At 43.6% G+C, this 57,671-nt stretch carries 41 protein-coding genes, 1 tRNA gene and 2 rRNA genes (2 of these 44 running past the window's edge); 12 read left to right on the top strand and 32 right to left on the bottom strand.

Going from position 1 to position 57,671, the window contains the following annotated elements:
- From can to ilvG, 7 genes are all read right to left on the bottom strand, one after another.
- On the bottom strand, positions 1 to 661 hold the 5' portion of the coding sequence (can, locus tag H3302_RS01795; protein ID WP_036971509.1) for a carbonate dehydratase. The gene continues 2 nt to the left of window position 1, outside the view; only the first 661 of its 663 coding nucleotides appear in the window; it begins with the start codon at positions 659 to 661; the stop codon is cut by the window's left edge — 1 of its three bases falls inside, at position 1.
- A gap of 18 nt (positions 662 to 679) precedes the next feature.
- Entirely contained in the window at positions 680 to 1,858 is a 1,179-nt protein-coding gene (locus H3302_RS01790) for a methyltransferase (protein ID WP_182396086.1), read from the bottom strand.
- A gap of 51 nt (positions 1,859 to 1,909) precedes the next feature.
- The gene (locus H3302_RS01785; protein ID WP_257473670.1) at positions 1,910 to 2,944 is read right to left on the bottom strand and encodes an ABC transporter substrate-binding protein; all 1,035 of its coding nucleotides are present in this window, start codon (positions 2,942 to 2,944) and stop codon (positions 1,910 to 1,912) included.
- Between the two features lie 88 nt (positions 2,945 to 3,032).
- A complete protein-coding gene (ilvA, locus tag H3302_RS01780; RefSeq protein WP_065978247.1) occupies positions 3,033 to 4,586 on the bottom strand; it encodes a threonine ammonia-lyase, biosynthetic in 1,554 nt (517 codons plus the stop codon).
- 2 nt (positions 4,587 to 4,588) lie between these two features.
- Positions 4,589 to 6,445 carry a dihydroxy-acid dehydratase gene (gene ilvD / locus H3302_RS01775; RefSeq protein WP_036971518.1) on the bottom strand — a complete coding sequence of 619 codons (1,857 nt, stop codon included), beginning with the start codon at positions 6,443 to 6,445 and terminating at the stop codon, positions 4,589 to 4,591.
- 109 nt (positions 6,446 to 6,554) lie between these two features.
- Positions 6,555 to 6,800 (bottom strand): acetolactate synthase 2 small subunit, encoded by a 246-nt coding sequence (gene ilvM / locus H3302_RS01770; protein WP_036971521.1) that lies wholly within the window; start codon positions 6,798 to 6,800, stop codon positions 6,555 to 6,557.
- Positions 6,797 to 8,446 (bottom strand): acetolactate synthase 2 catalytic subunit, encoded by a 1,650-nt coding sequence (ilvG, locus tag H3302_RS01765; RefSeq protein ID WP_182396085.1) that lies wholly within the window; start codon positions 8,444 to 8,446, stop codon positions 6,797 to 6,799. Before ilvG ends, ilvM begins: the two co-directional genes overlap by 4 nt.
- 525 nt (positions 8,447 to 8,971) lie before the next feature.
- On the opposite strand from ilvG, the gene H3302_RS01760 reads away from it, so the two are divergent.
- Entirely contained in the window at positions 8,972 to 9,850 is an 879-nt protein-coding gene (locus H3302_RS01760) for a TraB/GumN family protein (protein ID WP_036971526.1), read from the top strand.
- A 24-nt stretch (positions 9,851 to 9,874) separates the two neighbouring features.
- On the opposite strand, the gene modF is transcribed toward H3302_RS01760, so the two are convergent.
- Positions 9,875 to 11,332: a molybdate ABC transporter ATP-binding protein ModF gene (gene modF, locus H3302_RS01755; RefSeq protein WP_259369874.1), complete on the bottom strand. Its 1,458-nt coding sequence runs from the start codon at positions 11,330 to 11,332 to the stop codon at positions 9,875 to 9,877.
- 128 nt (positions 11,333 to 11,460) lie between these two features.
- On the opposite strand from modF, the gene H3302_RS01750 reads away from it, so the two are divergent.
- On the top strand, positions 11,461 to 12,084 hold the full coding sequence (locus H3302_RS01750) for a DUF4097 family beta strand repeat-containing protein (protein ID WP_065978250.1): 624 nt from the start codon (positions 11,461 to 11,463) through the stop codon (positions 12,082 to 12,084).
- 18 nt (positions 12,085 to 12,102) lie between these two features.
- Here the strand turns inward: H3302_RS01750 and H3302_RS01745 are convergent, their stop codons facing one another.
- The 20 genes from H3302_RS01745 to H3302_RS01650 all read right to left on the bottom strand — a co-directional run bounded on the left by H3302_RS01745 (position 12,103) and on the right by H3302_RS01650 (position 39,291).
- The gene (locus tag H3302_RS01745; protein ID WP_065978251.1) at positions 12,103 to 13,851 is read right to left on the bottom strand and encodes a response regulator; all 1,749 of its coding nucleotides are present in this window, start codon (positions 13,849 to 13,851) and stop codon (positions 12,103 to 12,105) included.
- 99 nt (positions 13,852 to 13,950) lie between these two features.
- Complete coding sequence (locus H3302_RS01740; RefSeq protein ID WP_182396084.1) at positions 13,951 to 16,287, bottom strand: fatty acid cis/trans isomerase; 2,337 nt, start codon at positions 16,285 to 16,287, stop codon at positions 13,951 to 13,953.
- Complete coding sequence (locus H3302_RS01735) at positions 16,284 to 16,664, bottom strand: hypothetical protein (protein WP_036971539.1); 381 nt, start codon at positions 16,662 to 16,664, stop codon at positions 16,284 to 16,286. Before H3302_RS01735 ends, H3302_RS01740 begins: the two co-directional genes overlap by 4 nt.
- Positions 16,665 to 16,803: 139 nt before the next feature.
- On the bottom strand, positions 16,804 to 17,469 hold the full coding sequence (locus H3302_RS01730) for an SDR family oxidoreductase (RefSeq protein WP_065978253.1): 666 nt from the start codon (positions 17,467 to 17,469) through the stop codon (positions 16,804 to 16,806).
- Positions 17,470 to 17,638: 169 nt separating this feature from the next.
- A complete protein-coding gene (locus tag H3302_RS01725) occupies positions 17,639 to 18,355 on the bottom strand; it encodes a hypothetical protein (RefSeq protein ID WP_182396083.1) in 717 nt (238 codons plus the stop codon).
- Between the two features lie 70 nt (positions 18,356 to 18,425).
- A complete protein-coding gene (locus H3302_RS01720; protein WP_182396082.1) occupies positions 18,426 to 20,225 on the bottom strand; it encodes an alkaline phosphatase in 1,800 nt (599 codons plus the stop codon).
- Positions 20,226 to 20,236: 11 nt separating this feature from the next.
- Complete coding sequence (locus H3302_RS01715; protein WP_065978255.1) at positions 20,237 to 21,826, bottom strand: alkaline phosphatase; 1,590 nt, start codon at positions 21,824 to 21,826, stop codon at positions 20,237 to 20,239.
- A gap of 615 nt (positions 21,827 to 22,441) precedes the next feature.
- Positions 22,442 to 23,626, bottom strand: coding sequence for an elongation factor Tu (gene tuf, locus H3302_RS01710; protein WP_036971551.1), 1,185 nt, complete (start codon positions 23,624 to 23,626; stop codon positions 22,442 to 22,444).
- Between the two features lie 60 nt (positions 23,627 to 23,686).
- A complete protein-coding gene (gene fusA / locus H3302_RS01705) occupies positions 23,687 to 25,801 on the bottom strand; it encodes an elongation factor G (RefSeq protein WP_036971554.1) in 2,115 nt (704 codons plus the stop codon).
- Positions 25,802 to 25,828: 27 nt separating this feature from the next.
- Positions 25,829 to 26,299, bottom strand: a complete 471-nt coding sequence (rpsG, locus tag H3302_RS01700) for a 30S ribosomal protein S7 (RefSeq protein ID WP_036971557.1) — start codon at positions 26,297 to 26,299, stop codon at positions 25,829 to 25,831.
- Positions 26,300 to 26,396: 97 nt separating this feature from the next.
- Positions 26,397 to 26,771 carry a 30S ribosomal protein S12 gene (gene rpsL / locus H3302_RS01695; RefSeq protein WP_002958885.1) on the bottom strand — a complete coding sequence of 125 codons (375 nt, stop codon included), beginning with the start codon at positions 26,769 to 26,771 and terminating at the stop codon, positions 26,397 to 26,399.
- Positions 26,772 to 26,964: 193 nt separating this feature from the next.
- Positions 26,965 to 31,137, bottom strand: a complete 4,173-nt coding sequence (gene rpoC, locus H3302_RS01690) for a DNA-directed RNA polymerase subunit beta' (RefSeq protein WP_036971561.1) — start codon at positions 31,135 to 31,137, stop codon at positions 26,965 to 26,967.
- A gap of 97 nt (positions 31,138 to 31,234) precedes the next feature.
- Complete coding sequence (gene rpoB / locus H3302_RS01685) at positions 31,235 to 35,260, bottom strand: DNA-directed RNA polymerase subunit beta (RefSeq protein WP_036971565.1); 4,026 nt, start codon at positions 35,258 to 35,260, stop codon at positions 31,235 to 31,237.
- A gap of 272 nt (positions 35,261 to 35,532) precedes the next feature.
- Positions 35,533 to 35,895: a 50S ribosomal protein L7/L12 gene (rplL, locus tag H3302_RS01680; protein ID WP_036971568.1), complete on the bottom strand. Its 363-nt coding sequence runs from the start codon at positions 35,893 to 35,895 to the stop codon at positions 35,533 to 35,535.
- 81 nt (positions 35,896 to 35,976) lie between these two features.
- Positions 35,977 to 36,471 carry a 50S ribosomal protein L10 gene (gene rplJ / locus H3302_RS01675; RefSeq protein ID WP_036971571.1) on the bottom strand — a complete coding sequence of 165 codons (495 nt, stop codon included), beginning with the start codon at positions 36,469 to 36,471 and terminating at the stop codon, positions 35,977 to 35,979.
- 319 nt (positions 36,472 to 36,790) lie between these two features.
- Entirely contained in the window at positions 36,791 to 37,495 is a 705-nt protein-coding gene (gene rplA, locus H3302_RS01670; RefSeq protein WP_036971573.1) for a 50S ribosomal protein L1, read from the bottom strand.
- Positions 37,496 to 37,499: 4 nt separating this feature from the next.
- Positions 37,500 to 37,928, bottom strand: coding sequence for a 50S ribosomal protein L11 (gene rplK / locus H3302_RS01665; protein ID WP_036971575.1), 429 nt, complete (start codon positions 37,926 to 37,928; stop codon positions 37,500 to 37,502).
- A 214-nt stretch (positions 37,929 to 38,142) separates the two neighbouring features.
- Positions 38,143 to 38,700, bottom strand: coding sequence for a transcription termination/antitermination protein NusG (gene nusG, locus H3302_RS01660; protein WP_036971577.1), 558 nt, complete (start codon positions 38,698 to 38,700; stop codon positions 38,143 to 38,145).
- A 4-nt stretch (positions 38,701 to 38,704) separates the two neighbouring features.
- Entirely contained in the window at positions 38,705 to 39,082 is a 378-nt protein-coding gene (gene secE / locus H3302_RS01655; RefSeq protein ID WP_036971579.1) for a preprotein translocase subunit SecE, read from the bottom strand.
- Between the two features lie 132 nt (positions 39,083 to 39,214).
- Positions 39,215 to 39,291, bottom strand: a tRNA-Trp gene (locus tag H3302_RS01650).
- A 167-nt stretch (positions 39,292 to 39,458) separates the two neighbouring features.
- Here H3302_RS01650 and H3302_RS01645 point away from each other — a divergent pair.
- Together H3302_RS01645 and H3302_RS01640 are read left to right on the top strand one after the other, a co-directional pair.
- A complete protein-coding gene (locus tag H3302_RS01645) occupies positions 39,459 to 43,406 on the top strand; it encodes a two-component regulator propeller domain-containing protein (protein WP_182396081.1) in 3,948 nt (1,315 codons plus the stop codon).
- A gap of 123 nt (positions 43,407 to 43,529) precedes the next feature.
- The gene (locus H3302_RS01640) at positions 43,530 to 44,672 is read left to right on the top strand and encodes a CsgG/HfaB family protein (protein WP_036971581.1); all 1,143 of its coding nucleotides are present in this window, start codon (positions 43,530 to 43,532) and stop codon (positions 44,670 to 44,672) included.
- Positions 44,673 to 44,799: 127 nt separating this feature from the next.
- Here the strand turns inward: H3302_RS01640 and H3302_RS01635 are convergent, their stop codons facing one another.
- A complete protein-coding gene (locus H3302_RS01635; protein WP_036971583.1) occupies positions 44,800 to 45,300 on the bottom strand; it encodes a hypothetical protein in 501 nt (166 codons plus the stop codon).
- Complete coding sequence (deoC, locus tag H3302_RS01630; RefSeq protein ID WP_182396080.1) at positions 45,290 to 46,033, bottom strand: deoxyribose-phosphate aldolase; 744 nt, start codon at positions 46,031 to 46,033, stop codon at positions 45,290 to 45,292. Before deoC ends, H3302_RS01635 begins: the two co-directional genes overlap by 11 nt.
- A 272-nt stretch (positions 46,034 to 46,305) precedes the next feature.
- Here deoC and cysG point away from each other — a divergent pair, with 272 nt between their 5' ends.
- The 8 genes from cysG (at position 46,306) to H3302_RS01590 (ending at position 55,014) form a co-directional block, all read left to right on the top strand.
- Positions 46,306 to 47,727 (top strand): siroheme synthase CysG, encoded by a 1,422-nt coding sequence (cysG, locus tag H3302_RS01625; protein ID WP_182396078.1) that lies wholly within the window; start codon positions 46,306 to 46,308, stop codon positions 47,725 to 47,727.
- A 35-nt stretch (positions 47,728 to 47,762) separates the two neighbouring features.
- A complete protein-coding gene (gene cysD / locus H3302_RS01620; RefSeq protein ID WP_036971584.1) occupies positions 47,763 to 48,662 on the top strand; it encodes a sulfate adenylyltransferase subunit CysD in 900 nt (299 codons plus the stop codon).
- Positions 48,662 to 50,086 (top strand): sulfate adenylyltransferase subunit CysN, encoded by a 1,425-nt coding sequence (gene cysN / locus H3302_RS01615; protein ID WP_182396076.1) that lies wholly within the window; start codon positions 48,662 to 48,664, stop codon positions 50,084 to 50,086. Before cysD ends, cysN begins: the two co-directional genes overlap by 1 nt.
- A gap of 32 nt (positions 50,087 to 50,118) precedes the next feature.
- Positions 50,119 to 51,846: an SLC13 family permease gene (locus H3302_RS01610; protein ID WP_036971588.1), complete on the top strand. Its 1,728-nt coding sequence runs from the start codon at positions 50,119 to 50,121 to the stop codon at positions 51,844 to 51,846.
- A 21-nt stretch (positions 51,847 to 51,867) separates the two neighbouring features.
- Positions 51,868 to 52,464, top strand: coding sequence for an adenylyl-sulfate kinase (gene cysC, locus H3302_RS01605; RefSeq protein ID WP_036971590.1), 597 nt, complete (start codon positions 51,868 to 51,870; stop codon positions 52,462 to 52,464).
- Positions 52,465 to 52,467: 3 nt separating this feature from the next.
- Positions 52,468 to 53,238, top strand: a complete 771-nt coding sequence (cysQ, locus tag H3302_RS01600; RefSeq protein ID WP_182396074.1) for a 3'(2'),5'-bisphosphate nucleotidase CysQ — start codon at positions 52,468 to 52,470, stop codon at positions 53,236 to 53,238.
- A 168-nt stretch (positions 53,239 to 53,406) separates the two neighbouring features.
- A complete protein-coding gene (locus H3302_RS01595; RefSeq protein WP_036971594.1) occupies positions 53,407 to 53,598 on the top strand; it encodes a hypothetical protein in 192 nt (63 codons plus the stop codon).
- 153 nt (positions 53,599 to 53,751) lie between these two features.
- Positions 53,752 to 55,014: an aromatic amino acid transport family protein gene (locus tag H3302_RS01590; RefSeq protein WP_182396071.1), complete on the top strand. Its 1,263-nt coding sequence runs from the start codon at positions 53,752 to 53,754 to the stop codon at positions 55,012 to 55,014.
- A 791-nt stretch (positions 55,015 to 55,805) separates the two neighbouring features.
- Here H3302_RS01590 and rrf read toward each other — a convergent pair.
- Together rrf and H3302_RS01580 are read right to left on the bottom strand one after the other, a co-directional pair.
- Positions 55,806 to 55,920, bottom strand: a 5S ribosomal RNA gene (gene rrf / locus H3302_RS01585).
- Between the two features lie 120 nt (positions 55,921 to 56,040).
- A 23S ribosomal RNA gene (locus H3302_RS01580) occupies positions 56,041 to 57,671 on the bottom strand (it continues 1,255 nt past the right edge of the window).

Raw genomic sequence — 57,671 nt, 5'->3', positions numbered from 1 at the left:
AACTTTTCTCTGCAATACGTTCGAAAACACGTTTTACCGCAGTACCGTATGTCTCTGTGGCTTCTTCTGCACAGGTCACCACGGATTCAAGGTCATTTAAATGACCATTTGCTAAACCATACACCCAACCATGAATCGTAAGTTCTTGGCCTTTCGCCCACGCATCTTGCACGATATTAGTACGACACACGTTACGTACTTGCTCAATTACATTGAGTTCAATCAGGCTGTTTAAACGTTCTTTTTCTGGTAATGCGTTTAACTGTTCGATGTGTTTTTCTTTTACATCACCAACATGACGTAGCCAGTTATCAATTAAGCCAAAGCGTGCTTCATTTAAAACCGCTTGAACACCCCCACAGCCATAGTGTCCAACGACCATAATGTGCTTAACTTTAAGTACTTCAACCGCGTACTGCATGACTGATAAACAGTTATGGTCAGTATGCACAACCACATTTGCAACGTTACGGTGTACAAATAACTCACCCGGTAATAAATCAACTATCTCATTAGCGGGTACACGTGAGTCCGAACAGCCAATCCACAAGTACTCGGGATTTTGTTGCATTGATAGAATTTTAAAAAACTCAGGATCACTTTCACTCGTACGCGCAGCCCAACGTCTATTATTTTCGAATAAATTTTTTAACTTTCTCATTGCGCCTCTTTACGATTTTTAATAATTAGCTTGGATCAAGATATTCCTTGGTGTGAGCTGTTTTTCACAAAACGTACTTACTGATACCTGATAGCCTTGTTGTTGCAAATATAAAGCACGATCGAGCACGAGCCAAACTTCAATTGCTCTTCTGAACACATGTCGGATGAGTTCAATGCGTTCTGTGACCCTTTTACGCTGCTTACCTATCTCTAAAAATGCATTGTAATCAATATCATCTGGTATATGTAGTGACTTTTTATCAGCTGCCCACAAACAAAACGACCTAAAAGAACCAGAAAATACCGCTTTATTCACGGAAGGCACACTCACATAGTGCTGAACACCGGTAATTGATTTACGTAATGCATCAAAACCAAGTCGCCACTCGACTTCTGTTTTTCTCACTTTATCAACCCGACTTGGTGCGGTCACGGTTTCTTGCAAGGCCAGCTTTAAATCGCGATGGGTTAGCGTCAATTGACTATGCTGTGCATGCTCACTCATTGCTTGGTAGGCATCGTCGGTAAATAAGTGATAACAACAGGGTGAAAAGCTTATCTGCTGGGTTTTGGCCCGACTTGCCTGCTGCATAAATGTTTGGTGTAAACGACCACATGCATGTAAAGCGACGGCATGTTGCTCTGTTTTAAAAAATGCATCAGTGTTATCCGTTAATACATTCGCTTGTGAAAACTGCATGGCTAATTGTTGCTGCTTAGCACTATGAGCTCCCTGCTCACACAGGTGCTCTTGTAGTTCAATACTGTGTACCGAGGGTGCGCCACTAAATGCCAGCATCCGCCCTAAGTGTCCTTTGCCTGCACACCACTCTAAAACAGGGTGTTGCTGTGAATTTTGGCTGATCGCTGCAACAAAATCTTGTAACTGCTCAAACTTGCGTCCTTTGATGCCATTACTGATCCAAAATGGAAATTCATTCCTTGGCAACTTTGTTGTGGGCAGTTCGCATAAGGCATTAAGTTCATCAACACCGTCTATAGCATCACAAAAGTATTGATATAAAGCATGCTGGTCGGCATCAAGTTCACTCACTTGGCTGTCATCAATCGCCCATAATAAAGACATTAATTCAGGCCATGGAATATCATCAAAGTCAAATGCCGTGCATTGCCAGTATTGGCGAGTTGAATAAAGCAGTGTATCTAAAGCAGCAAAGTGCTGGGCAAGTGTCATAACTACAAAAACGACAAAAAATAAAAGTGAGTATAACAGCTTTTAAGAGGTTTAACGCCTTCCATTGCTTATTAGACCAATGTACAAAGGAACACATGCAATGCTCAATATTATCGCTAAAATAAGCATCCAAGATAACTCTATGCCCTCGCTTTGCTGTTGATCATACATAAACCCTGAAAATGCATGATCAAATTCGTCTTGATCGATGTTGTAAAGGTCAGCGATAAGTCGCCATTTAGCCATCGACATGCTCCCCAACTTGCTGCCCGGAGGCTGAATATAGTTAGCGAGTACATCGGCTTCATATGCAAGTTCCTGCATACTTTTGTGCGGGGCATAATCACGCTGAGTGACATTAATACTCTCATTCATATTATGCAGTGCATAACGCCATCCCTTTAAACTTGCTTGATAAAAACGCTCAACTATATCCGGTTTATTTTTAAGCATAGCCTGCGAGGTATATAAAATATCGCCATACACATTCAGGCCAAATTTTTGTGGACAAATTAATCGGTGCCCAACACCACGCAGTGTTAAAGTATACGGCTCATTAGTTACATACACTTGCACAGCATCAAGTTCGCCAGCTAACCACTGCTCTATTCCGCCTTTTTGGCTTGCAGCCATTAAACTTTGATAATCAAGCCCCGCCCTTTGCAGCATGACTAACAACTCTGCGTTTTCAAGTGAGCTAATTTTACTGAGTTTTTTACCCGCAAAATCACGCGGCTGGAAAATATCAGAATTATTTTTAACCATCCAACAATAGGGGGAGAACTGCAGCATAGCCGCTAAGGCAACAACGGGGGCACCTTGCACACGTTGTTGCAAAATACCAGAATGCGTAATAGCAAAGTCGGCTTGACCATTTAACACCTGATCAAACGTGTTAGGGTTGTTAGGATCTGCGGGTAAAATAGTGACATCAAGTCCAGCGTCTTTATAAAAGCCTTTTTTTGCTGCCATGTAATAGCCAGCGAACTGGAATTGATGAGTCCATTTTAGTTGCAAGGTCACCTTGTCAGAGCCATTGGCACTTATGCTTAGCATTAAACAGAGTAACCCTAAGTAATAACGCATTCCTCGCACGCATCATCCTTGCTTTACAATCGTGCAATAACTATAGGAAAAATATGCAAAAAATCAAGGCTCCTTGATGGAGCCCAGTTTATTGATTGGCAGCTTTAGCTTCACTCAACTTTTGACCTTGAGTCGTTAAAAATTGCGTGAAACATGGATTATTGGTTTCATCCTGAACATTATAACCAAGACGATTTAAATGCTCGTTAAATACGTCGTAATCACTCGGTTCGATAGCAAATGCAGCAAGTACATTACCTACAGAGCCACCATGATTGCGATAATGGAATAACGTAATATTCCAGTTACTGCCTAACGTATCTAAAAATCGCGCTAATGCACCTGGGTATTCAGGAAATTCAAAACGTAATAATCGCTCATGTAATTGCGCTGGGGCTTTTCCACCCACCATATAACGAATGTGTAATTTAGCCAATTCGTTATCTGACAGGTCACAAAATGTATAGCCATTCTCAGTGAGTACCGCTTTTAATTCATCTAGCTCTTGCTGACCTTGGCGAAGTGCAATACCCACAAATATTTGTGCTTCACCCGGTCCTGCATAACGGTAATTAAACTCTGTAATAGCTCGGCCACCTAACGAAGCACAAAATTGCTTAAAGCTGCCTTTTTCTTCTTTGATGGTGACGGCGAGTAATGCTTCGTTCTTTTCACCCAACGCAGTGCGCTCAGCAACGTAGCGTAAACGGTCAAAATTTAAATTCGCGCCCGATAAAATAGCAGCAACATTTAAGCCTTTTACACCGCTTTGCTGACACCATTTTTTCAAACCCGCTGTCGATAAGGCCCCTGAAGGCTCAGCAATTGCACGGGTAGAAACAAAGATATCCTGCATAGCAGCACAAATCTCATCGCCACTCACGGTCACAACTTCATCACAAAACTTTTGTGCTAAGCGGAACGTTTCGGTGCCGATTATTTTTACCGCTACACCATCAGCAAAACTACCAACGCGGTCAAGCTCCACAGGTTTCCCCGCCTCTAATGCTGCTTTTAAACACGCACTTTCATCCGCTTCAACACCAATTACTTTGATATCAGGTCGCAATGATTTTATGTACACAGCCATTCCCGCCAACAAGCCACCACCGCCAACAGGAATAAAAACGGCATCAAGGTCGTTTAGCTGCTGCATCAGTTCTCGCGCAACTGTGCCTTGACCAATAATGACATCGGGGTCATCAAAAGGAGGCACAAATACGCCATTGCGCTGCTCTGTTAGCGCTAACGCGTGGGCTTTTGCTGCATCAAAGTGATGACCATGTAATACAACCTCACCACCTAGCGCGCGCACTGCACTCACTTTAATTTCGGGTGTGGTTACCGGCATAACAATTGTCGCTTTGTGCCCTAAAAACGATGCACTTAACGCGACGCCTTGAGCATGGTTGCCAGCCGATGCAGTGACCACATCAGAGCCCTTTGGCAACTTACTCAACTTATGGAATGCACCGCGCAATTTAAACGAATAAACCGGTTGTTGGTCTTCACGCTTCAACCACACATGATTACCGAGCCTTGCGCTAAGTTCGGCCATTTCACTGACCTCAGTAACCTTTGCAAGCGGCTCCATATTTGCTTGGATGATAGCGCGAAAATAATCGAGCTCCTGTGAAACCATGATTAACTTAACTCCTCAAGCTTAGCTAAATCACGGACCGCCCCTTTGTCTGCACTGGTTGCCAATAATGCATACGCTTTAAGTGCCGATGATACATAACGCTCACGATCGCGTGGTTTAAAGGCCTCTTTACCACGTGCTAATTGCTTTTGCTTACGTGCTTCAAGCTCTTCATCGCTCAGGGCTAAGGTGATTTCGCGGGTGGCGATATCAATAATAATTTTATCGCCGTTCTCTACATACGCAATTGCTCCCCCGCTGGCAGCCTCAGGCGAGACATGACCAATCGATAAACCAGAGGTACCACCCGAAAAACGGCCATCAGTGATCAATGCACATTTTTCACCTAAACCTACCGATTTTAAGTAGCTGGTCGGGTACAACATCTCTTGCATACCTGGGCCCCCTTTTGGCCCTTCATAGCGGATCACCACAACATCACCCGCTTTTACTTCACCATTTAATATACCTTCAACTGAATCATCCTGTGATTCGTAAACCACTGCTGGGCCTTCAAAATGCAGCATTTCTTCAACAACACCGGCACTTTTAACAATACAACCATCCAGCGCTAAATTTCCCGACAGCACCGCTAAGCCACCATCTTGACGAAACGCATTTTCAACACTGCGAATACAGCCATTTTCACGATCGTTATCCAGTTCAGGCCAACGACATTCTTGGCTCATCGCCTTCGTGGTGCGGATACCCGCTGGGCCTGCTTTATAGAACTTTTGCGCAACGGCATTGTTTGGATCTGTGGCATTCCACTTCTCAACTAACTCCGCCATCGTCATCCCAGCAACGTGATCCACAGACAAATCAACTAAACCCGCTTTACCTAGCTCACGGATAATTGCCATCATGCCACCAGCGCGGTGCACGTCTTCAATGTGATATTTGCTTGTGGCAGGTGCAACTTTACATAAAAAAGGCGTTTTGCGTGAAAGCTCATCAATATGCGACATATCAAAATCGACACCCGCTTCTTGGGCTGCGGCTAATAAATGTAACACCGTGTTTGATGAGCCACCCATTGCAATATCCACCACCATTGCATTCATAAAAGCGGTGCGATTGGCGATGGCACGTGGTAATACGTCGGCATTATCTTTTTGATAATACTCACGGCATAAATCAACGATGCGTGCGCCTGCTTCAACATATAACTGTTTACGGTCTTTATGAGTGGCAAGTGTTGTGCCGTTACCAGGCAATGCCAAACCAATTGCTTCTAATAAGCAGTTCATTGAGTTAGCCGTAAACATCCCCGAACATGAACCACACGTTGGGCACGCTGAGCGCTCTACTTTGTCTGAGTCTTCGTCGCTGACTGAGCTATCGGCACCTTTCACCATGGCATCAACTAAGTCGAGTTTAATGTCGATATCAGCAAGGCGGGTTTTACCTGCTTCCATCGGTCCACCTGACACAAAGATAACCGGAATATTTAAGCGTAATGCAGCCAGCATCATACCTGGGGTGATTTTGTCGCAGTTAGAAATACAGATCATCGCATCGGCACAATGCGCGTTAACCATGTACTCTACTGAGTCAGCAATCAGATCGCGAGAAGGTAGCGAATACAGCATACCGCCGTGGCCCATCGCAATCCCATCATCAATCGCAATGGTATTAAATTCTTTTGGTACACCACCCGCTTCAGTAATCGTTTCGGCCATTAACTCACTGAGTTGATTTAAATGAACATGCCCTGGAACAAACTGCGTGTATGAATTCACAACAGCGATAATTGGCTTACCGAAGTCCTTATCTGTCATTCCTGTTGCACGCCACAATGCACGTGCGCCTGCGCGTTTACGACCTTCTGTTGTTGTTGCACTTCGTAATTTAGCCATAGTTACCTCTGTTGTTGCAGTGGCGTGCCACTGACTTCCTCATTCCTAATTTATTTCTTACTAAAGCATAGTCTGTGCTGCTCTAGTTACCTGTTGAATTTGTCTGTGATTAAATTGCTTGCTGTTGCAGCTGACTCTCAAGCGTCACATGCTTTACATCGACCAATTTATTTAACTGCGACGTTAATAAATGAATGGGTTTATCGCTAACCACTGTCATAGTCACTCTGAATGCATCTTCTGCCATTTCTAAGTTCATTTTTGTTAGATCAAAACCGCGATGACGGGCAACGCGTAAAAAGCGCTCAACAGCGACACTTTGATTTTTGAGTGCAATCGTTAGGGTGTGTTTCATTTTACAGTCTCCGTCATCATCTCATCATTGGCTGCACCGGGTGGTACAAGCGGCCATACATTTTCTTTGTCATCGATACACACATGTAAAATGTAAGGACCTTGACTATTCACAAGTGCATCAATCGCCGTGTCAACTTCATCCGCTCTTGTCACAGTTTGACCTGGGATACCAAACACTGCAGCGAGTTGAACAAAATCAGGGTTATCTGAAAGATTGGTCTCAGAATAACGCCCCTCGAAAAATAACTGCTGCCATTGACGTACCATGCCTAAACGCTGGTTATCTAAGATAAGTATTTTTACTGGTAAATTATTACGGCGAATTGTCGCCAGCTCTTGAATGTTCATCATGATTGAGCCATCACCCGAGACCGTAATAACAAAATCGTTTGGGCGTGCCACTTGTGCACCTATTGCCGCAGGCAAACCAAAGCCCATCGTACCCGCCCCGCCACTGCTTAAATGATTGCTGGGGTGCGAAAACTTCATATGCTGTGCAACCCACATTTGATGCTGGCCCACATCACAGCACACCACACCGGTCTTCGGCATTTTTTGGCTCAGTTGATTTAGCAGGTAAGGCGCAAATACTTTTTCACCCGGATAGTCATAACGCCACGCATGCTCTTTCATCATACTTTCAATATGTAAAAGCCACTCATCTGGGGTTACAAAGCAATCGAGTTGCGGTAGAGACGTTTTTAAGTCAGCGACGAGAGACGCTTTTACAGGCTTTCGTTTGCCGATTTCTGCTGCATCGATATCCAAATGAATAACTTTAGCTTTTGCGGCAAACTTACTTAGGTTGCCCGTAACTCGGTCATCAAAGCGCGCACCAATACACACTAAAACATCGCATTCTTGTACTGCTAAATTAGCCGCTTTGCCACCGTGCATACCTAGCATGCCAAGGTCGTACTCGTAATCAGGTAACACACTTCCCAACGCTTTTAACGTTGTTACCGCTGGCATGTGGGTTTTTTCTAAAAACTGCATAAGCTCGTTTTGTGCATCTGCGGCTTGAACACCGCCCCCCACATAGGCAACAGGTCGTTGTGCTTCACTTAATATTTGATTCGCAATGGCAACTTGGTTGGGGTCAAGTTTTGGCAACGTATCTTCTGCCGCTAACCAAGGATGGAATGGCACCTGTGCCATTTGAATGTCTTTAGGAATATCGACTAACACAGGACCCGGACGCCCTGTTTGCGCTAGGTGGATGGCTTCTTGCAGTATTTCAGCTAAATCTTCAGGGCGTTCAACCATGTAGCTGTGCTTTGTACAAGACAACGACATACCGAGTACATCAATCTCTTGGAATGCATCTGAGCCAATCGCTGCGGTAGGCACTTGCCCCGTTATCGCCAGTAATGGCACCGAATCCATCATCGCATCAGCCAATGCCGTGATAAGGTTGGTCGCACCCGGGCCTGACGTTGCAAAACACACTCCCAACTTACCCGTACTACGTGCAAAACCTACAGCGGCAAAGCCAGCGCCTTGTTCATGACGGGTCAAATAATGTTTGACGGGCGCGCCATACAAAGCGTCGTAAATAGGCATGATGGCACCACCCGGGTAACCAAAGACATCCTTTACGCCATGTTTGGCTAATAAATCGATTGTTAACTCTGCGCCTGTCATCTTAAATCCTCATTCCTCAGTGACATTGTGTATTTTTTGCGGTTAAAACAAAAAGCCCCCGGACTGTTAAGTGCGGGGGGCTTTTTTAATGCTTCACTTTTCTCTAAGCACTAAGTAGCCCCCGCGGTAATAATAATCACCACGACGTTAATTAGGATTAGAGATAGTTTATTTGTAAGCATTTACTTATACCAAATTCGTGTCATTTGTTGCGGAAATCTAGCCATCCCGCTGCCTTTTTCTATTAGTACCGCGCCCAGCCCTTCAAGTCAACATAAAAATCAATTCAAAAAACATCACAAAAAACGAAATTAAAGAAATAAATATCTAACATTAACTGTATTTAAGATTAAAAATTCACATATAGCTAGCTATTGAAATTTCATACCTCGTTATAACCAATTAAATGATTGATTAATTTTTAGCTTTCATAGGTAATTTTTTTCGGGTTGATCTCATTTTATTAAACCTCTCTGTGAAAATTAGTTTAGTATTGAAAACAACAACAGCATGAAAAGGAAAGTTATGAAATTCATACAGCGTATTAATGCCCTGTTTTTTGTTCTACTACTACTGGGCTTTAGTCAGCAAGTATTTGCTGAACCAGGACTTTGGAAAGTAGAGAAAAACGGCATTGCCTCATATTTATTCGGCACGGTGCATGTCGGTGATAAAAGTATGCAAGGACTGCCAAGCAAAGTAACCAATGCACTTGATAAGACCGATAAAGTCATCGTTGAAGTCGATATCAGTGCGATATCTCCTGTCGATATGCAACGTCGCTCATTGCCTTTTATGATGCTAAAAGACGGCAAAACATTACAGTCAGAACTCTCTGAAGCTAACTATGCCAAACTGCAAAAATACTTTGCTGATAAGTCCATAGATATTGCTATGTTTAAAAACTTAGCACCGTGGGCCGTCATGATAACCATGATGCAAATGGAGTTTCAAAAAGTGGGGTTTTCTGACCAATACGGAATTGACAAGCAAGTCCTTGCTTACGCTAAAGACCATAAAATTTCAGTGGGTGAGCTTGAAACGCTAGAACGACAAATGGAAATGTTTGAACACTTGGCAATCATGAATGATAAAATGATTGAAGAAACTTTCGCGCAACTCGCCGATGCCGACACCTATTTCTTTGGTTTAATAAACGCGTGGAAGTCGGGTGATATGGAAACACTCACTCAATTTTATAACGAAAGTTTTGATGACTCACAGTATGGTGAACTCAGTGAACAAGTGATGCTAATTGATCGCAACAACAACTGGGTTGAGCAATTATCTAAGCGTATCGGTAAAGAAAAGCTATTTATAGCAGTCGGGGCACTGCATTTGCCTGAGCAGCACGGTTTACTTAAACAGCTAGCCGATAAAGGCTTTACGGTGACACGCATTTAAATCAATTGCATGTCCAAAAAGCGCCTAAGGCGCTTTTTTTATGTCATTTTCCATCTCTAAATAATGCGCTATTCCAGCAATGTGATCGCTTGCATGGTGATTAACATAAATCACGGTACTGGTTTTTGCGCTGCAAATTTTTTCGATTAATAATAAAACCCGCTGTCTGTTTGCCTCATCAAGCCCTAAACATGGCTCATCGAGAATGAGTAAGTTAGGATGCTTAACCATCGCGCGGGCAATCAACAACAAGCGTTGATCACCAAATGACAACTGAGTAAATGAACTGTTTTGTTTATCACTTAAGCCAAGTAGTGCTAGCCAATTTTTAGCTATAGCCAGCTGTTTATCACTCGCTTTTTGATAAAGGCCAATACTGTCATAAAAACCAGAAATAATCGTATTCAACGCCGAAGTACCCACACGGTAGTCCATGTGTAACGCATTAGAAATATAACCAATATGCTGCTTTATTTGCCAAATACTTTCGCCACTCCCCCGCTGATAACCAAATACCTTGATGTCGTTGTTATAACACTGTGGGTTATCGCCAGTAATGAGGTTTAATAGGCAGGTTTTACCAGAACCGTTTTTGCCGGTTAATTGCCAATGCTCGCCTTGATTAATTTGCCAATTAAGCTTTTCAAAAATAGCTTTTCCGCCAAAGCTGACCGACGCATTCGTGAGTTTAACCAGGATAGGGTCAATAAGCGGTGGCGCTTGATGGTCACTATCAGCCTCTGGTATCTCTAAATCGGTGTGTGTTAGATGCAATAGTTTAAGTAAATCATCTCGCTGTTCAGCACTTGGCTGCGCTAATTGATGAGTAACTTTACCGTCTTTTATAAACGCATAATGATCAACACAGTCTGGAATCTCAGATAAGCGATTAAGCACAAAAACCATCGTCGTTGTTTCACTTAACTTTGCTAACTGATGGTCCAATTCAGTCATCGCTGCTACATCTAAGCCATTAAAGGGCTCATCAAGTACCAATAGATCAGGCTGACCTATTAACGCTTGGATCAGCATTAATTTACGTGTTTCACCGGTCGATAAATCACGAAACGCTTTATTTAGTTTACTTTCAAAATCAAAGGTCTCTAATAGCTGATTGAGCAGCTGATTGTCGATTTGTTGAGGGCTTCGACCTGCTAAAATGAGATCGCTGACACGACTGAATGAAGACACCCCTTCAATAATATCGTCCTGATCTTTGTTTAATTCTTCTGCAAGTAATTGCTTTTGTCTATCTGGCGATACCAGCGCGACGCGCTCAAAACTATTTGTGTACTGGCCTTGTTCGATAGTAGCAAACCCAGCGATAACAGCCGCTATTGCCGACTTTCCGGCCCCATTTGCACCTAGTAACACCCAGTGCTGCGATGCTGATACTGTCATGCTTAAATTGTCTACACAATATACATCATTGCCCTGCCCTTTTAGGCTGGCTTTAACATTAACCAACTGCGTTTGTTGCACTTTGAACCCTCATTCCACGTTATGTTTAGTTCGACGTTACCGCATTCAATAAAAAATTAAAAACCGTTTAAACCTTTTTTAATCACCGCTGCGACTAAGGTATAAAAGGTCATTAACAGGAAAATACAATGAAAAAATTACTGGGTGTAGCAGCAGTGGGCTTAATACTGACAACCTCACAAGCAATGGCAAAAGATTCACGTGAACTCAATCACACGTTTGCGATTAATAATGCCAGTCAGCTTGATATCGATTTTCCGGTGGGCAGCTTAGAAGTACAAAGCTATGACGGCAGCGAAGTACACGTCACCATTCGTATTGAGCCAAAAAATGACAAAGGCTGGTTTGGCTCAGAGATTGACTTGTCAGACATCGAACTGAACCACTCTCAACGCGCTAATCTATTAAGTTTGAAATTAGATAACGATGACATTCAACAAAATTGGTTAGTTAAAATGCCAAAATCAATGGCGATTGATGTTGAATTAGGTGTGGGTGACATTGAGATTAATGAACTGAGCAATTCGGTTGAGATTGAACTGGGTGTCGGTGCAGTGCGGATCGATAGTGCACTTGATGACTACAAACGCATTGAATTAGAGTCAGGTGTTGGTGATACCAAAATTCGTGGCTTAAAAAATGAGGCTAACACGCACCGTAAAGTGGTGAGCTCACAGTCAAGTTACCAAGGCAACGGTCAGTACAACATTGACGTAGAAGTCGGCGTTGGTGACATAAAAGTTAGACACTAACTCTTCATTTTAAACAACTTATCCCTGTTTGCCCTCTGTGAATAATGCGCCGAGGGCTTTTTGCACTGACTCGACTGAAATCGGCTTATACACATGCATATCGGCGCCTAAGTCATAAATTCGTTGCAAGTCCTCATTCGAGGTGTTGGCTGTTACGGCAAGTATCGGCGTTAATAGCGATTGTTCATTGCGGATAATATCTGTTGCCTTAAAACCATCCATAACTGGCATGTTTAAATCCATAAATATCACATCGTATTTTTTTTCAGCTGTCATACTTGTCGCAATTAAGCCATTACTCGCAATGTCATAACTAAAGTCAAACTGACTAATAATACGCCCTAAAATTGTGGCATTGAGAGGATTATCTTCAACTATTAAGCAATGCAGGTTTGTTGGTAATTGCATTGGCATTTCAGATTTGGGGGCATTTTCGAGATCCAAATGAATAACGACTTTAACCCCATGAGGCTGAACGTTTTGAAACTCAATCTTGCCATTCAGTGCTTTTACAATATGCATAACCCGTAAAAGGCCTGTTTTTAAGCCCTGAAAATGCTGTTCGCTATCATGCTCAAAGTCAAGCAGCTCAGCAGGAGGATGCTCAAAACCGGTGCCATTATCTTGCACTTCCAGAATAACCTGTTTGTGACCTTTGCAAATCGCATTCACGGCAATTCGACCTTGTTTAGGGGTGAACTTAACCGCATTATTAATAAGCTCAGAAAGCACTTGTTGTAGCCTTGCGTGATCGGTCACCACGTCTTTGTCTAATGCCTCAGACATATTCACACTGAGCGTAATATTTTTATCGTTACACGCGTACTTATAAGGCGCAATAGCTTGATTCAAGGTGGTTAGTAAGTTGCTTGAATGTGGCTTTAGCTGCCAGTCGCCTGATGATAGCTGTTGTAAATCGAGTAGCTCATCGAGCATAGCGACCAAACGGTTAACGCAGTATATGGCTTGTTGCTTCGTCAGTTGTTGATTATCGCTAATATCAAGCGCTTCTATCGACGAGGTAAGACCTTGCAAGGGGGTTCTGAACTCATGACTTGTTCGCGCAATAAACCGCTCTTTATTTTTATTAACCCGCTCTGCATACTCTTTTTGTTGTTGGTATTTCTGAATGGTATTTGCAATCAGCTTTTCCATTGGTTTAAAAATAAAAATAAGCTCTATGATTAACAACACAATAGCAGCAAGCCAAAACACCACCTCAAGTACCGAGATAATCGTGACTTTATACACCGATTCTTGCTCGAGTAATTTTACCGCTTGATCTAACTTAGTTAGCAGCGCCTCTAATTGTTCGCTCACAAAAATAGAACTGTCTATATTGCTGGAGTTTGTGCGACTATTTAATAACTGCTGAGCCTGACTTACGTAGCGCTTAACATGCGCATCAAGTTGGTTTGGAGGAGAAAAGTAATGCGCTTCGAGTGCAGAGTTTAAATGAATAAATTCGCCATTGTCTTGTTCAAGTAAAAACTGATGTCCTGACACAAATTGTTCTACAGCCTGCTGTAACAACCTACGATGTTGCTCTTTTAGGCGCTCTGAATCCTGATAGATCAAGGCATTTCCATGCAGCGCTATTTTTTGTGAAAGCATCCGCTGCTTACCGGCAATGTTGATCACCTTCGCATCCCCTTTTTGCACATAAAAAAGAGTCTGCATTAGGGCAGCAGAGATGGTTATCAAAATAGCAATGGCTGATAACCCCCACCGATATCGTTGGCGGATATCCTTAACTAGCTTCAACATGTATTACTCATTTATTTTTAAGCATAATTGTAGTTCACATTTCACAATAAAGCCCACTCTCGGTGGGCTTTAAACTATCGGTTAACACTATCAATTACTTTATCTATTTTCGAGCCGATTATAATCAAATAGCCCAAACTCAACACCGCGATATTGCTTGGCAACGTGGTGCAAAATATCACTGTATTGCCAGAACTGTGGGTGCGTTCGACGAATGGAAAACTCACTTTTCAAATCTCTGTACGCTGCTTCATCAGTGACTTTAGCAAGGCCTGATGCGAACGCATTAACTTGCTCAGTATTGTGTAAGTACCAAATCGCTTCGGGGTAGTCACCAATAAAACCAGGCACAATCGTCACGGTATCTTCATCATAGGCACGCTGACCTTCTTCGTTCAATAAGCTCGAAATATTATAATGAGCATTATGGTGAATAATGGTGTATGCCTTATGCGCATCCGCCCCCTCTTTCACTAACACAAATGAAATTTGTGGCAATAAGTTAATCGCTTTTACCGGTAACTCATTAATCTGCGAGAGAGGCTCTGGCACTTGCGTGTAATCATAACGCGTACTCAATATAGGCTTTAACTTTGCTTTAAGGATGTTGAATAACTCTGCCTGTGGGTCTGTGGTTTTATATTCAATGCCCGATGGCTGACTAAAGGACAGTTCATCTTCAAAAAAGCTCGTGAGACTTGGCGGTGATTTACGATACCATTGGGCTTTGATTTCTTCTCGTTTGTTCTCTGGCAGTAACGCTAAGTAATTGCCCTCACCCTCTAAGCGTAAAAAGTCCATGTATAAACGCGTTAATAATTGATGGCCTATATTGCCATACACATCAAAGCCAGCCACCAGCAAGTAGTGAATGCGCTCAAACAAAGCATAATCAAGCACCCATGCTGTTTTAGGCTGTTGGCCTATCCAGCCTTTAACCACGGTTGCACTATCAAAATGACGAAAAACGGTGAGTGCCGCATTTTGATTATGACCATCGCCACGCCACAGTAAATCGGTGGTTAAGTGCTGGCCATTGGCGAACATTTTGTTGGCCAAAGCCACTTTAGCAGAGAGATACTTATTTTGACTCTTTGAGTATTTCACCCAGCTTGAAATAGGCAGTGCGTTACTTTCTTCTTCAGCGGGCAATGCCAGTGCATCTTCATGCTGTAATAACAGCTCACCCACCTTAGGGGTTGCTGCCATTTCAGGTTTTGCAAAGGCAACCCAAAATTGATCGTTAATAACATTAAGGGCTATTTGACCACGACATACAGGGCCTTTAATAAACCCCATAATGATCAGTTCAGCTTCATCAAGCATAAACTGATAACGAGAATTTACCGGGATGGCCGCAAATGCTTTAAATGGATTTGAAGCAACATCCGGTTTATAGCTTGGCAGCTTATCAACCTGATACTCTGTTTCGATAAATTGAGCGTGCAAACGCGCAAGTTTTTCATCATTAAGAGCAAGCGGCAGGTGTGTTTTTGCCAAAATAGTTGAACGGTCATGCATCAAACGATAATAAACTCGAGATACCTTGGGATCTTCGTAAGGACGACGCGTACTAATCACTTTAACGTCTTGGCCCGGTGGGGTTGATGAGCGAACGAGTTTAAAGTAGCTGTGTTTATCTCCCTGTTCGGGGAAATAAATATGGGCTAAATACCAGTGCTCATAAATATACCGAGCTGCAAGTTGATGCTTTAAACCCTCTTGGTTTAAAAACGCTTCCCAGCGCTCAACTTGTTTAAGTACGTTTTTTTCTGGCGGCTCAATATGTGCCAGATAGCCCCCTTGCTTTAACCATTTTGCTAAACGCTGAAATTCTTCACTTGAAATACCCGGCAAACCATATGGCATCCCACTGTGCGGGTTGTCCTTTGCAAACGCATCGAACTCATTCATGGTTGTACATGTTTGCTCACGATCGAGACTAAAATCAAACTCATCACCTAAGATTGCTTGTGTCGGAAGCGGGCTACTTTGTTTAAGCACTAACGCATTGTAAAGGACACTGGCAGCCAAATTCGCCTCTTCAGTTTGCACACGCTCATTAAGCACCGGTGTAAAACCTTTTTCTCGCCACTCAGTGGTATCGAGTGCGTCAAACAGCAATCGGCTAGGCTCTTGGGCCAGTAAGCGCGTTCCATCGTAAACACGTTCTTTACTGATGCCTCTGTCGATGCCCTCAACCGAGGATAACTTCAATTGGCACGGCGCATCATAACAGCCATGACACACCACACAGCGACTATCAAGCACTGGCTTTACATCTGCCAAAAACTCAGCACCTTGTGGGGTTGATGCTGCAACAACACGCTGTTGAGGCTGCTCTTTACCAAATAGCTCATCATAGTGCGCTGCCCCTAAATAAGCGCAACCACTTAATAAGATTAAGCCAAATAGTGTCGTGAAGGTTTTTTTCATCCTTCTTCCTCGCTATCCTCTAGGTCATCACCTAAGTCAAAGGTTGGCATCATATCGACTTGAGGCGATACAAAACTGCTGTCGCCCTCAGCGCTGAGCATTGCACTTAATAGTGGCCCACGAACAAGGGTTAGCTGAGCATGGTGCTCACCCTTTATCAGTGACTGATATTGTTCAGCCAATGCTTCGAGTCGATAATCAGTTAAGGCAATAGCCACACTACTATCAACAGCAGGATTCTGGCAAAGCTGGGTAAGTAGATTTTCATCTAACGTGACGTGTAAAAGTAAATCAGGCGACTCAATATCACGACTATTGAGATGCTCATCGAAATAAAAAAGGGGAAGGGTTAAATCGCTATTTTGCTCTAGTTCCATGTGCTGTTCTCTACATCTATATGGCTGTCATTGTAGAAGTATAGCAAACAAAAAGAGCAAAAATTAGCGAAAGTTATCAGCAGTTAACCGCTTTTTTATTGCTAACTGCTTTACTGTTAATAACTTATTTTCTCACTCTTTACCAAGGTAAAGTTTCACCATTTGAGTGCCAAAAACCACCACTATTATCAAGGTTTAGCTCATCGATGCGCTTTATTAAACGTTCAGCGGCTGTCTCTGGGCTGATATCACCTGCAAAATTTACCATCTCTGTTTGTACGAACCCGGGATGAAATAGCCCAACGGCTATCTGCTTATCTTTAAGCTCATGAGCCAAACTCACTCCCGCAGCATTGAGTGCGGCTTTTGACATACGATAGCCTATATAGCCTCCCGAGCCGTTATCAGCGATTGAGCCCATTCGTGATGTAATCATCGCTACTTTGGCATCAATCCCTAAGTTTTGTAATAACGCGTGAGTAATACGAACAGGCGCGATGGCATTCACACTTATTTGCTTTTCAATTGCAGAAAAATCCATCTCATCGAGGGTTTCGTTATGAAAAATACCCGCGTTGTTGATCAAAATATCTATTTTGTCGCCATGAAGATGATTGGCAAGTGTTGTTACATCGTCTGGATTAGCGACATCAATATCACTGATTATTTTCACATCGAGCGCTTTTAGCTCTTCACTTGGCGTGCGAACAACCGCCGTAACACGGTTTCCTAGTGCTAAATAGTGCTTACAGAAATTAAGACCAATACCTTTATTAGCTCCCGTTACAACCACATGTTTTGTCATTCGTCTGCTCCTTCGTTAGCGTATACCCTATACCTTGGGACTGATAACAAAAAACCAAGGGCTGGTGCTTATTGAACTGTGTACTTTAAATGATAAATCGCACAGCCAAACACATGCTGTAAGGGTGTGCCGCTTTAATACATTCAGCGGCAACGTTTAGCAAGGCATGTTAATGATGGTGCTGATGCTCACTTTGCAATTGATTACCTTGCGCATCATAAAAACCAGTCGCGCCATGCTCTACAAACCCTAAATTAATCATCTTGGCTAAAAAGGGGTCGCTTTCATTGTCACCAATGTCGGCATAATCTGTCGTTTGAAAGTTATCCCACTTGGCAAATTGTGCTGTTACCGCGTCTTTATTGTGCTCAACCGTGGTTAAAGCAACTGTGCGACTATAAGAAGGCGATGAAATACGCATTTCTTTAACCAGCTGCTGATTAGCAAGCCACGTTAACTCTATTTTTGTCTCTGCTTGCTGGTATTGATAATGTTCAGTCAGCTCACAACCTTCGCCTGCACTGTTTTTTAAAGTCATTTTTTCGAGCAGTGCATTACTTACCAACTGATATTTGGCACTCCAATCCTGTTCGCCCTGAACCTCAGAAGGCTGATATTCAATACCACGCTGTGCGTGTTGAAAGTATCGGATTGGTCGCATTTGCTGATTACGTAACTGTTGCCACAACTCGATAAATTGTGGGTTTTGCTTAGCCACTTGATGAGGCGTACGCCAAAGCGTAAAGGCGTTTTCTGTGTGCTGTTTGTTAGCAACAGTACCGGTTGTGACAGTATAGTTTGCTTTCGCATAACCGGTGTTTGTATCGCACTGACCTGCAACAGCAAGTGGGCTAAGTAATGAAGCAATTAATATCGCAGCTTTCACGGGAGTCTCTTTTCTTTTAAAGGTGTTGTATTCGATGTAAGGAGAGCCCCTAAGGGCTCTCTGCTAACATTTATTGGACTAATTTAGCATCAGCTTGTTTCACAAGGTCAGCGGCATAATCCATCACATGGAAAATAAGGCTTTGCTCATTCGTACCAGTAACTAAATGGGCTCCTGGGCCTACTGCATACACACCGACATCTTCTGCTGCGTGTGTTTCAGAGCTAAGCGGTACCACCGCTTCTTGATGGAAACCCGGTGTGGTTGTATCAACATCGGTGAGATCAACACGCCCAGTCACGGGTGCAAAGTTATAGCCCGCATCCGCATCGGTTTCATCACCTAAGTCACGAAAGCCACCGCCATTAGTGTATCCTACAGTAGTGTATGGCATATTATCCGCTGCGAGTGATGGCTCATCACTCCCCACAGGCACGACTTTACCTAAAATTGGGTTACCACGTTTTGGATAACCAGCAATCGTGAACACATGGCTGTGGTCAGCCGTAACAATGATCAAAGTATCTTCAATGCTGGTTTTATCCAATGCAACTTGAACAGCCTTTGAAAGCTCAACCGTATCACTTAATGCGTTGTACGCATTGCCCGCATGGTGAGCATGGTCAATACGACCCGCTTCAACGGTTAAGAAGAAACCTTTGTCATTGTTATCAAGCACGTCAATTGCTTTTGCGGTCATTTCAGATAATGAAGGTTCACCAGCAATATCGTTAGCGCGATCGGCTTCATACTGCATATGTGATTCATTGAATAAACCAAATAAATGCTCAGTTGTGTCTGCATTCACAGCATTAAAACTTGCTTGGTCCATAACATATTGACCCGCTGGGTATTTCGCTTTCCACTCAGCAGTTAGGTCGCGACCATCCGTACGGTCACCTTCAACACTGCTTACAGCGTCCGCAGAGTTAAACGCGGCATCTTTAGGTAAGAAGTGACGACGACCACCGCCCAACACGACTTCTAAGCCATCAACATCTAATCCCGCATAACGTGCTTCAAGGTTTGCTTCGAAGTTAACGAGTTGCGAGGCGATATCTTCACATCCCGCAGCGACAGCCGCTTCTGGCATATCAGATACATCTTCCCAGTTACGGTCAGCCGATTTTGCATAGGTGGCGGCAGGTGTGGCGTGTGTGATTCGCGCTGTTGATACAATCCCGGTCGATTTGCCTGCCATTTCAGCAAGCTCTGTTGCTGTTACCAGCTCATTACCCGCAACCGTCGCACAGTTACCACGTTCGATATCTTCATCAACGCCGATAACACCGGCATCTGTTTTAACACCAGATGCCATTGCTGTCATCGTACCCGCAGAATCCGGCGTTTGTGCGTCAACGTTGTATGTTTTTGCAAAACCAGAAAACGGCATCGCTTCAAAACTCAGTTGATGCTCTTCGCCCAACTTGCCTTCAAGCTGACCCGCCATAATGCGTGTCGCTGTCACGGTAGAAATCCCCATACCATCACCCACAAATAGAATGACGTTTTTCGCTTTCCCTGACTCTTTAGCAACCGCAGCGATGCTCTCTTCGCTTGCCGCCATCTTAACTTTTGCGGCCTTAAACCAATCATTGCTCGTCAGTGGCGCAAGCTGCTGTGCGGTCAGTGATGTGGCTGGGTCATTACACGCAACCGTTGTCTCTGTGATTTCTGCTGAATCTAGCTCACCATTGCGGTTTGTATCTTCACCCGATACGGTTTCTGTACCACCATTCACACACTGCTCAGACCCGACAGCTAAGGTGTTTTCAACTGTGATTGTTTCAATTGGGCCTTTGTCATCATCATCAGAACAACCCGCTAATGCCACTACTACAGCAAGAGAAATTAAATTTAGTTTTTTCATTGTCATCGCCATTATTCTTCAATTAGTTCTAGAGCTTGATTTATGATGTGGAAAATTACATTTTGCTCCACAACGCCTTGCGCTAACTGCGCACCTGGACCTTTTGCATGCAATGAAATGTCTTCGCCCGCATGCGTCTCAGAACTTAATGGCACAGTGGCTTCTTGGTGGTAACCTGGGGTCGTTGTATCAACACCCGTTAAGTCAACACGGCCAGCAAATGCAGCGTCGTTATATGACGCATCTGCATCAGTCTCATCGCCTAAATCACGAAAGCCTAAACCATTTGCATACCCGACTGTTGTATACGGCATACCGTCTGCAGCTAGAGTCGGCGCTTCTTTACCAACGGCAACCACTTGACCCAGTATTGGATTACCGCGTTTTGGGTAACCCGCAATGGTAAATACATGACTGTGATCTGCGGTGACTAAAATAAGCGTTTCTTCTGGGTTAGTGTTTTCAACAGCCGCTTGCACTGCTTTTGCAAATTCAACGGTGTCGTTTAATGCGTTGTAAGCATTTCCTGCATGGTGAGCATGGTCAATACGTCCTGACTCAACCGTTAAGAAAAATCCTTTATCATTATTTTTAAGAATGTCGATAGCTTTAGAGGTCATTTGTGATAATGAAGGCTCGCCCGCAATATCGTTACTACGGTCTGCTTCATACTGCATGTGTGACTCATTAAATAGTGCAAACACGCGTTTTGTATCTGCATTTAGTGAATCGAAACCAGCTTGATCCGTGACATACTGACCCTCTGGGTAGAGTGTTTTCCATTCTGCAGTTAGGTCTCGCTCGTCTGTGCGGTCCCCTTCGACTTCACTAACAGCATCAGCTGAATTGAATGCCGCATCTTTCGGTAAAAAGTGACGACGACCACCGCCCATCACAACCTCTAAACCATCCACGTCAGTACCGACAAAACGTGCCTCTAAGTTCTTCTCAAAATTAACAAGTTGAGATGCAATATCTTCACAACCAGCTTCAACGGCATCAGCCGGCATATCAGAAATATCTTCCCAGTTACGATCCGCCGATTTTGCATAAGTTGCAGCAGGTGTCGCGTGTGTGATTCGTGCTGTTGATATTACCCCCGTTGCTAGGCCTTTAATTTCAGCCAGTTCAGTCGCGGTGATTAATTCATTGCCAGCAACTGTCGCACACTTGCCACGCTCAATATTTTCATTAACACCAATCACGCCAACGTCTGTCTTAACTCCTGAGATAATCGCCGTCATCGTCCCCGCAGAATCAGGAGTTTGTGCATCCACGTTGTAAGTCTTAATTTGCGCAGAGTAAGGGAACTCTTCAAAACTTAAAAAACCTTCTTCGCCAGACTTACCGCTCATTTGACCTGCCATGATGCGTGATGCAGTGAGTGTCGACACCCCCATACCATCACCCACAAATAAGATCACATTCTTCGCTTTAAATGCCTGTTCTGACTGAGCTACCTGTTCTTTCTTGATTAATTTAGCTTCAGCGGCACTGTACCACTCATTTTGTTTTTGACTATCTGGTAACACACCGGCATTCGCCGTCGCTGACAATGCCAACGTAAAGCCAATTGCTGAGGCAATTTTATTCATTTTCATCGTTACGTTCCGTTAGTACGTTATTTTAAGAATTGTATGCGACTAATTAAGCTGCACATGGATAATTAGCGAGCTTATGGTAGGAAGTATTTATGACTGAATAAGTGACTTTTAATGACGAAAATATTAAACAACTGATTAACAGCCAAAAGAAAGAAACACTGTTTTAAGGTGGTTAATAAAGGCGAGTAGCGAGTAGCGAGTAGCGAGTAGCGAGTAGCGAGTAGCGAGTAGCGAGTAGCGAGTAGCGAGTAGCGAGTAGCGAGTAGCGAGTAGCGAGTAGCGAGTAGCGAGTAGCGAGTAGCGAGTAGCGAGTAGCGAGTAGCGAGTAGCGAGTAGCGAGTAGCGAGTAGCGAGTAGCGAGTAGCGAGAACAAAATAAAGCCACGTTAACCTCAAGCAAACTTTTTGATGTTTAATCACACCAGTAAGTAACCCCCGCTCGGTAACTGACTTCTAATATCTACCTTCTAATATCTACCTTCTAATATCTAACTTCTAATATCTAATTTCTAATATCTAATATCTAATATCTAATATCTATTTTCTCATCCATAAAAAAACCCGAGACTAAGCTCGGGTTTTTCTTGAATGCTTAATGCATCACTATAGTTGATTACTCAACGATAGTTGCAACAACACCAGCACCAACTGTACGGCCACCTTCACGGATAGCGAAGCGTAAACCTTCGTCCATCGCGATTGGAGCGATTAGCTCTACAGTCATCTTGATGTTATCACCAGGCATTACCATTTCAACGCCGTCTGGTAACTGTACGTCACCTGTTACGTCAGTTGTACGGAAGTAGAACTGTGGACGGTAACCTTTGAAGAATGGAGTATGACGGCCACCTTCATCTTTAGAAAGTACGTATACTTCTGAAGTGAATTTAGTGTGTGGCTTGATTGAACCAGGCTTACAAAGTACTTGACCACGCTCAACGTCTTCACGCTTAGTACCACGTAGAAGTGCACCGATGTTCTCACCCGCACGACCTTCGTCTAGAAGCTTACGGAACATCTCAACACCTGTACATGTTGTCTTCGTAGTTTCTTTGATACCTACGATTTCAACTTCGTCATTCACGTTGATGATACCAGCTTCAACACGGCCAGTTACAACTGTACCACGACCTTGGATTGAGAATACGTCTTCGATAGGCATGATGAATGGCTTATCGATGTCACGCTCTGGCTCTGGGATGTATGAATCTAGCGCTTCAGCTAGTTCAATGATTTTCGCTTCCCATTGCTCTTCGCCTTCTAGGGCTTTAAGTGCTGAACCTTGGATTAGAGGTAAGTCGTCACCTGGGAAATCGTACTCAGAAAGAAGTTCACGAACTTCCATCTCTACTAGCTCAAGTAGCTCTTCGTCATCAACCATGTCACATTTGTTCATGAATACGATGATGTAAGGTACGCCAACCTGACGAGAAAGTAGGATGTGCTCACGTGTTTGTGGCATAGGACCATCAGTCGCAGCAACTACTAGGATTGCGCCGTCCATTTGAGCAGCACCAGTGATCATGTTTTTAACATAATCGGCGTGTCCAGGACAGTCTACGTGTGCGTAGTGACGAGTTGGTGTATCGTACTCAACGTGTGAAGTTGAGATTGTGATACCACGCTCACGCTCTTCTGGAGCGTTATCGATTGATGCGAAGTCTTTAGCTGTACCACCGTATACTTTTGCAAGTACGTTAGTGATTGCTGCAGTTAGGGTAGTTTTACCGTGGTCAACGTGGCCGATTGTACCAACGTTTACGTGCGGTTTTACGCGTTCAAACTTTTCTTTTGCCATCTTAAAAAATTCCTATAAAGAAATTAACGCCTGACCCACTATTGGGCCAGACAAGCTAAATCATATAACAGCGCGAGCTGCAATTATTGCATCTGCAACATTCTTAGCGGCTTCTGCATACTTTAAAAACTCCATAGAGTAAGATGCACGGCCTTGTGTTGCAGATCGCAGATCAGTTGCATAACCAAACATTTCAGAAAGTGGCACTTGTGCATTAATTTGCTTAAGACCACCGAATGCTTCTTCCATGCCTTCGATCATGCCGCGGCGACGGTTTAAGTCACCAACTACATCACCCATGTTTGCTTCAGGAGTGATAACTTCAACCTTCATTACTGGTTCTAGAAGAGCAGGGTTTGCTTCAAGCGCCCCTTTCTTCATCGCCATTGAACCTGCAATTTTAAATGCCATCTCATTCGAGTCTACATCATGGAATGAACCATCATATAAAGTCGCTTTAACGCCAAGTAATGGGTAGCCTGCCAGCACACCTTGAGCCATTTGCTCTTGGATGCCTTTATCTACCGCAGGGATGTATTCTTTTGGAACGGCACCACCAACGACTTCGTTAACGAATTCGTAAATTGGGGCGTCGTTGTCCGAAATATCCATCGGTTCAAGTTTAAGCCAGACGTGACCATATTGACCACGACCACCTGATTGACGTACGAATTTCCCTTCAACTTCAACAGTTGAACGGATAGCTTCACGGTATGCAACCTGCGGCTTACCAACGTTACATTCAACACTGAATTCACGTTTCATACGGTCGACAATGATATCAAGGTGAAGTTCACCCATACCAGAAATAATAGTCTGGCCTGATTCTTCGTCAGTTTGTACTCTGAAAGATGGATCTTCTGCTGCTAGTTTACCTAGTGCAATACCCATCTTATCTTGGTCAGCGATTGTGCGAGGCTCAACCGCAACAGAGATAACTGGCTCTGGGAACTCCATACGCTCAAGCGTAATAATAGAGTTCGGATCACACAGTGTTTCACCTGTTGTTACGTCTTTAAGACCAATAGCCGCTGCGATGTCGCCTGCATAGACTACTTTGATCTCTTCACGTGAGTTTGAATGCATCTGAACGATACGACCAAGTCGCTCACGCTTACTTTTAACTGGATTGTATACCGCGTCACCCTGTTTAACAGTACCAGAGTAAACACGGAAGAAGGTCAAGGTGCCAACGAACGGGTCTGTCGCAATCTTAAAAGCAAGTGCGGCAAACGGTGCGTTGTCATCAGCAGGACGCTCTTCCTCAGTACCATCTTCAATGATACCTTGGATTTGTTTCACTTGTGTTGGCGCAGGCATATATTCAATAACAGCATCAAGCACAGCTTGAACACCTTTATTTTTAAATGCGCTACCACACGTCATGGGAACAATTTCGTTTGCTAATGTACGCTGACGTAACGCTGATTTAATTTCAGCTTCGGTCAGGTCTTCACCTTCTAGATATTTATCCATTAGCTCTTCTGACGCTTCAGCAGCGCTTTCAACTAAGTGAGAGCGCCATTCTTCTGCAAGCTCAAGAAGGTCTGCCGGAATGGCCTCATAAGAGAAAGTCATGCCTTGATCTTCGGCATTCCAGTTAATGGCTTTCATCTTAATGAGGTCAATAACACCTTTAAAATCGTCTTCAGCACCAATTGGTAGCTGAATTGGAACAGGCGTTGCTCCAAGACGAGATTTCACCTGGCTAACAACCGTTAAGAAGTCAGCGCCAGTGCGATCCATTTTATTTACGAAGATCATACGAGGAACTTCATATTTGTTCGCTTGACGCCAAACTGTCTCAGTTTGCGGCTGTACACCTGATGAAGCACAAAGAACAACTACCGCACCATCAAGTACACGTAAAGAACGCTCTACTTCGATAGTGAAATCTACGTGTCCTGGAGTATCAATAATATTGATACGATGGTCGTCAAATTGCGCGTCCATCCCTTTCCAGAAACACGTTGTTGCAGCAGAAGTGATTGTGATACCACGCTCTTGTTCCTGCTCCATCCAATCCATAGTTGCAGCGCCATCATGTACTTCACCAATCTTATGAGAAAGACCGGTGTAAAACAGAACACGTTCTGTTGTGGTGGTTTTACCTGCATCTACGTGAGCGCAAATACCTATATTACGATAGCGCTCAAGTGGAGTTGTACGTGCCATAAAATCCTCTTAAAGGTTAAGGGCAGATTACCAACGGTAATGAGCGAATGCTTTATTCGCTTCAGCCATACGGTGAACGTCTTCACGTTTCTTAACCGCAGTGCCTTTGTTGTCAGCAGCGTCAACGATTTCTTGAGCTAAACGTAAGCCCATAGATTTTTCGCCACGCTTACGTGCAGCGTCTACTAACCAACGCATACCTAATGCGTTGCGACGTACTGGACGTACTTCAACTGGTACTTGGTACGTTGAACCACCAACACGGCGAGATTTAACCTCTACCTGTGGGCGAACGTTATCAAGTGCAGCTTCAAAGATTTCTAGGTGCGACTTGCCTGATTTCTCAGCAGCCACGTCTAACGCACCATAAACGATTTTTTCAGCAGTAGATTTCTTGCCGTCTAACATTACTACGTTAACGAATTTAGCAAGAAGTTCCGATCCGAACTTAGGATCTGGAAGAATTTTACGTTGACCTATTACGCGTCTTCTAGGCATTTTGTATCTCCGGTATCTTCAGGTTTGCTCTTTTAGAGTCAATACCCAAAACAATTAATTTAAAAATTTAGTGCTTGGCCTTACTAACGGAGAACCATTAGCCCTTAGGGCGTTTAGCACCGTATTTAGAACGAGCTTGACGACGGTCGCTTACGCCTGCACAGTCAAGTGCACCACGAACAGTGTGGAAACGCACACCTGGTAAGTCTTTAACACGACCACCACGGATTAGGATTACACTGTGCTCTTGTAGGTTGTGGCCTTCACCACCAATGTAAGATGTTACTTCGAAACCGTTTGTTAAACGTACACGCGCTACTTTACGTAATGCAGAGTTTGGTTTCTTAGGTGTAGTTGTATATACGCGAGTACATACACCACGCTTTTGCGGACACGCTTTAAGCGCAGCTGAGTTACTTTTAGTAACCTTGCTACGACGTGGCTTACGCACTAGCTGGTTAATAGTTGCCATTTAAATAGCTCCTGAAATTAAAATTACTACTGAAAAAATAAAAAAATCCGCCCTGTTTACATGCTCGTTACAAAACGTGCAGGCAAATGGGTGGCGGAATTTTAATGAGCAAAGTTTAACCTGTCAACCTTAACTCATCGCAAGGCAGCAGATAACTGCCTCGCGACTACTTAATCTATTGATTAAGTTGAGATTATTGGTTTCCAGAGATATCAGCATTAAGTGCGTCAGTTAATGCTTGAGTTGCCTCTTCAGCGCTAACAGTCTGCTCTTCGATGATTTCACCTTGCTTACGACGGTTCAAACGGTCTTGGTGATACGCAAAGCCAGTACCGGCTGGGATCAGACGACCCACGATTACGTTCTCTTTCAGACCACGAAGCTCATCGCTCTTACCATTTACAGCGGCTTCAGTAAGGACACGTGTTGTCTCCTGGAACGAGGCTGCTGAAATGAAAGATTCTGTTGCAAGTGACGCTTTAGTGATACCCATTAACTGGATTTCAAATTTAGCTGGGATCTTGCCTTGCTTTTCAAGGTCGCGGTTCGCGATATTAACGCGTGCCACTTCAACTTGTTCACCGGCTAAGAACTCAGTGTCACCGCCGTCAAGAATGATACATTTACGTAGCATCTGACGAATAATTGTCTCAATGTGCTTGTCATTGATCTTAACGCCCTGCAAGCGGTAAACCTCTTGCACTTCGTTAACGATATAGTTTGCAACATGAGTTACACCACGTAGGCGTAAGATGTCATGTGGTGATTCTGGACCATCGGCGATAACCTCACCTTTAGACACTTGCTCACCTTCGAACACGTTAAGTTGACGCCATTTAGGAATCATCTCTTCGTATGCGTCACCCTCTGCTGGCGTGATTACAAGACGCTTCTTACCTTTCGTTTCTTTACCGAAGCTAATCGTACCGGTGATTTCTGCAAGAATTGCAGGATCTTTCGGCTTACGTGCTTCAAATAAGTCAGCTACGCGAGGTAGACCACCCGTGATATCACGAGTCTTCGAACCTTCTTGCGGAATACGTGCAAGTACGTCACCTGGGTTTGCTGTCGCGCCGTCTGTTACTTCAATCGTTGTGAATGAAGGAAGACGTGTTTCTTGCAGACCACGCTCATCGCTTTCGATGATTAGTTTAGGTTCTTTCGCATTTACTTTACCTAAGTCTTTAACAACCACACGTGTTAAACCAGTTAACTCATCTGTTTGTGCTTCGGTATTTGAGTCATCAATATCGCTGAACGAGATTTTTGACTTATGCTCAAGAACGATTGGGTGACTATGCGGATCCCAAGTCGCAACGATATCGTTACCTTGAACTTCCGAATTATCTTGTACTGTTAACACGGCACCGTAAGGTACTTTATAACGCTCTTTCTCACGACCAAAGCTATCGATGATAGTGATCTCTGTTGAACGAGACGTGATAACAATCTTACCGTCTGTGTTTAATACGTACTTCGCATTGTGTAACTTCAATGTACCGTTAGTTTTAACTTGTACACTGTTCTCAGCAGACGCTCGAGATGCCGCACCACCGATGTGGAAGGTACGCATTGTAAGCTGTGTACCCGGCTCACCGATTGATTGTGCCGCGATAACACCTACTGACTCACCTGGATTGATGATGTGGCCACGCGCAAGGTCACGACCGTAACACTTAGCACATACACCAAAGTCATTATCACAGGTGATAACTGAACGAACGCGTACTTCATCCACTGAGTGCTCTTCTAAAAGGTCACACAGTTTTTCGTCAAGCATAATGTTACGCTCAACAAGTACTTCGTTAGTACCAGGAATAACAACATCTTCAGCAACAACACGACCAAGTACACGTTCGCGAAGTGCTTCTACAACGTCACCACCTTCAATAAGCGGTTTCATTGTTAAGCCATCTTCTGTGCCACAATCGTCTTCGTTGATTACTAAGTCTTGTGCAACGTCTACTAGACGACGCGTTAAGTAACCCGAGTTTGCTGTTTTAAGTGCTGTATCGGCAAGACCTTTACGCGCACCGTGCGTTGAGATGAAGTACTGTAGTACGTTTAGACCTTCACGGAAGTTCGCCGTGATTGGTGTCTCGATGATTGAACCATCTGGACGTGCCATTAGACCACGCATACCCGCTAACTGACGGATCTGAGCGGCGCTACCACGTGCACCAGAGTCGGCCATCATAAACACTGAGTTGAATGAAGATTGCTCTTCTTCTTCACCTTTCGCGTTGATTACCGTGTCTTTTGATAAGTTCGCCATCATCTCACGTGATAAGTTTTCATTTACACGTGACCAGATATCGATAACTTTATTGTACTTTTCACCAGCCGTTACAAGACCTGATTGGAATTGTTGGTTGATTTCAGTTACTTCAGCTTCCGCTGATTCAATGATTTCTGCTTTAACCGGTGGGATAACTAAGTCATCAATACCGATTGAAACACCTGACTTCATTGCGTAGTGGAAACCGGTGTACATTACTTGGTCAGCAAAGATAACAGTATCTTTAAGACCTAGACGACGGTAACACTCGTTTAATAAGCCAGAAATCTGTTTCTTACCTAGGGCTTGGTTGATTAGCTCAAACGGCATGCCTTTAGGTAGGATAAGTGAAAGAATCGCACGACCTACTGTTGTTTCAACAATAGTAACGTAATCAACTGCTTCACCTTCTTCATTCTTAATTGTCTCGCTGATACGTACTTTTACGCGCGCATGTAGCTCAGCGTTGCCGCTGCGGTATGCTTTTTCAGCTTCTTTAGGATCTTTAAATACTGCACCTTCGCCTTTCGCATTAATGCGATCACGCGTCATGTAGTAAAGACCTAATACAACGTCCTGTGAAGGAACGATGATTGGCTCACCATTCGCTGGAGACAGAATGTTGTTTGTAGACATCATTAGAGCACGTGCTTCTAACTGTGCTTCAAGCGTTAACGGTACGTGTACCGCCATTTGGTCACCATCGAAGTCAGCGTTGTACGCCGCACATACTAATGGGTGTAAATGAATCGCTTTACCTTCAATTAGCACAGGTTCGAACGCTTGGATACCCAAACGGTGAAGTGTTGGTGCACGGTTAAGTAACACTGGATGTTCACGAATTACTTCGTCTAATACATCCCATACTTCTGCCACTTCACGCTCAACCATCTTCTTCGCTGCTTTGATAGTCGTAGCCATGCCGCGACGCTCAAGTTTGCCGTAGATAAATGGTTTAAACAGCTCAAGTGCCATCTTCTTAGGAAGACCACACTGGTGTAGTTTAAGCGTAGGACCTACTGTGATTACAGAACGACCAGAGTAATCTACACGTTTACCAAGTAAGTTCTGACGGAAACGACCTTGCTTACCTTTGATCATATCAGCAAGCGATTTAAGAGGACGTTTGTTAGAACCTGTAATCGCACGACCGCGACGACCGTTATCAAGTAGCGCATCAACCGCTTCTTGTAACATACGTTTTTCGTTGCGTACGATAATATCTGGTGCCGCTAAATCTAATAGACGCTTAAGACGGTTATTACGGTTAATAACACGACGGTAAAGGTCATTTAGATCAGATGTCGCAAAACGACCACCGTCTAGTGGTACTAATGGACGTAGATCAGGTGGCAATACTGGAAGTACTGTCATGATCATCCACTCAGGGTTGTTACCTGATTGGTGGAACGATTCCATTAATTTAAGACGTTTAGTGATCTTCTTACGCTTCGTTTCAGAGTTAATTGTTGGTAACTCTTCACGCATTTCAGCAATTAATTGGCCAAGATCAAGTTCACGAAGCAAGTCTAATACTGCTTCTGCACCCATCTTCGCTTCAAACTCATCGCCGTGCTCTTCTAGCGCATCTAGGTACTCTTCTTCACCTAAAAGCTGACCACGCTCAAGCGTTGTCATACCCGGCTCAGTTACCACGAATGATTCGAAGTAAAGTACGCGCTCGATGTCACGAAGTGTCATGTCTAGCATTAAGCCGATACGTGACGGTAATGATTTTAAGAACCAAATATGCGCAACTGGGCTAGCAAGCTCAATATGACCCATACGGTCACGACGCACTTTAGTCAGCGTTACTTCAACGCCACACTTTTCACAAATAACACCACGGTGCTTAAGGCGCTTATATTTACCACATAAACACTCATAATCTTTCACTGGGCCGAAGATACGGGCACAGAATAAGCCGTCGCGCTCAGGCTTGAAAGTACGGTAGTTGATTGTCTCAGGTTTCTTTACTTCACCGTATGACCATGAACGAACCATATCTGGCGAAGCAAGACCAATGCGAATTGCATCGAATTCTTCGGTCTTATTTTGTTGCTTCAGAAACTTAAGTAAGTCTTTCACCTTAGCTCTCCTGTCGGAGGTTAATCTTGAGGGCGAATAACTCGCCCCTACATTCTATTCGGCCTAACAGGTGCGGCTTATGCCGCACCTAAATGGCTTAATTTTCTTCCAACTCGATGTTGATACCCAGTGAGCGGATTTCTTTCAACAATACGTTGAACGATTCTGGCATACCTGGTTCCATCTTATGGTTACCATCTACGATGTTCTTATACATCTTAGTACGACCGTTCACGTCATCCGATTTCACTGTTAGCATTTCTTGTAGTGTATATGCAGCACCGTAAGCTTCTAGTGCCCACACCTCCATCTCACCGAAACGCTGGCCACCGAACTGCGCTTTACCACCCAGCGGCTGCTGAGTAACAAGGCTGTAAGAACCAGTTGAACGCGCGTGCATCTTGTCATCAACCAAGTGGTTAAGTTTCAGCATGTACATGTAACCAACGGTTACTTGACGTTCAAACTGATCGCCAGTACGGCCATCATAAAGTGTAACTTGACCGCTTCTTGGATAACCACCAAGCTCTAGTAAGTCTTTGATTTCGCTTTCACGAGCACCATCAAAGGCTGGAGTTGCGATCGGTAAACCACCTTTCAAGTTTTCAGCTAAGCGACGAACTTCATCATCAGAGAATGAGTCGATATCGACTTTCTGACGACAATCACCTAAATCGTAAACTTTCTTAACAAAGCTACGGATTTCGTGCAGTTCACGCTGCTCTTTCATCATTTCTTCAATGCGCTCACCCACACCACGTGCAGCAAGACCCATGTGTGTTTCTAGGATCTGACCGATGTTCATACGTGATGGTACACCTAGCGGGTTCAGAACGATGTCTACCGTACGACCTTTGTCATCGTATGGCATATCTTCTACTGGTACGATAGTCGAGATAACACCTTTGTTACCGTGACGACCCGCCATCTTATCACCCGGTTGGATACGACGTTTAACAGCTAGGTATACTTTAACAATTTTAAGTACGCCTGGTGCTAAGTCATCACCCTGAGTGATCTTACGACGTTTGTTTTCAAACTTCTTATCGTATTCAGCTTTAAGCTCATCGTACTGGGCAGCTAGTTGCTCAAGCTCTGATTGCTTGTCTTCTTGAGCAAGGCTTTGAGTAAGCAGCTTTTCAGCATTAAGTGATGCAATTGTGTCTGCGTTCAGACCAGCGTCAACAAGTAGCTTACGAGCACGGTCTAATACACCGGCTTCTAAGATACGGAACTCTTCGTTGAAGTCTTTCTTCGCTTCGCGAAGCTGCATGTCTTCAACTTCTAACGCACGCTTATCTTTTTCAACACCGTCACGGGTGAAAACTTGTACGTCGATTACGGTACCTGTTACAGAGTTTGGTACACGTAAAGAGCTGTCTTTAACGTCTGACGCTTTCTCACCGAAGATCGCACGTAGTAGCTTTTCTTCTGGTGTTAATTGCGTTTCGCCTTTCGGAGTCACTTTACCTACTAGGATATCGCCGCCTTTTACTTCAGCACCGATATAAACAACGCCTGATTCATCAAGCTTGCCTAGTGCAGATTCACCTACGTTAGGGATATCTGCTGTGATCTCTTCAGGACCTAATTTAGTATCACGTGCGATACATTGTAGTTCTTGAATGTGGATAGTCGTTAGACGGTCTTCTTGAACTACGCGCTCTGATAGTAGGATTGAATCCTCGAAGTTATAACCATTCCATGGCATGAATGCCACGCGAAGGTTTTGACCTAGTGCTAAGTCACCTAAGTCAGTCGAAGGACCATCTGCTAACACATCGCCACGTGTAACCGGCTCACCAACCATACACGTTGGTTTTTGGTTAATACATGTATTTTGGTTTGAGCGTGTGTATTTAGTAAGGTTGTAGATATCGATGCCCGCTTCACCTGGAACGCGCTCATCTTCATTTACATTTACAACGATGCGGCTTGCATCGGCATACATTACTTCACCACCACGCTTAGCAACGATCGTTACACCAGAATCTTTTGCTAGTGTAAGCTCGATACCTGTACCTACCAGCGGCTTGTCCGCGATAAGTGTCGGTACTGCTTGACGTTGCATGTTTGAACCCATCAATGCACGGTTCGCATCATCGTGTTCTAGGAACGGGATAAGCGCGGCCGCTACAGAGATCACCTGTTGTGGTGATACGTCCATATATTGTTGGTCCATTTTGCCCATAAAGGTTGATTCACCTTTGTGACGGCATGGAATTAGTTCATCAACAAACTCATTGTCATCGTTCAAGTTTGAGTTCGCCTGAGCGATTACAAACTGACCTTCTTCAATGGCTGATAGGTAATCAACTTCATCAGTTACAACACCGTTTACCACTTTACGGTAAGGTGTTTCTAAGAAACCATAGTCGTTTGTACGTGCGTACGTAGACAATGAGTTAATTAGACCGATGTTTGGACCCTCTGGTGTTTCGATTGGACATACACGACCATAGTGGGTTACGTGAACGTCTCGCACCTCGAAGCCAGCACGTTCACGTGTTAAACCACCCGGGCCTAATGCAGAAATACGACGCTTATGCGTTACTTCTGAAAGCGGGTTATTTTGGTCCATGAACTGTGATAACTGAGACGAACCGAAGAACTCTTTAACCGCTGCTGAAATTGGCTTAGCGTTAATAAGATCTTGTGGCATTACCGCATCAAGGTCACCTAAGCTTAAACGCTCACGTACTGCACGTTCTACACGTACTAGACCAACACGGAATTGATTCTCAGCCATTTCGCCAACGCTACGGATACGACGGTTGCCTAAGTGGTCGATATCATCAACATCGCCAACACCGTTACGAATAGCGATAAGCACTTTCATAACAGCTACGATGTCTTCTTTCGATAATGTGCCAGGGCCTGTATCAGTGTCATAACCTACACGGCTATTGAACTTCATACGACCAACTGTTGATAAATCATAACGCTCTTCAGAGAAGAACAAGTTATCAAATAAGGCTTCAGCCGCGTCTTTCGTCGGTGGCTCGCCTGGGCGCATCATGCGATAAATTTCTACTAATGCTTCTAAACGGTTGCTTGTTGTGTCGATACGAAGGGTATCTGACATGTAGGCGCCGCTGTCAACTTCATTGATATATAACGTATCAATCTTAGTGTGACCTGCTTTAACCAACTCAGCCATTAGCTCAAGTGATAGCTCGTCATTCGCGTTAGCGATGATCTCACCCGTTGACTCATCAACGTAGTTTTTAGCTACAACACGACCAATGATGTACTCATGCGGTACTTCTAATTGGTTAATACCTTTTTTCTCGATGTTCTTGATGTGACGCGCAGTAATACGACGACCCGCTTCAACAAGGACTTCACCGTCATCGCCTTTGATATCAAAAGCGGCAGTTTCACCACGTAAACGTGAAGGCACAAGTTCCATAAGAACTTTACCGTCAGTTACTTCAAACGCAGTGGTATCGAAGAAGATATCTAAGATTTCTTCTGTAGAGAACTCTAGTGCACGTAAGATAATTGACGCCGGTAATTTACGACGACGGTCAATACGTACATATAGGTTATCTTTTGCATCAAACTCGAAGTCTAACCATGAACCACGGTAAGGAATTACACGCGCGTTATAAAGTACTTTACCTGACGAGTGAGTTTTACCGCGGTCGTTATCAAAGAATACACCAGGGCTACGGTGTAGCTGAGAAACGATAACACGCTCTGTACCATTGATTACAAAGGTACCGGTATCAGTCATGAGCGGAATTTCGCCCATGTAAACTTCTTGCTCTTTAATGTCTTTAACTGTGCCTGGTGCTTCTTTGTCCATCACCACAAGACGCAATTTTACGCGAAGTGGAGCAGAATAAGTCACACCGCGAATTTGACATTCTTTTACATCGAATACTGGCTCACCAATACGATAACTTACGTATTGAAGCTCAGAATTTCCCGAGTAGCTTTTGATCGGAAACACAGAACGGAAAGCAGCTTCCAAACCGTGATCGCCATCAGCGTCAGGGACTAAGAATTTTTTAAACGATTCTAACTGCGTCGACAGTAAGAAAGGTATATCCAAAACTTGTGGACGTTTACCAAAATCCTTACGGATACGTTTCTTTTCAGAATAAGAGTAAGCCATGGGGTTCCTCAGCTTGCTGATCTTTGACCCGACCTGTTCTTGTAAGAACAGACTTAACTGGCATCTATGCCAAGATGTACAACATTAAATTGTTGTTCTAGTTCACTCTGCTACTTTCAACACCTTTACAGGTAACAACTTGAAAATAAAGAGAAAATTAGATTTTATTTGCACTATAGGAAAACATCGCTCCATAGCGCAAAAAGGCCGGTGATTAAATAATCACCAGCCCTTGCCTGATTACTCAGGCAGCGAACCTAGCGTAAGCTAGATTACTTAACCTCAACTTCAGCACCAGCTTCAGTAAGGTCTTTTGCAAGCGCTTCAGCTTCTTCTTTAGATACACCTTCTTTGATAGGTGCAGGAGCTGATTCAACAAGTGCTTTAGCTTCTTTAAGGCCAAGACCAGTTGCACCACGTACAGCTTTGATTGCAGCAACCTTGTTAGCGCCAGCGCCAGTAAGGATTACGTCAAACTCAGTCTTCTCTTCAGCAGCTTCAGCAGCTGGACCAGCAACAACAGCAGCTGCTGCAGTTACGCCGAATTTTTCTTCCATTGCTTCAACTAGAGCAACAACGTCCATTACTGACATTTCAGCAATAGCATCAAGGATTTGGTCTTTAGTTACAGACATTACAAATTTCCTAATTATTACGGACTAATTTTAGTCCAAAAAAAATATTACACCGAAAGTGAACAAAAAAACAGCTTAAAATTAAGCAGCTTGCTCAGCTTTCTGTACACGTACTGCTTCAATTGTTTTACACAATTTGCCAGCAGACGCTTCTTTCATAGCGCTCATTAAGCGTGCAACAGCTTCGTCGTAAGTAGGTAGAGTTGCTAGCATAGCTGCGTCTACTACGTTACCTTCAAATGCAGCGGTCTTAACTTCGAATTTCTCGTTCTTCTTCGCGAAATCTGAGAAGATACGCGCAGCAGCACCAGGGTGCTCTGAAGAGAAAGCGATTAAGCTTGGACCAACAAATGAGTCAGAAAGGCACTCAAAATCTGTTCCTTCAACAGCACGTTTAGCTAAAGTGTTACGAACAACTTTCATCCATACACCAGCTGCACGAGCTTCTTTACGAAGGGCAGTGATAGCACCAACTGTTACACCACGAGAATCTGCAACAACTGCAGAAAGAGCACCAGTGGCTGCTTCGTTGACTTCAGCAACAATTGCTTTTTTGCCTTGAAGATTTAAAGCCATGGGTGTTACTCCTGGTTTAATGGGTCGCCGATATTGGCTTCCCTGTTCTACTCTTCCCCATCAATGATGGAGATGCTTTTTACGGCGAGAGCCAGAAGATTAGGAAAAATCTATCTGGGGATTCACACCGTCTACGTAGGTAAAAATATTAAGGCCGAAGCCGCCTACGGTCTTGGACGGAAGCCCAATTTATCGTTTATACCCGAAGGCGTACGAAATTATGGACTTCAACCCGAATTCTTTACTTGTTTTGAAATTAACTTTCTCAACAAAATGGCGCAAAATTATAGTTCAAATTTCGCGCCATGTAAACTCTTAATTAAGCAACAGTTGTGCTTAGAGAGTTTTGGTCAACAGCAACACCTGCGCCCATTGTTGTAGAGATAGTTACTTTCTTCACGTAAGTACCTTTTGCTTGAGAAGGTTTAGCCTTCTTAAGCGCAACAATAAGAGCTTCAAGGTTTTGTTGAAGTTGCTCAGCAGTGAAATCAACCTTACCGATAGTAGTATGGATGATACCGTTCTTGTCGTTACGGTAACGAACTTGACCTGCTTTCGCGTTTTTAACTGCTTCTGCAACGTTAGGTGTTACAGTACCAGTTTTAGGGTTTGGCATTAGACCACGTGGACCTAAGATTTGACCTAGTTGACCAACAACGCGCATAGCGTCTGGAGATGCAACAACAACGTCAAAGTTCATCTCGCCTTTCTTAACTAGATCAGCAAGATCTTCCATGCCCACTAATTCAGCACCGGCTTCTTTTGCAGCTTCTGCATTAGCGCCTTGAGTGAATACAGCAACACGAACGTCACGACCAGTACCGTTAGGTAGTACAGTTGCACCACGAACGTTTTGGTCAGATTTACGAGCATCGATACCAAGGTTAACAGCAACGTCAACACTTTCTACGAATTTAGCTGTCGCTAACTCTTTTAAAAGAGCAACTGCTTCGTTGATTTCGTAATCTTTAGTCGCATCCACTTTTTCGCGGATTGTACGCATACGTTTAGTTAATTTTGCCATTATCTTAGTCCTCTACGTTCAAGCCCATCGCACGCGCAGAACCTGCGATAGTGCGAACTGCAGCGTCCATATCAGCTGCTGTAAGGTCAGGTCGTTTTGTCTCAACGATTTCTTCAAGTTGAGCACGAGTTACTGTACCCACTTTTTCAGTGTTAGGACGGCCAGAGCCTGATTTGATACCTGCAGCTTTCTTAAGTAAGTAAGCAGCCGGTGGCGTTTTCATTTCGAACGTGAAAGAACGGTCGCCGTAAACAGAGATCACTACAGGAACTGGAGCGCCTTTTTCGATAGATTCTGTACGTGCGTTGAACGCTTTACAGAATTCCATGATGTTTACACCGTGCTGACCTAGTGCTGGACCTACTGGAGGACTAGGATTAGCCATACCAGCGGCAACTTGTAGCTTGATAATAGCTTCAACTTTTTTAGCCATAATAAATACCTCATTTGGTGGGTCATAGCCTTGTGCGCGCGAGGACGCGTACTCTAACGGCTTCCCAGTTTAAAAATTGGTTCTCACTTTATGTGATAAAACAAGTTACTACTTGCCCTAACACAAAAAGGCCGCTGATTATAAGTTAATCAACGGCCTTTTTCAAGCATATTGCCAAAATATTAAACGATTTTGGCTGCTTTAATTTTTTATCTTACTTGTCTTGTTCAACTTGACCAAATTCAAGCTCAACTGGCGTAGAACGACCAAAGATAAGTACCGATACTTTTACGCGGCTCTTTTCGTAATCCACTTCTTCAACAACACCACTGAAGTCAGCAAATGGACCATCGATAACACGAACAACTTCGCCTGGCTCAAATAATGTAGCTGGCTTAGGTGCTTCAGAGTTCTCTTGAAGACGGTTTAAGATGCGATCTGCTTCTTTTTGGCTGATTGGCGCTGGACGATCTGACGTACCACCAATAAAGCCCATTACACGTGCAGTGCTGTTCACTAAGTGCCAGCTTGCATCGTTCATGTCCATTTGTACAAGTACATAACCTGGGAAGAATTTACGCTCAGATTTACGCTTTTGACCTGCGCGCATCTCAACAACTTCTTCCGTTGGTACTAATACTTCACCAAAACTATCTTCCAAACCTTCAATCTTGATATGCTCAAGAATAGTTTGTGCAACACGCTTCTCATAACCAGAGAAAGCTTGTACTACGTACCAACGTAGTTTCTTTTCGTTCTTCTCATCCGACATGGGATTAGATCTCCAATCCAGTTAAAAAGCCTACGGCGCGGAATAAAATGCCATCTAATCCCCAAAGGATAAGTGCCATAATCACAGTTGCAACCATTACAATTAATGTCGTATGGGTTGTTTCTTGGCGTGTTGGCCACACAACTTTACGTACTTCGATACGTGCTTCTTTAGCAAATGCTAAAAATGTACGACCTTTTTCTGTTAGTGAGGCAATGCCTAAACCCGCTGCAACAGCGACTACTACACCAATAGCACGCAACAATACAGACTGATCTGCATACATGTGATTACCAACTACTGCGCCTGCAAGTAGCGCAATCGCTACAATCCACTTAACTGAATCCATCGCACTTGATGGTGTTTCTACATTCGTGCTCATAATATTATTACCTTAACTACAGACACAACAACCCTGCGCGAAGGCAGGGTTAATCCATTAAAATCTAAACTTAAAAACAGACTTATTTAAACCGATTTTTAATTTCAGACTCCACACTTATTGTGTAAAAAGTGGCAGGGGCGGAGAGATTCGAACTCCCAACCGTCGGTTTTGGAGACCGCTGTTCTACCAATTGGAACTACGCCCCTGCAAAGTGGATGCCTATTATACTTACGCAATTCATTAACACAAGAGTAAAAGATACCCAGAAGTTAAAATCTCACCTGTTAGTATAAAAATCAATATTAACATTGATTAAAAAGCAGTTTACTATCAGCCTAATAAAGGAACAAAAACACCAACAAGATGGATCTCTGTGCAGCATTTAAACACCCTATTATGCCTAATATTTTTCAGCTTAGCTGTTCTGAAAAGTCATGTTGTAAGTGCGCAATCACTTCACTTAAACAGCTTTGATAGCGAGCATGGCTTAAGTCAAAACTCCATTAATTGCAGTCTCACTGATGCGCAAGGGTTTCAGTGGTTTGCCACACAAGGAGGGCTCAATCGATTTGATGGCTATGAATTTAAACGCTTTAAAGCACATACTTCAGCGACCAGTATTTCCGGTAATTGGATTACCGCATGCTTAAAAGGCACTGATAACGACCTTTGGTTTTCAACAGCCAGTAAAGGACTAAACCGGCTTGATCCCACCACGGGCCAATTTTACACCTATTCGACCTTTACAAACCCACAACTCAGTGATGATAAAATATGGTCTTTGGCTTTTGATAAGAGTGGCAATATGTGGTTGGGTCATGAACAAGGCACACTCAGCTACTTTGATATTGCAGCGCAGCAATTTGAGACTTATCAGGTTGCTGAAAATACACAACAAAACATTGTCATCAGAGACATCATTGCAGTACAAAATACCCTGTGGCTTGCAACCAGCCATGGTCTGCTGTCGTTTAACCCTAAAACCAAACAATTTAAACATGACATCGCCCTCACCTCGCCACTTTGGCATCTTAACAAGTTAAGTTCAAATCAATTGCTCATCGGTGCAAAACAAGGGCTGTATATATTTTCAATCGATACAGAGACATCTTCCGAATTGCCGCAATTTAAGGGAGTTTGGATCACTGACAGTCTTCTCGACAATCAGCATAACCTGTGGCTAACAAGTTATGGGCAAGGCGTATACTTTTTAGCTGCGGGGGCAGATATACACACTGACGTTGCACACTATCGTCATGATGTACAAAAGCCTAACGGACTCAAAAATGATTACTTACTCTCTCTATATCAAGACCCACAAGGAATTATTTGGATTGGGACCGATGGTTTTGGTATACACAGATACGATCCGAAACAGCAACAATTTGGACATCAAAGCACAACGTCAAGCCCTCACTCTCTCACGCATAATTTTATTCGTGCGATTATTAAACGTAAAAATGGCCAGTTGTGGGTTGGCACGCGCGAGGGTTTAAATCGCGCGATACCGCAAGGCTATCAGCACTATACAACCCGCTTACCCAATACCAACATATTTAGCTTACATGAGGATAAAAGGCAGCAATTGTGGGTTGGGACATACGGCGGCGGGCTTCTTAAATACCAAGATGAAAGCGATGATTTTGTCAGCTATACCATGCAAAGCCACCAGCTTAGTAGTGATCGCGTTTATGCTATTGAGAGTGATAAAGACGGCATAGTGTGGCTCGGTAGTAACCAGGGATTAACTCGCTTTGATCCAGATTCAGAAACAGTGACTCATTATCAGCACAATGCAACCCATAACAGCTTAGCCAATAATACCGTTTTCACACTTGCGTATGATAAGAATGATCACGCTTTGTGGGTGGGTACGCGTGCGGGACTCAATAAGTTTTCCATAGAAACAGAGCAATTTACATTACTTAATGAACGCACAGGTCTGAGCCATAACATGGTCACGTCGTTATTACTCAGCGACGATAAAACGCTGTGGGTCGGCACAATGCAAGGCCTCAACAAAGTCAATAAACAAAACTTTGATGTGGAGCATATTAGCGAGCAACATGGCCTAGTAAATGACAATATTTTTGACATTTTAGCCGATAAACAAGGCTATTTATGGTTAGCTACCAATGGTGGATTAACGCGTTATCATCCAATAACGGGCAGCATACAACCGTTTTTACCTGAAGATGGAATCCAGCATCAATCCTTCATTCTTGGGGCTAGTTTTCAAGCGACAGATGGCGAGCTATTCTTTGGCGGGATAAATGGTTTTAATCAGTTTTACCCTGACAAACTCACCTTAGATCACACTCCCCCCACTCCCGTATTAACCGAGTTATTGCTTAATAACCGTGAAATTAGCACTGATTTTTTTGACCACAGCACCGACACGCTGATCAATGCGACAAGCACGTTCTCTTTCGCAAAATCAGCGGGGGTTATTGGCTTTAAATTTAGTGCATTGAATAACGCCGCCACTCCAAAGCATTATCAATATGGCTATAAACTAGCGGGGTTTGACCAACAGTTTTTATATAATGATGCATCACAACGTCAAATAAACTACCCGCAGCTTCCTGCTGGACATTATCAATTACAGCTAAAAGTAAGGGATCAATATGGGCAGTGGAGTGAGGGTACCACCCTACTCGAACTGAAGGTTGTTCCACCTTGGTGGCAAAGCAATGTCGCTTATTTATCTTACACACTATGTGCAATGACATTAGCATGGCTGGTTATTAGTTCAATTTATCAGCGCAAGCTGGCCGAACAGCAAAAACAAAAAGAAATTGAGTTAAATAAATTAAAAGATCAGTTCTTAGATAATATAAGTCATGAACTTAAAACCCCATTGAGCTTGATTCTGGCTCCCATTAGCCAGTTACAGCAGTCCACCCACAGTTCGCAGTCTCAATCGCAATTAGCAAGCATAAAACGTAATTGCCAACGCTTGCTTGACTTAATAAATCAACTACTGCAACTAAGCAAACGACCCAGTACGGCCGTGCATTATGTATCCGCTTATTCATTAACGACTTTTTTAACCGATCTCATCGATGACTTTGCGCCGCTATTCGCCCAAAAACAGCTTAAATTTGATTTTCAGGATCACTGTGAAACTGTGTGCACTATAAATATCGCGCCTAATCATGCGCACTCTATCGTCAGTAACCTGATCAGTAATGCGCTTAAATACACTCCGGCAGGCGGTGAGGTTCGAGTGTGTTTACATCACAGCGATAACCTCGCGCATATCAGTGTGTCCGACACAGGAATTGGCATTGCAAAAGACCAACAGGTGAAAATATTCGAAAGGTTTACTCGCTTAGACACATGTTCAGAAACCGGCAGTGGTATTGGGCTTACATTAGTGAAGCAACTGGTCGAGGATTATGGCGGTGAAATATCACTAACTAGCTCGCCAGCGCAGGGCAGCTGTTTTACGGTCTCGCTGCCTACAGTTATCAGTGCAACAAAACAAAACTTGCCAACGGTCACCACCCAACCTGGCTTAAGGCAAACACTCATGATTGTTGAAGACAATAGTGATATGAGTGAGCTGCTCTTGTCACTATTTAGTGAGCAGTTCAATTGCATCTGTGCTTACGATGGCCAACAAGCCTTGTCACTTTGTCAGTCTGAATTACCCGACCTTATTATCAGTGATGTTATGATGCCTAACATGGACGGATACCAAATGCTTGCGAAGCTTCGTGCTGATAACGCGACCAGTCATATACCGGTTTTATTATTATCTGCCAAAGCTGACACGCCTAGCCGTTTAAAAGGCCTTGATTTACTGGCTGACGACTTTTTAAGTAAACCCTTTGAACCGTCTATTTTACTAAGCAAAGTAAAAGGCCTGCTCAGTTTGCGTTATTTACTAAATCAACACTTAGCGGCTCAACTTACCTCTGAGATACAAAGCGACAATAATGAGTACGTTACGGTGCAAACTAAAGACTCTGTATTTACAGAGAAGCTTAAAAAGGTGGTCCGAGAAAACTATCAGTCGGATCAGTTTTCAATTGAACAGCTGGCATCAGCACTGTGTTTAAGCCCTCGGGCACTGCAGTTAAAAATGAAAGCACTGTATTCACTCACCCCTTCTGACTATTTACGTAACACACGTATTGAGTATGCAGCTAAACAGCTAATAGAAAGTTCATTAGCCATAGGCTTAATAGCAGAAAATAATGGGTTTAGTTCTCAAAGCTATTTTGCTCGCAGCTTCAAAGGACACTTTGGTGTATCGCCGAAGCAATATAGAGAAAAGCATCAGAAACAGCCTGATTTTCGCCTAAGTGAATAAAGTCTTCGCATATGTACTATTAATAAGGCACTGATTTTTATAGCTTATCCATACTATCGTTCATAACTTTGCCTCCCCGTTATGACGTTTATTTACTGCATGGATATAAGTTAAGGAAATCAAATGTTCGCTAAAAAATACCCTACAATTACGGTGGCCTTACTCAGTGCTGCATTATGCGCATGCCAAAGCACAACAACTTCAACAACAAATCAAAACAGTCCAAATGTGAATGAAGTAGCACAGCAACAGTATAACGGTCCAAAAGCACGTATTGCCGTGGCGCGCTTTACTGATAAATCAAATGATTCACGATGGTGGCGAAAAGAAATTGGTGAAGGCATGGCAGATCAATTAACGACTGCGCTGGTCAGTACGAACCGTTTTATTGTATTAGAGCGTCAAGCACTTGATGCCGTCTTGTCAGAGCAAGATTTAGCGGTCTCTGGAAGAGTAAGCGCTGCATCGGGGGCGGCTTACGGTGAAATTGAAGGGGCTGAAATTGTGGTTGTGGCCGCAGTAACCGAATTTGATGACGACAGCTCAGGTGCCAGTGTTGGCAGTGGCGGCTTTATTGGTGATGTGTTTAGCTCGGTATCGGCAGGCTTCTCAGGCTCGCATATGGCAATTGATCTACGCTTAATAGACACTCGCACTTCGCGTATTCTGGCAGCCACCAGCGTAGAAGGCGGAAGTAAGGATTTTGACTTCACCTCAGCAGCCACTAACTTTGGCGGCGCACTCGTCGGGGGTAATCTCAGCGGATGGTCAAACACCCCTAAAGAAAAAGCCTTACGAGAAGTGATTGTTAAAGCCGTCGAGTTTTTAGAAAGCAAAGTACCTAACACTTACTATCGCTACAATAGTGATAATACCATTGCTACAGGACACTCTGCTCCAGCCCCTCTAAGAGCGACAGCAAAAGCAACTGGCGCAAAAACCGCCGTCGCAAACACACCGTCAGTCACAGTGCCCACTCATAGAATGCCCCATTACGAAAAAATGGACTTGGCAATGTCACGTTTAAACTTAGTCTGCTTGGGCTACTTAAAAAACCAACCTCATTACGAAGAGTTTGAAACAGAAGATGTAAAATACGATCGCGCAACGGTTATTGCACTCACTGAATATCAACAAGAAAATAAACTCACCGTCACAGGTTTGGCTGATGAAAAAACCAAACAGTCACTCGATAATACCCAATGTATTGCTAAAACGAATAAATCAGGGCTGGAAAGCTTAGGCAGTATGTTTAAATTTAACTAATTGAAGTAACCAAGCTTAATAGCGTTAATTAGCCTTATACAGCCAGTAATAACCACTGGTTGTATTGGCAAAAATGAGTGACGGTGTCCCTGAACGTTTTATTCTCATTTTTGCTAACATCTTCCATTTATAAAATTTGTACTAGTTCACCACGATAAAAGTCACACAATAACCAAATTTGCTGGAATGGATGCCCTTTTGGTACATCGAGATGAGTGAGCACGGCCTTAAAATCATCTAAGTGCCAAATAGTGCTGGCATTACGGATCAATAACCATGGATGCTCTGATTCATACTGTTTTTTCGCTTTTTGCGCGAGTAACCGATGCAGTGCACAATGTAAACGCTGATCGCTTGGCTCAAGTGCCATCTCAGCAAGGTCGCGCTGCATACCAATTGACAAGGGCCGTCCTAATACGGCCATCGCCTCTGTTTCACTGGCGTATAAATGCGCAATTTCAATATCGAGACGCTGCTCACCTTTGTAGCAGCTCACATCTGGCTTACTTGGTGTATTATGCCAAATATTGCGCATTTTGATCCCAAACTCTTTTTCATAACAGCGCAAAAATAATTTTGCGGCGCCATGCTCAAGGGCTATTTTTTCTTGCTCACTATCACGATTCATTTAATGTCGCATATACATCACTTAATAACCCCGAAGCACCAAACCTAAATAGTTTAGGCTTTATATAGGCTTCACCCATTATAGATTCAGCTAAGGCCAAGTATTGAGCGGCATCAGCAACGGTTCTCACTCCCCCAGCGGCTTTAAAACCGACGTTTTTACCGTTTGCTTTAATTGCGGTTAAAATAATCTCCGTTGCAGCTAAGGTTGCATTAACCGCCACTTTACCCGTACTCGTTTTGACAAAATCAGCCCCGCCATCAATCGCAAGTTGGCTCGCTTTAGCTATTAACTCATCTGTTAATTCGCCACTTTCGATAATCACTTTTAACACGGCTTTATTGCCGCAGGCATCTTTTGAGGATTTGACGTACGTTAAAACCTTCTCTTCATCACCTGCAATGAGGGCTTTGTATGGGATCACTAAATCAATTTCGTCAGCGCCACGCTCAATAGCAAACAAGGTTTCATTTATCACCTGTTCTAAAGGCTGCTCTCCTGTTGGAAAATTGGTGACGGTGGCCACCTTTACTTGCTTTAGCGCACGCTCTGCCAACGCTAATTTAGCATCACTAACAAACTGACTATAAACACACACCGCCGCAGGCACGCCTAACTTTGGCTGAATACTAGCAATAAGATCTTCAATTGTTTGTGCCGTATCGGTGTCATTGAGGGTTGTTAAGTCCATGAGCGCCACAGCTTGGGCTGCGATTGTTTGCATGTTTTTCATAAATCGTATTTTTGTGTTGCCATAATAGTGACCCATAGTAGCAAATTTTTATGTTCTGGCTATAACTCATAACTAATCACCATAAGCCTAGTTATTTTCTTGTAACTCGCCGCAATCCCTTGTTAACTAAGTCTTAAGCCAAATAGAACCACCCAATATAACTTTTAGTTATATAAATTGGGTTTTAATTATTTTTTACTTAACAATACGCACTATATTCTGCTTGTCTGCAATAAGCAGTTTCTGTGATGTTTTTTAGGGGTATAAACAACGTGCAATATTTACCTATCTTTACCAAATTAGACGACAGGCCCGTATTGGTAGTCGGCGGTGGAGATGTTGCGTTACGCAAATGCCGCGCATTTTTAAAAGCGCGCGCACACGTGACGTTAGTCGCCCCTGAATTTTGTGATGAGCTTATAACCCTTGCAAACACGGGTGAAGTCACGCTAATTAACGACATATTTCAAGAACACCATTTAGATAAACAAATGTTGGTTATTGCCGCAACAGATAACGACGCGGTTAACAGCACGGTTTTTGAGCTTGCTAACGCACGCAATATTTTCGTTAATGTCGTTGATGATCAACCAAAGTGTAGTTTTATTTTCCCCTCGATTGTTGATCGTGACCCTATCACTATTGCTATCTCAAGCGCGGGGACAGCCCCTGTTTTAGCACGTCGCTTACGTGAAAAACTCGAAACGCTTATTCCACAACATATTGGCCCTTTGGCTACTTTAGTCGGGAGTTTTCGCGACAAAGTAAAGCAACGTTTTAAACATTTCGCCGACCGTCGCCAGTTTTGGGAAGGTGTGTTTGATTCATCGGTTGTGAGTAAAGTGCAAGCAGGCGACACTACCGCAGCGTCGGCGCAACTAGAGCAACTACTCGAAGCCAAGCCTGAGCCCGAAGGTGAAGTATATGTTGTGGGCGCAGGCCCGGGTGACCCAGAGCTATTAACGTTAAAAGCCCTGCAATTAATGCAACAAGCCGATGTTGTTGTGTATGACTACCTTGTGTCTGATGAAATTATGGAACTGGTGCGTCGCGATGCCGACTTAGTGTGTGTTGGCAAGCGCTTGGGCGATCATAGTGTAGCACAAGAAGATACCAATCAAATGTTAGTTGATTTTGCTAAGCAGGGTAAAAAAGTATGCCGCATTAAAGGGGGCGATCCATTCATTTATGGCCGTGGCGGTGAAGAAGTACAAGTGCTTGCTGCCAACCAGATCCGCTATCAAATTGTTCCTGGTATTACTGCTGCAGCCGGTTGCAGTGCTTATGCGGGTATCCCATTAACACATAGAGACCATGCACAAGCCATCCAATTCGTTACTGGGCACTGTAAAAAAGAGGGTCAAGAACTCGATTGGCAGTCGCTTGCTAAACCTAATCAAACCTTGGCGATTTATATGGGGGTGATTAAGTCACCTCACATCCAAGCACAATTATTAAAACATGGTCGCGGTGCAGATACACCAGTGGCCATCATTGAAAACGGCACACGTAAAGAACAACGTGTCGTGACGGGGCAGCTAGGTGAATTAGCCGATTTAATTTCACGGCACAGTGTTATTTCACCAGCGTTATTAATTATTGGCGAAGTTGCATCACTGCATCATCAACTTGCTTGGTTTGGCCAAACGGCACAAACCAGCAGCTTTGCCCAGCCTTTAACAGGCGTAGCGTAATTTAACTTTTAATCATTTTAGTAGGACGACTAACAATGGCTTTAACACACCTTCAGCAATTAGAAGCTGAAAGTATCAAGATCATGCGCGAAGTTGCTGCTGAGTTTGAAAACCCGGTTATGCTTTACTCAATCGGTAAAGATTCATCGGTGTTATTACACTTAGCACGTAAGGCATTTTACCCAGCAAAAATTCCATTTCCTCTTTTGCATGTTGATACCAACTGGAAATTTAAGGAAATGATCGAGTTTCGCGATCGTTTAGCCAAAGAATATGGCTTTGATTTAATCGTCCATAAAAACCCTGAAGGTTTAGCGATTGATATTAATCCGTTTGTTCATGGCTCAGCGAAGCATACCGATATCATGAAAACCCAAGGCTTAAAACAAGCGCTTGATAAATATGGTTTTGATGCTGCATTCGGCGGTGCTCGCCGCGATGAAGAAAAGTCACGTGCCAAAGAGCGTGTTTATTCTTTCCGCGATAAGCACCACAGATGGGATCCTAAAAATCAACGTCCAGAGCTGTGGAATACTTACAACAGCCAAGTTAACCCGGGTGAAAGTATTCGTGTATTCCCATTATCTAACTGGACTGAGCTTGATATTTGGCAATACATCTACCAAGAAAACATTGAAATGGTGCCGCTATATTTAGCCAAAGAACGCCCTGTTGTTGAGCGCAATGGCACTCTCATTATGGTTGATGATGAGCGCATGCCGCTTGAAGAAGGCGAAGTACCGCAAATGAAGTCGGTCCGTTTTCGTACCCTTGGCTGTTATCCACTTACTGGTGCTGTGGAATCAACCGCCAGCTCATTAACTGAAATCATTGAAGAGATGTTGTTATCAACATCATCTGAGCGTGAAGGTCGCGTGATTGATCACGACTCTGCAGGCTCTATGGAAAAGAAAAAACGTGAGGGTTATTTCTAATGTCTAAAACTAACGACACGATTAATGAAGTAAGAGAGCTAGGCATCGACGCCTACCTTGCGCGTCAACAAGACAAAAGCCTTTTACGTATGCTGACATGTGGCAGTGTTGATGACGGTAAATCAACGTTAATCGGCCGCCTTCTGCATGACAGCCACCAAATTTATGAAGATCAACTTGCAGCCCTTCACAAAGACAACGAAAAAGTTGGTAATGCAGGTGAAGAGCTTGACTTAGCCCTACTCGTTGATGGCTTGCAAGCTGAGCGAGAACAAGGCATCACGATTGATGTTGCGTATCGTTATTTCTCAACAGCAAAACGTAAATTCATTATTGCGGATACGCCTGGACATGAGCAATACACCCGCAACATGGTAACAGGTGCATCAACCAGCGATGTGGCAATTATCCTAGTCGATGCACGTTATGGCGTGCAGGTACAAACTAAGCGTCATAGCTTTATTTGTGACTCTTTAGGGATTAAACAATTTGTTGTTGCTATCAATAAGATGGACATCGTCAATTTTGACGAAACCGTGTATGAGAAAATCAAAGCCGATTACCTTAAGTTTGCAGAGCAGTTAAACGTCACAAACATTAAGTTCGTACCTATGTCAGCATTGAAAGGCGACAACGTTGTAGTACGCTCTGAACATACACCTTATTACACCGACAAACCGCTTCTTGAATTACTCGAAGATTCCCCTGCGGCTGAAATTGATACTGGCTTTGAAGCACGCTTACCTGTGCAATATGTTGTGCGCCCTAACTTAGATTTCCGCGGTTTCCAAGGAACACTCACTTCAGGTACGTTCAGTGTGGGTGATGCCGTAAAAGTATTACCATCAGGAAAAAGCTCAAGTATCAAAGAGATTGTCACCTTCGATGGGAACCTTGATACAGCCGAAGCAGGCCAAGCAGTTACACTAACGCTTAACGACGAAATTGATATCAGTCGTGGTGATGTAATTGTACCAGCCGCATCTAAAGCCGCTGTAACAAACCGTATTCAAGCCAAACTTGTGTGGATGCATGAATCTCCCTTGGTGCTAGGTAAAAACTATAACTTTAAGTTAGGCAGCAAAAATACCTCAGCGGTGGTGAAAAAAATTGATCACACGATTGATGTAAATACCTTAGAGCATGGCCAAGCAGACTCTCTGCAGCTAAACGAAATTGCTATTGTAACCCTCGAGCTTACAGAAACAATTTTGGCAGATGAGTATCACGACAACCATGAAACAGGTGCATTTATCTTAATCGATCGCCTATCAAACTTAACGGTTGCAGCAGGTATGATCGAGCAGTTATTGAGCACTGAAGAGCAACAAAGTGGCTTTAGCGACTTTGAAGTTGAGTTTAATGCACTTGTTCGCAAGCACTTCCCTCATTGGCAAGCGCTTGATATAACTAAGCTTAAATAATCACAATTCGCCTGTTATAGGAAGTAAAAAGCATGTATCAACAGCTGGTATTAACAGGCATTATGCTGGTATTAGTCGGGTGCCTATTTGGCACACGATTAAAACCAGCATGGTTATTTGTGAGCGCCATTGGAATTAGCTATCTTTCAGGGCTTATTAGCCTTGAGGATATGCTTGTTAATTATGCCAACCCCTCGTTAATCACCCTGATACTTTTAGTATTGGTATCAATTGCGGTAGAAAAAACCACATTGGTACAGAAACTTGCCCAATCCTTATCAAAAGGTAGCCTGACAAGCTCTGTCACTAAGCTTGGCTTATCGACCGCCTTTTTGTCATCGTTTACTAATAACACAGCCGTTGTGGCATCTCTTATTAGTGCCATAAAAGAGAGCCCGACACATTCGCCATCAAAACTATTACTGCCTTTGTCGTACACCGCAATACTCGGTGGCACAATTACTTTAATTGGCACCTCAACTAATTTAATCGTCAATGGTTTTGCTGTTGAAGCGGGCATGGCTCCCTTAGGTTTTTTTGATTTTACACTGGTTGGTTTAGGCGCATTAAGTGTGGGCCTGATCACCATTATTGTAATGCTTAAATACCTACCCGATAACGGTAAAAATAACCAAGAAGTCGTGCCATTTTACTTAGAAGGCAAAGTAGAAGCTGATTCAAAGCTGATTGGTAAAAGTGTTGAAGAAAATGGTCTGCGTGAATTAAAAGATCTCTTCCTTGCTGAAATCATTCGTGGTGACAAACGTATTTGTGCCGTCACCCCAAAACAAGTAATCAAAGAAGGTGACGTATTATTATTTGTCGGCGATATAAAGTCTGTTCCTTTACTGACTCAATTTGATGGCTTAAAAGTGGTTCATGACAAGCACGAGAAAGATGTTGAACACCTTGTTGAAGTGGTCGTGAGTCACTCCTCTAAATACATTGGCAAAACGATTAAAGAAATTCGCTTTCGCGAACAGTTTCATGCGGCAGTAATTGCAATTCGTCGAGGCCATGACCGTTTACAAGGAGGCCTAGGTAAGGTGCAATTACAAGCAGGTGATTCCTTGATTCTCGCGCCGGGTAAAGCATTTTACACACTCCCAAACTTAAAGCGTGAGTTTGTTTATATTTCGGGTCTCGATTTACAAACACATTTAAAAGCAAAGCAATCAAACATTGTGCTGGCTAGTTTTGCCGGGGTTTTAACGTTAAGCATTATCGGTTTAGTCCCCTTAGTAAAAGGCTTATTGGTGTTACTCATTGGCCTAATGCTCAGCGGCACAATTAAGCTCAGTGAAGTTAAACGTCGCTTCCCTATCGAATTACTGGCGGTTGTAGGCAGTGCGATTGGACTCGCCAAACTCATGATTGGCACCGGTTTAGCTGGTGAAATATCGAATGGCATGCTTTATGTGTTAGGTGACTTTGGCCCTTACGGGGCATTTATTGCCATCTTCTTAATGACGGTCATGTTTACCGAATTGATTACCAACAATGCAGCCGCCGCACTTTCATTTCCTGTTGCGTATGCGCTGGCTATTGGCTTTGATGTTTCCCCACTGCCCTTTATTATGGCCGTGGCCTTTGGTGCATCGGCCAGCTTTATCTCACCATTTGGTTATCAGACCAACCTTATGGTGTACAGTGCGGGAAATTACCGCTTAAAAGATTACATTGCCATGGGCCTTCCTTTATCGATTATCTATTCGATTACGGTACTTACTTTGATACCACTGGTTTTCCCATTTCAATAACAAACAACGAGAACAGATACAATGAATGAGAATATCGTTTGGCATAACTACGCAATCACTAAAGCACAACGTAGTGAGCAAAAAAAGCATAAGCCGACTATTTTATGGTTCACTGGCTTTTCTGGCTCTGGTAAAAGCACCGTGGCCAATGCGCTAGAAAACGCACTAAACCAACTTGGTGTTCACACCTATCTACTTGATGGTGATAACGTACGCCATGGGTTATGTAAAGATTTAGGCTTTACTGATGAAGATCGTGTTGAAAATATTCGCCGCGTAGGCGAAACAGCGAAACTCATGGTCGATGCTGGTCTTGTGGTACTCACCGCATTTATTTCACCCTTCCAAAGTGAACGCGATATGGTAAGGAACTTGGTAGATGATGGTGAGTTCATCGAAGTGTTTTTAGATACCCCACTCGACGTATGTGAAACTCGTGACCCTAAAGGGCTTTATAAAAAGGCACGTGCGGGTGAAATTAAGCATTTCACAGGTATTGATTCAGACTACCAAGTTCCAACATCACCCGAAATTAAAATCGATACGAGCAAAAACACCCTAGACCAATCGGTGCAAGAACTGGTAGCGTATCTAAAACAACAGCAAATTATAGGTTAAATCATGAATCATACGGAACTGCTAGAAGAAATCTTACTGCTGGCGCGCCAAGCAGGAAATGCCATTATGGGTATTTACGAAAAAGATTTTAACGTCGAATACAAAGCCGATGAAAGCCCAGTAACCGACGCCGATCTAGCAGCCCATAAAGTGATTGTTAATGGCTTAAAACAGTTAACGCCAGACATTCCGATTCTAAGTGAAGAAAGTGCAGATATTAGCTGGGATCTTCGTCAAACCTGGCAACGTTATTGGCTAGTCGACCCGATTGATGGCACAAAAGAGTTCATCAAAAAGAATGGTGAGTTTACGGTAAATATTGCGCTCATTGAAAACGGTAAGCCTATTTTAGCCGTCGTCGACGCACCTGCATTGGGTGTCTCATATATTGCAAGCAACGCCATTGGTGCGTTTAAAGATAAGGGCGATGAACGCATCGAACTTAAAGTTACCCGCAAGCCAAATAAAGGGCTTATTCGTGTTGTTGGCAGTCGCTCACACCCTTCCCCTGACCTAGCTGAATTTGTAAAACAATTCGATGACGTAGAAATGGTCTCAAAAGGCAGCTCACTAAAACTATGTTTAGTAGCCGAAGGCAGCGCCGATATTTACCCTCGCTTAGGCCCAACCTGCGAGTGGGATACAGGCGCAGGCCATGCGATTGCCGAAATAGCAGGAGCAACGGTTAGCAAACTCGATGGCAGTCCACTGCTGTATAACAGTAAAGAAGAATATCTGAATCCGTATTTTATAGTATCGGCGTTACAGGACTAGTCTTTAGCAGTCGATGTTATAGAGTGAAATACTACATAAGCTGGGTAACGCGAAGCGAAACCCAGCGACTTAAAGTAAAAACTTACCCTCTCTAAATTAACGTTAAACTAGCCTTTATGCCTGTGTTCCGATAATATTTTGCCCTCTTAATCTATTAAAGGAATGACGATGACGACTGTTGAAAAAGCCATTGAGGCAGCTTACCAAGCGCAAATCACTTCTCTTTACAAAGCACTATCACAAGGTGTGCTTGCTGCTAATGGCGATGAAAGTGAAATCACAGCAGCTGAAGCTCGCTTTAAAAAAGGCTTAGCATTTGCTGCTGATATAAAAGCCCGCGCACTTGCAGCAGCAGAGTAAACACCACAACTGGGCTTAACTAAACTAGCCCAGCATTTCCTTTTGTAAGTCTCTCCTTACAGCATAGTTATCTAAATACAACGCTAAAACATGCATTCTTAGTTGCTTTTCTATATGCTGCGCGACAATTATTATTCTAATAGTGGAGTGCTAATGAACACACAACAAGATGCTGCGCAGTTTAGTGCATCGACAACAAGTAGTAACTCGAAATGGAATCTTCACGACACCCAGTGGGTATTAAGTTTATTTGGCACAGCAGTGGGTGCCGGCATTTTATTCTTACCCATTAATATCGGTATAGGCGGGTTCTGGCCATTAGTGATTATGGCGTGCTTAGCCTTTCCTATGACTTACTTAGCTCATCGTGGCTTAGCTCGTTTTGTATTATCATCAAAACAACCAGATGCTGACTTTACCGATGTGGTAGAAGAGCACTTTGGCATGAATGCTGGGCGGCTAATTTCTCTTTTATATTTTCTTTCTATCTTTCCTATTTTACTTATTTATGGCGTTGGCCTAACCAATACCGTAGACAGCTTTATCGTTAATCAATTAGGTATGGAATCACCACCACGCGTGCTTCTATCAGGCATTTTAGTGGGTGGTATGATTAGCTTAATGCTAGGTGGAGAAGCACTCATGTTGCGTGCTTTTGCTATTTTGGTCTATCCACTCGTCGGTATTCTGTTTTTCTTATCGTTGTATTTGATCCCAAGCTGGCAGATGCCTGACGTATCAATTCCTGAATTTTCAGGCTTTATGAAAACGCTCTGGTTATCAATTCCTATTATTGTGTTCTCATTCAGCCACGCCGCTGCAATCTCAAGTTTTGTCCATGTACAGCGAGCTCATTACGGCAATAATGCTAAAATGAAGTCAGAAGCAATTCTGAAGCGCACCAGCTTATTGTTAATCGTATTTGTATTGCTGTTTGTATTTTCGTGTGTGTTGTCTTTATCATCAGAACAAATGCTGCAAGCTAAGGCCGAAAACGTTTCTATCTTGTCGTTTCTTGCCAATATTACTGATAACTCATTCATTGCCACACTAGGCCCGTTGGTAGCGTTTATCGCGATTACGTCATCTTTCTTAGGCCACTTTTTAGGAGCCCGCGAAAGTTTCAATGGCTTAGTGAGCAAACAGTCACATATGAGCCCTAAGCGAGTCGACAAAATTGGCACTGTGCTTATGTTCTTTGCAATCTGGTACTGCTCAGTAATTAACCCAAGTATATTAGACATGATGGATCAACTTTCAGGCCCAATTATCGCCATGATCTTATTCATTATGCCCATGATTGCCGTGTATAAAGTCCCTAGCCTGCAAAAATACAGGCACCGCTTAAGTACTTTATTTGTGCTAGCTATTGGCTCTCTTGCTGTTCTTGCGCTTATTTACAGCATGATTAAATAACAGTAAGTACTGAATATATAAATATAAAAGCCCAGCGGGGAAACCTGCTGGGCTTTTTCGTATTTATTCGTCAAGCACCGCGTTGTTGTGTTGCTCATTAATGAGAGACGGATTAGCGTAAGGTGAAGTAGCCCATTTTAGAGCCTCCAATCTTGTCATCATGATTAAACAACGTTAGGACTGTGATTGAACATCATGATTACAAAGCGTAGGAACGGCTTTAGCCATGAATGTTTCTGGTTATGTGTGAAGAGCATATCAGACACTTTCGGCACTAAAGTACCTCCTACGCGCTAATTATCTCAGTGTAGGTGAAATGAGCGATTTAAGAGAACCATCATTCTCCACTACTGTCATCATGATTATCATGATTGAACATCGTGATTAAGAAGCGTAGGAACGGCTTTAGCCGTGAATGTCAGTGGTTATGTATGAAGGGCATATCAGACACTTTCGGCACTCAAGTGCCTCCTACTACGCCTAGTTATTTGAACCAGAAGCGAAGTGAGCAATTTAAGGAAATCTTTCATTCTTGTCGTTATGATTAAACAACATGGGAATCGTTATTAAACATCTGATTACAAAGCGTGGGAACGGCTTTAGCCGTGAATGTCAGGGGTGTTGTATGAAGGGCATATCAGACACTTCGGCACTAAAGTGCCTCCTACGTCTCTTCATCTTACGCTTATGCGTCTTTTATCTCTGTATGCAATCTCGGCATAGTGCTGGACGATTTAGCCCTGAACGCAAAAAACCCGCTGCATTGCTGCAACGGGTTTCTCTAATTTGGAGCCTGGCGATGTCCTACTTTCACATGGCAAATGCCACACTATCATCGGCGCTGTTTCGTTTCACTACTGAGTTCGGCATGGAATCAGGTGGGTCCAAAACGCTATTGTCACCAAGCAAATTTGGTTGTTAATCGCACTCGCAATTAACTAAAATCTGGAAATCTGATAATCGTAAATCTACTTTAGTATACTAACTTCTGTCTGTTACGCTGTCATAAAACGCGTTTGGCGTTGTATGGTTAAGCCTCACGGGTAATTAGTACAGGTTAGCTTAATGGCTCACACCACTTCCACATCCTGCCTATCAACGTTGTAGTCTTCAACGGCCCTTCAGAGACTTTAAAAGTCTAGTGAGAACTCATCTCGAGGCCTGCTTCGCGCTTAGATGCTTTCAGCGCTTATCAGTTCCGAACGTAGCTACCGGGCAATGCCATTGGCATGACAACCCGAACACCAGCGGTTCGTTCACTCCGGTCCTCTCGTACTAGGAGCAACCCCTCTCAATTCTCAAACGCCCACGGCAGATAGGGACCGAACTGTCTCACGACGTTCTAAACCCAGCTCGCGTACCACTTTAAATGGCGAACAGCCATACCCTTGGGACCGACTTCAGCCCCAGGATGTGATGAGCCGACATCGAGGTGCCAAACACCGCCGTCGATATGAACTCTTGGGCGGTATCAGCCTGTTATCCCCGGAGTACCTTTTATCCGTTGAGCGATGGCCCTTCCATTCAGAACCACCGGATCACTATGACCTACTTTCGTACCTGCTCGACGTGTCTGTCTCGCAGTTAAGCTGGCTTCTACCATTACACTAACCGTACGATGTCCGACCGTACTTAGCCAACCTTCGTGCTCCTCCGTTACTCTTTGGGAGGAGACCGCCCCAGTCAAACTACCCACCAGGCACTGTCCGTAACCCCGATCAGGGGCCAACGTTAGAACATCAAAACTACAAGGGTGGTATTTCAAGGACGGCTCCACAAAGACTAGCGTCTCTGCTTCAAAGCCTCCCACCTATCCTACACATGTAGGTTCAATGTTCAGTGCCAAGCTGTAGTAAAGGTTCACGGGGTCTTTCCGTCTAGCCGCGGGTACACAGCATCTTCACTGCGATTTCAATTTCACTGAGTCTCGGGTGGAGACAGCGTGGCCATGGTTACACCATTCGTGCAGGTCGGAACTTACCCGACAAGGAATTTCGCTACCTTAGGACCGTTATAGTTACGGCCGCCGTTTACCGGGGCTTCGATCAAGAGCTTCGTCCGAAAACTAACCCCATCAATTAACCTTCCGGCACCGGGCAGGTGTCACACCGTATACGTCATCTTGCGATTTTGCACAGTGCTGTGTTTTTAATAAACAGTCCCAGCCACCTGGTCACTGCGGCTCCAATCAGCTTAAAGAGCAAGTCTCATCACCAATCGGAGCGTACCTTCTCCCGAAGTTACGGTACGATTTTGCCTAGTTCCTTCACCCGAGTTCTCTCAAGCGCCTTAGTATTCTCTACCTGACCACCTGTGTCGGTTTGGGGTACGATTCGGTATAATCTGAAGCTTAGAGGCTTTTCCTGGAAGTATGGCATCAACAACTTCACCACCTTAGTGGCTCGTCTCGTGTCTCAGTCTTAAGAGTCCGGATTTTCCTAAACTCTCAACCTACTCACTTTCACATGGACAACCAACGCCATGCTTGCTTAGCCTGCTCCGTCCCCCCATCGCAATTATACCAAGTACGGGAATATTAACCCGTTTCCCATCGACTACGCCTTTCGGCCTCGCCTTAGGGGTCGACTTACCCTACCCTGATTAACATGGGATAGGAACCCTTGGTCTTCCGGCGTGCGGGTTTTTCACCCGCATTA

Source organism: Pseudoalteromonas sp. MT33b, assembly GCF_014117385.1.
Taxonomy (GTDB): Bacteria; Pseudomonadota; Gammaproteobacteria; order Enterobacterales; family Alteromonadaceae; genus Pseudoalteromonas; species Pseudoalteromonas lipolytica.
The sequence above is the reverse complement of the archived record's forward strand: the minus strand, read 5'-3'. Positions and strand labels throughout refer to the sequence as shown.

Coding starts and splice junctions, on each gene's coding strand:
- H3302_RS01730 (WP_065978253.1), bottom strand. CDS start 17,469: ATGACAAAACATGTGGTTGTAACGGGAGCTAATAAAGGTATTGGTCTT.
- H3302_RS01590 (WP_182396071.1), top strand. CDS start 53,752: ATGAACACACAACAAGATGCTGCGCAGTTTAGTGCATCGACAACAAGT.
- H3302_RS01715 (WP_065978255.1), bottom strand. CDS start 21,826: ATGAAAATGAATAAAATTGCCTCAGCAATTGGCTTTACGTTGGCATTG.
- cysQ (WP_182396074.1), top strand. CDS start 52,468: ATGAATCATACGGAACTGCTAGAAGAAATCTTACTGCTGGCGCGCCAA.
- H3302_RS01595 (WP_036971594.1), top strand. CDS start 53,407: ATGACGACTGTTGAAAAAGCCATTGAGGCAGCTTACCAAGCGCAAATC.
- H3302_RS01785 (WP_257473670.1), bottom strand. CDS start 2,944: ATGCGTTATTACTTAGGGTTACTCTGTTTAATGCTAAGCATAAGTGCC.
- rpoB (WP_036971565.1), bottom strand. CDS start 35,260: ATGGCTTACTCTTATTCTGAAAAGAAACGTATCCGTAAGGATTTTGGT.
- H3302_RS01735 (WP_036971539.1), bottom strand. CDS start 16,664: ATGGAACTAGAGCAAAATAGCGATTTAACCCTTCCCCTTTTTTATTTC.
- rplK (WP_036971575.1), bottom strand. CDS start 37,928: ATGGCTAAAAAAGTTGAAGCTATTATCAAGCTACAAGTTGCCGCTGGT.
- rpsL (WP_002958885.1), bottom strand. CDS start 26,771: ATGGCAACTATTAACCAGCTAGTGCGTAAGCCACGTCGTAGCAAGGTT.
- rplL (WP_036971568.1), bottom strand. CDS start 35,895: ATGTCTGTAACTAAAGACCAAATCCTTGATGCTATTGCTGAAATGTCA.
- rplJ (WP_036971571.1), bottom strand. CDS start 36,471: ATGGCTTTAAATCTTCAAGGCAAAAAAGCAATTGTTGCTGAAGTCAAC.
- tuf (WP_036971551.1), bottom strand. CDS start 23,626: ATGGCAAAAGAAAAGTTTGAACGCGTAAAACCGCACGTAAACGTTGGT.
- ilvD (WP_036971518.1), bottom strand. CDS start 6,445: ATGGCTAAATTACGAAGTGCAACAACAACAGAAGGTCGTAAACGCGCA.
- fusA (WP_036971554.1), bottom strand. CDS start 25,801: ATGGCACGTACAACTCCACTTGAGCGCTATCGTAATATAGGTATTTGC.
- H3302_RS01745 (WP_065978251.1), bottom strand. CDS start 13,851: ATGTTGAAGCTAGTTAAGGATATCCGCCAACGATATCGGTGGGGGTTA.
- ilvM (WP_036971521.1), bottom strand. CDS start 6,800: ATGAAACACACCCTAACGATTGCACTCAAAAATCAAAGTGTCGCTGTT.
- ilvA (WP_065978247.1), bottom strand. CDS start 4,586: ATGGTTTCACAGGAGCTCGATTATTTTCGCGCTATCATCCAAGCAAAT.
- nusG (WP_036971577.1), bottom strand. CDS start 38,700: ATGTCGGATGAGAAGAACGAAAAGAAACTACGTTGGTACGTAGTACAA.
- H3302_RS01720 (WP_182396082.1), bottom strand. CDS start 20,225: ATGAAAAAACTAAATTTAATTTCTCTTGCTGTAGTAGTGGCATTAGCG.
- H3302_RS01610 (WP_036971588.1), top strand. CDS start 50,119: ATGTATCAACAGCTGGTATTAACAGGCATTATGCTGGTATTAGTCGGG.
- cysN (WP_182396076.1), top strand. CDS start 48,662: ATGTCTAAAACTAACGACACGATTAATGAAGTAAGAGAGCTAGGCATC.
- H3302_RS01635 (WP_036971583.1), bottom strand. CDS start 45,300: ATGAATCGTGATAGTGAGCAAGAAAAAATAGCCCTTGAGCATGGCGCC.
- ilvG (WP_182396085.1), bottom strand. CDS start 8,446: ATGACAGGCGCAGAGTTAACAATCGATTTATTAGCCAAACATGGCGTA.
- cysD (WP_036971584.1), top strand. CDS start 47,763: ATGGCTTTAACACACCTTCAGCAATTAGAAGCTGAAAGTATCAAGATC.
- secE (WP_036971579.1), bottom strand. CDS start 39,082: ATGAGCACGAATGTAGAAACACCATCAAGTGCGATGGATTCAGTTAAG.
- rplA (WP_036971573.1), bottom strand. CDS start 37,495: ATGGCAAAATTAACTAAACGTATGCGTACAATCCGCGAAAAAGTGGAT.
- H3302_RS01760 (WP_036971526.1), top strand. CDS start 8,972: ATGAAATTCATACAGCGTATTAATGCCCTGTTTTTTGTTCTACTACTA.
- rpsG (WP_036971557.1), bottom strand. CDS start 26,299: ATGCCTAGAAGACGCGTAATAGGTCAACGTAAAATTCTTCCAGATCCT.
- H3302_RS01640 (WP_036971581.1), top strand. CDS start 43,530: ATGTTCGCTAAAAAATACCCTACAATTACGGTGGCCTTACTCAGTGCT.
- H3302_RS01740 (WP_182396084.1), bottom strand. CDS start 16,287: ATGAAAAAAACCTTCACGACACTATTTGGCTTAATCTTATTAAGTGGT.
- deoC (WP_182396080.1), bottom strand. CDS start 46,033: ATGAAAAACATGCAAACAATCGCAGCCCAAGCTGTGGCGCTCATGGAC.
- H3302_RS01790 (WP_182396086.1), bottom strand. CDS start 1,858: ATGACACTTGCCCAGCACTTTGCTGCTTTAGATACACTGCTTTATTCA.
- H3302_RS01750 (WP_065978250.1), top strand. CDS start 11,461: ATGAAAAAATTACTGGGTGTAGCAGCAGTGGGCTTAATACTGACAACC.
- cysC (WP_036971590.1), top strand. CDS start 51,868: ATGAATGAGAATATCGTTTGGCATAACTACGCAATCACTAAAGCACAA.